Here is a 57671-nt window from a genome sequence, read left to right as displayed (position 1 = left end):
GCGCCGCTCAGCAGGTGGTCGTAACGGCTGGTCAGCGCGGCGCCGAACCGGTCGCCCGGCTGCGGGACGGCACCGGCGGCGGACTGGGTGAGGTGGACGTCCCCGTTGCCGGGGGTGCCGGCCGCGTCGCCGAAGACGTGCACCGCACCGGCGTCCGCCGCGCCGTCGACGTCTTCGCCGGGGACGCCGGCGACCACGGGCTCGCCGAAACCGTCCCGCCACGGCCCGCCGACCGCCAGGACGGCGCCGAACCGGTCGCCCGCCTCGGCGGTGTCGGCGACGTCGGGCGCGTCCTGGGTGGCGCTCCACCGCTGCGGGAGCGGAAGCTCGTCGTCAGTGGCGAACAGGTGGGCCATCCCGGCGTCCGCGGCGGCGCCGACGTCCTCGGCCGGCACGCCGACGGCGAGCCGCACGTGCGACGGGCCGTCGTGCTCGCAGTACGAGCTGAGCGCGAGGGCGGCGCCGAACTGGTCACCGGTCTCCGCGCTGCCGTCCACCCCGGGCGTGTCCTGCGACAGCGGCGTGTCGGTGGCCAGGTCGCGGGCCAGGTGCAGCATGCCCGCGTCGCGCCGGTCGCCCAGGTCCTCGCCGGGCGCCCCGGCGACCAGGGTGAAGCCGCGGACGCCCGAGACCGCGCAGCCGAAGCCGCCGGGCCCCTGGAACAGCTCGACCGCGGCGCCGAACCGGTCGCCCGCCTCCGCGGCGCCGCCGATGCCCGTGCTGTTCTGCGTGATCGTGGCGGTGGCCGCGACGGCGCCGGTCCGCCGGTCGAACGTCACGACGCCCGCCGAGCCCGCGTCGGCGACATCGCCGACGTCCTCACCGGGCGAACCGAACGCGACGGCGGGCGCGGCCCCGTCGGCGACCGTGGTCCGGTTGACGGCGATCGCCGCGCCGAACCGGTCGCCCGGCTCGGGGGTGCCGCCGATGCCGCCGGCGCCCTGCCGCAGCACGAGGCCCGGGCGGCCACCGCCGAGCCCCGCGGCCGACCCGTAGATCACGTGGATGACGCCCGCGTCGTCGCCGCCCGCCACCGATTCCGACGGCACCCCCACCACCAGGTCGGCGTGACCGTCGCCGTCGAGGTCGGCCGCCCGCACGGCGGTGCCGAACCCGTCGTCGGCCTCCGGGGCGTCACCGACGCCCGGCTGCCCCTGTGTCAGCGACGCGACCGTGGCGGCGCCGCCGTACACGATGTTGATCCGCCCGGCGCGCGCCTTCCCGGACACCGTGGCGTCCGGGTCGGCGATCGCCACGTCGGCGCACCGGTCGCCGTTGAAGTCGGGGCCGTGGGGGGAGCACTCCGCCGCCGCGCGAGGAGCGGCTCCCGCCGTGCCCGTGCCGAACGCGGCGACAGCGCCCAGCGCCGCGACCGCCGCCGTGAGTCTGCCGATTCGCAACCGCTCCCCCGTCCTCCGTGAGACGTTCATCACTCAGATGACGGCGCGCGTTCAGAACGGGTTTACCGAAACGTTCCACGCCGCTGTGGCCGCATCGCGCCACCCCCGGGGGGAACGGTCCGGACGCGGCGCGGCGGCGCGCTCGGGTCAGCGGGCGTGGCGGCGCAGGGCCTGCAGGTCGTGGACGATGACGCGGCGGCGTCCCGTCTCGATCCAGCCGTGGCGGCGCAGCGTGCGCAGGGCCTTGCTGACCGCCTCGCGGGAGGCGCCGACCCACCCGGCCAGCTCCTCCTGCGACAGGTTCAGCGTGATGCGCACGCTCTGGCTCCCGTTGCCGCGTCCGGCCGCGGCGTCGGCGGCGGGACGGCCCCGGCCGGTCGGCTCGTACGGGACGCCGAACCGTTCGGCCAGTTCCACCAGGCGCTGGGCGACCCGGCCGGTGGCGTCGAACATGCCGAACTCGACGCGCTTGCGGTCGGCGTCGCGCCACCGCTGGCACAGCATCCGCATCATCAGCAGCGACACCCTGCCGTTGTCCTGCAGGAACGCCATGAACTGCGGGGCGGTGAGGGTCAGCGCCCGCGCCGGTTCCAGGGTGGCGACCGTGGCCGAACGCGGGTTGCCGTCGATCGCGGCGACCTCGCCGAGCAGCGCGCCCGGCCCGCGCACCGCCAGCAGCGCCTCGCCGCCGTGCTCGCGGTGCGAGTACGCCTTGACCCGTCCCGCGAGCAGGACCGCCACCCAGGTGGACGGCTCCCCCTCGGCGAACAGCACCTCGCCGCGGGCGAAGACGCGGACCCGGGCGCGCCGTTCCAGCTCGGCGCGTTCCGCGGACGTGAGCTCGGCGAGAAACGAACCGGGCTCCAGGGGGGCGTTCATATCTCCACGCTAGAGCGAACGGCCCCACCTTGTGAGCAGTCGCCAAATCACGAATGCGTCACGCGTTGTGTGTACTTCTTCCTATTCACCGCGCTCGTCCCCGGGGGAGGCTTGGACGCGGCGTGCGCGGCCAGGTTGCCGCTCCGCGAACGTTCATGGGGAACGGCGGGCACGGCGGGCGGCGGCGACGGGGGCACGCCGCCCGCCGACCTTGCGAGGCGAGCCGCGCCGAGCAACGACGGACGTCCCCGGCCGGTCCGCCGTCAGGCCGAGGGGGTGTCCTGTCCCTTCCTGACGATGCCGAGCTTGGAGCCGAGCCACACCACCGGGTCGTACCGGCGGCCGACCACGCGCTCCTTCATCGGGATCAGCGCGTTGTCAGTGATCTTGATGTGCTCGGGGCAGACCTCGGTGCAGCACTTGGTGATGTTGCAGAAGCCCAGCCCGTGGTCCTCCTGCGCGATCGCGCGCCGGTCGGCGGTGTCGGCCGGGTGCATCTCCAGCTCGGCGATGCGCATCAGGTACCGCGGCCCGGCGAAGCCCGGCTTGTTCTCCTCGTGGTCGCGGATGACGTGGCAGACGTTGTTGCACAGGAAGCACTCGATGCACTTGCGGAACTCCTGCGAGCGCTCGACGTCCACCTGCTGCATCCGGAACTCGCCCGGCTCGGTGTCGCCCGGGTCGAACGACGGGATCTGCCGCGCCTTCTCGTAGTTGAACGACACGTCGGTGACCAGGTCGCGGATCACCGGGAAGGTGCGGACCGGGGTGACGGTCACGGTCTCGTCCGGCGCGAACGTCGACATCCGCGTCATGCACATCAGCCGCGGCATGCCGTTGATCTCGGCCGAGCACGAGCCGCACTTGCCCGCCTTGCAGTTCCACCGCACCGCCAGGTCGGGCGCCTGGGTCGCCTGCAGCCGGTGGATGATGTCGAGGACGACCTCGCCCTCGTTGACCTCGACGGTGTAGTCGCGAAGCTCGCCCTCGCCCGCGTCGCCGCGCCAGACCCGGAACTTGGCCTCGTAGCTCATCGGTCGCTCTCCTCGTCCTCGTCACCGGCGGCGGCCCTGACCTCGGCCGGCAGTTCCTCGGCGGTGAGGTACTTCTTCAGCTCGTCGGTCTCGAACAGCCCGATCAGGTCGTCGCGCATCGGGTCCATGGGCTGCCGCTTGAGCTCGACGCGGGGGTCGTCGGGGTCGCCCGTCAGGCGGACGACCAGGTTGAGCTTGCGCCACTCGGCCGACATCTCCGGGTAGTCGTCGCGGGTGTGCCCGCCGCGGCTCTCCTGCCGTTCCAGCGCCGCCTTGGCGATCGCCTCGGACACCAGCAGCATGTTGCGCAGGTCCAGGGCCAGGTGCCAGCCGGGGTGGTAGCCGCGCCCGTCGTTCACCGCGACCGGGTCGACGCTGACGTTGCGGACGCGTTCGCGCAGCTTGTCCAGCGCCTCCAGCGCCCGCTTGAGCTCCTCCTCCGTGCGGATGATGCCGACCAGCTCGTTCATCGTCTGCTGCAGTTCGGCGTGCACCGCGTACGGGTTCTCGCCGCCCTCGCGCTCGAACGGCGCCAGCGCCTCGGTGACCGCCGCCTCGACCGCCTCCTCCGTGACCACCGGCTTGTCGGGCAGCGAGTCGACGTACTCGGCGGCGCCGAGCCCGGCGCGGCGGCCGAACACCAGCAGGTCGGTCAGCGAGTTGCCGCCCAGCCGGTTGGAGCCGTGCATGCCGCCGGCCACCTCGCCCGCCGCGAACAGGCCGGGGACCAGCGCCGCGGCGGTGTCCGGGTCGACCTCCACCCCGCCCATCACGTAGTGGCAGGTCGGGCCGACCTCCATCGGCTCGGCGGTGATGTCGACGTCGGCCAGCTCCTTGAACTGGTGGTACATCGACGGCAGCCGCCGCTTGATCTCCTCGGCGCCGCCCGGCATCCGGTCCACCACGGTGAGGAACACCCCGCCGTGCGGTGAGCCGCGGCCCTCCTTCACCTCGGAGTTGATCGCGCGGGCCACCTCGTCGCGGGGCAGCAGCTCGGGCGGGCGCCGGTTGTTGTCAGGGTCGTCGTACCAGCGGTCCGCCTCCTCCGGGGTGGTGGCGTACTTGTCCTTGAACACCTCAGGGATGTAGCGGAACATGAACCGCTTGCCTTCGGAGTTCTTCAGCACCCCGCGGTCGCCGCGCACCGACTCGGTGACCAGGATGCCCTTCACCGACGGCGGCCAGACCATTCCGGTGGGGTGGAACTGGACGAACTCCATGTTCAGCAGCGTCGCCCCCGCCAGCAGCGCCAGCGAGTGCCCGTCCCCGGTGTACTCCCAGGAGTTGGAGGTCACCTTGAACGCCTTGCCGATGCCGCCGGTCGCCAGCACCACGGCGGGCGCCTCGAACACCACGAACTTCCCGGTCTCGCGGACGTAGGCGAACGCGCCGCAGATCCGGTCGCCGTCCTTCAGCAGCCGGGTGACGGTCGTCTCCGCCCACACCTTGATGCGGGCCTCGTAGTCGCCGAGCTCGGCGTGGTCCTCCTGCTGCAGCGCCACCACCTTCTGCTGGAGCGTGCGGATCAGCTCCAGGCCGGTGCGGTCGCCGACGTGCGCCAGCCGCGGGTACTCGTGCCCGCCGAAGTTGCGCTGGCTGATCTTGCCGTCCTTGGTGCGGTCGAACAGCGCCCCCCACGCCTCCAGCTCCCACACCCGGTCGGGGGCCTCCTTGGCGTGCAGCTCGGCCATCCGCCAGTTGTTGAGGAACTTGCCCCCGCGCATGGTGTCGCGGAAGTGGACCTGCCAGTTGTCGTTGGGGTTGACGTTGCCCATCGCGGCCGCCGCGCCGCCCTCGGCCATCACCGTGTGGGCCTTGCCGAACAGCGACTTGGAGATGACCGCGGTCTTCTTGCCCTGCATGCGGGCCTCGATCGCGGCGCGCAGCCCGGCCCCGCCCGCGCCGATCACCACGACGTCGTAGGCGTGCCTTTCGATCTCACTCATGACCTGCTCCCCGGTCCCGTCCGGTCGCCTCGGCGGCGCGCCGTCGCGCCGCCCTTCCTCCGCGCGCGCGTCCCGCTCGCCCGCCGCGCTCCGGCGCGGCGTCCCGCGGTCGTGCCCCTGCTCGTCTCCATGCCCGTCCTCAGTTGAAGAACCGCAGGTCGGAGATGGTGCCGCTGGCCACGAGCATCACGTAGAAGTCGGCCACCACCAGCGAACCCAAGGTGATCAGCGCGTACTGGCCGTGCCGCTGGTTCAGCTTGGAGACCTGCCCCCACATCCAGTACCGCACCGGGTGCTTGGAGAAGTTCTTCAGCCGTCCGCCGACGATGTGCCGGCAGGAGTGGCACGACAGCGTGTACCCCCACAGCAGGATCACGTTGGCGAGCAGGATCAGGCTGCCCAGCCCCACGCCGAACCCGCCGTCGGCGCCCTGGAAGGCGCGGATCGCGTCGTAGGTGTTGATCAGCGAGATGACCACGGCGGCCATCCAGAAGTAGCGGTGCAGGTTCTGCCCGACCAGCGGGAACCGCCGCTCGCCGCTGTACTTCTTGTGCGGCTCGGCCACCGCGCACGCGGGCGGCGAGGCCCAGTACGACCGGTAGTACGCCTTGCGGTAGTAGTAGCAGGTCAGCCGGAACAGCAGGAGGAACGGCAGGGACAGCGCCGCGAACGGGATCCAGCCCCTGGTCCCGGCGGGCAGGAACGTGCCGAACTCGGCCGCGTCCGCCGTGTGCCCGTTCAGCGTGACGTCGTTGCAGATCTCGTTCAGGCACGGCGAGTAGAACGGCGTCAGATAGTGGTACTCGGGCACGAAGAACGCCGCGCCCCAGAACGCGCGTACCGTCGCGTACACCACCCACGCCGTGAAGATCACCAGCGTGGTGATCGGATACACGCGCCAGTTGTCCCGCCGGAGGGTCCGTTCCTTGATCTTGGCGCGCGCTTTGGCGGGCGCCTCCACAGTGCTCATCGCTCGCGCTCCTGAGTTCGGGTCATCGGGTCCCCGTACCACGGCCGCGCGCACCCGTGCGGCCGCCGCGCCTCGGCCGCGACAGGCGGTGACGCCTCGTGCGCGCTTTCCGGTCAGGCGACCTTACGCCACCACACTGGCACTGTGACATACATAACAGCCAGCCCTTGATGTGAGCCTGACCACAGATTTTGGAAGGCCGCAACCCCCGGACCCATAACCAGGAGTTATGGCGCACGGGAATCGAGACGAGCGCGAATGAGCATCGCGTCACCGTCCCCTCACCCGCCGCCATGCCGGTGCCGCGGCGGCGTGCACCGCGCCCGGCCGTTCCTGGCCGCGCAATTGTGCGGCCAATTGGGGACGCACGCCACTTCGGACACGCTGACATCCACCGCACCTGCATAAACTGGCAGCCATTGACAATCCAACGCCCTGGCAGGGCCTGCCGAAACGGGACCGATGAGCGACGACGACCCCGGCCGCGACGACCTCGCGGAGGACCCCGCCACCCGCAAAGCCCCAGACGCCACCACCGCCAAAAGCTCCCCAGGTGACGCTCCCCAGGGCACAGACAAGACCGCGCCCGAGGACAAGACGGCCGACGACAAGACGGCCGCGCCCTCCGAGACGGCCGAGGACGACGGCACGGCCGTTGACCGGGGACCGGCCGGCAAGGCGGCTCCCGGCGCCGCGACCGTCGGCAGCGGTTCCACCCCCGACGCCGGCGAGGCGGCCGGTGATTCCCCGGCGACCGGCGACGCCCAGACGGCCGGCGGCGGTGCGACGGCCAAGGAGCCGTCCCCTGCGGCGGCCGACGCCACCGGGGACGAGGCGGAGAAGGCGGCCGCCGCGCCGGCCGAAGCCCCGGGTGACGACGACGGCCCCGCCGAAGGCACCGCGCGCAAGGGGCGGCGCCGGGTGTGGCGGCGGGTCGCCATCGGCGCGACGGCGCTGGTGGCGGTGGCGGCGATCGGGGCGGGCTGGCTCTACGCCGACCTGATGGGCGGCATCGAGAAGCAGGACGTCACCGAGGAGCAGCTCGGCACCGACCGTCCCAAGAAGCTGAACAAGTCGCTGAACATCCTGCTCCTCGGGTCCGACAGCCGCGACGGGGACAACGCCCGCTACGGGGCGGCCGCGGGCATGGCGGGGGCGCGGTCGGACACCGCGATCCTGCTGCACCTGTCGCCCAACCGCGACCAGGCCGTGGGCATCAGCTTCCCCCGCGACTCGATGGTGCACATCCCCGACTGCAAGAAGGACAAGGGCGGCACCGTCCCGGGCCGGTTCGGCATGCTCAACACCGCGTTCGCGTTCGCCGGGCCGACCTGCACGTGGAAGACGCTGGAGAAGCTGACCGGCATCCACATCGACCACTTCGTGCAGGTGGACTTCGCCGGGTTCAAACGGGTGGTGGACGCGCTGGGCGGCGTGGAGATCTGCGTCGACCGCCCCGTCAACGACCCGCGCGCCGAACTGGTGCTGAAGGCCGGAAAGCAGACCGTCAAGGGCGAGGAGGCCCTCGGGTACGTGCGGGCCCGCTACACCCTGGGCAACGGCTCGGACCTGGAACGCATCGAACGGCAGCAGCGGTTCATGGCGTCGGTCGTCAACAAGGCCACCAGCGGCGAGGTGCTGACCGACCCGGCCAAGACCTACAAGTTCCTCAAGGCCGTCACCGAGTCGGTCACCACCGACGACGACCTCGACCTGTCGGCCATGCGGAAGCTGGCCGAGGGCGTGCGCGGGATGAACGCGGGCCAGGTGCGGTTCGTCACGGTGCCGGTGGAGGGCTACGCCCCCGACCCCAACCGCGTCCAGTGGAACGACGAGCTGGCCAAGCCGCTGTTCGAGGCGATCCGGCACGACAGCGAGCTGCCCGCCGAGCAGCCGGCGGCCCCGCGGCCCGCGGTGCCCGCGCCCAAGGAGGTGAAGGTGACAGTGGTGGACGCGGGCGGCAAGGACGTCGGGCGCGTCGCCCGGCAGCTGAAGAACCGCGGTTTCGACGTCGAAGAGAAGATAGAGAAGAGGTCCGAGGCCGCGGAGAGCCGCATCGCCTACCACCCGTCCGCCGAGGCCCAGGCGTCCGCGCTGGCCGCCGCCGTCCCCAACGGCGTGCTGACCGCCGACGCAGGCGTCCCCGCAGGCCACGTCACGCTCGTCGTCGGCACGAACGGCGTCCGCCTCGCCCCGCCCGCCATCGACAAGATCACCGGCGGGGTCGAGGCGGGCAAGAACCTCTGCGCCTGACGGGGGCGGGCGACTCCGCCGGCGGCGGCGTCAGGCGTGCGCGAGCACGCCGGCGAGCGTCCCGAGGAGCATGAACGGTCCGAAGGGGATCGTCGCGCCGCGGGCCGCGCGCCTGAGCACGATGAGAGCGACCGAGTACAGGCCGCCGAGGACGAACATGGCCAGGACGCCGAGGGTCCAGGCGTCCGACCCCAGCCACCCCAGATACAGGCCCAGCACGCCCGACAGTTTCACGTCACCCAGGCCGAGCGCGCGGGGAAGCACCACCCATTGCAGGGCGAACAATCCCCAGAGGACGCCGAAACCGATGAGAGCGTCCACGAACCGGTCGCCGCCGTCGGCGGTGAACGGTGCCGCCGCCCCCAGCAACGCCGCACCGACGGGGTAGGACGGCAGCGTCAGGGGGTCGGGAAGGCGCCGCAGGCTGATGTCGACGGTGCCGAGCACGGTGCCGACACAGGCGAGGTAGGCGAACGCGACGAGATCGGCCCGCGGACCGATCCGCCAGACCAGCAGCGCCAGCACGGCGACCCCGGCGAGCAGCACCGGCACTGGGTGCCGCCTGACCGGTTCCGTCCAATCCGCACGAAGGGACCAGGCGCTTTCGGTGGGGGATTCAACGGACGCGTCGCTGCTCACCTGGGCATCCTCCCATCTTTCCGTTCCCCCTCCCAAGCCCCGATCATCGGCGTGAAGTCGTCCTCCATCAGGCGGCGCCGGCCGGCGCCGCGCTCACCGGCGCGCATTCGGCCAGGAATGGCGTCGAGAATGTGACGTGGGCGTGATGGGGCCGCCTTGTCCGGCGCGGCCGGCCGCGGATAAGGTCGGCAATGTGCCTGACGATAATGGGGGGAACGCGTCTATCGCGGCGCGAAATGACGCCCCCGCGGACGAATCCGCGAAGAATTCGGGGGTGGCGGAGTCCGCCGCGGGCGCCCGGGAAGAACTCGCCCGCCGGTCGGCGTACGCGATCGCGGTGGCATTCTTCGTGCTCTACTCGGGCTACTCGCTGAGACGGCACCACCTGCTCAGGACCACCGGCTACGACCTCGGGATCTTCGAGCAGGCGGTGCGCGCCTACTCCCGGTTCCAGGCGCCGATCATTCCCCTCAAAGGGCCGGGCGTCCATGTGCTGGGCGACCACTTCCACCCCATTCTGGTGACGCTGGCGCCCTTCTACCGGATCTGGCCCGGCGCGCAGACCCTCCTGGTGGCGCAGGCACTGCTCATCGCCCTTTCCATCGTGCCCGTCGCCAGGCTGGCCGTCAGCCGGCTCGGCGTCGCCGTCGGGCTGTGGCTGTCGGCCGCCTACGCGCTTTCCTGGGGGATCCAGGGAGCGCTGGGATTCGACTTCCACGAGATCGCCTTCGCCGTTCCGCTGCTGGCGTTCGCGATGGTGGCGCTGGCCGAACGGCGCTGGCGCGCGGCGGTGGCGTGGACGCTGCCGTTGCTGCTGGTCAAGGAGGACATGGGGCTCCTGGTCGCGGCGATCGGCGGATATCTGTTCTGGCGCGGGCAGCGCCGGTCGGGCGCCGCGCTGGTCGTCGCCGGACTGGCCGCGGTGGTGCTGACGGTCAAGGTGGTCCTGCCGTTCTTCAACGACGGCCGGTTCAGCTATTCGGCCTATCTCGATCCGGACAAGGATCTGTGGTCGCTGGCGCTGTCGTTTCCCGCGGGGCTTTTCGAGAACCCGCGCAAGCTCGTCCTGCTGGCATTGCTGCTGTTGCTCACGGGAGGCGCCGCGCTGCGCACCCCGCTGGCGCTCGTCGCCGTTCCCGTGCTGCTTTCCCGGCTGGTGTCGACGAACCCGGTGCACTGGGAGGTCGGACGGGTCCACTACAACGCGGTGCTCATGCCGATTCTGTTCGTGGCGCTGATCGAGGTGCTTCCCGCACTGCGGGCCGACGGACGGCTGCGCATGCGGATATGGCGGCGAACCGCCATCGTCTTCCCCGGGATTTTCGCACTCATGATGCATCTGACCCCCTGGGGGATCACCAATCCGAACAACTACGCCGACACCCCGCACTACGCGGCGGCGCGGCGCGTGCTGGCGAAGGTGCCCGACGGCGTCGCGGTGGCGGCCGGGAACTCCGTGGCGCCGCACCTCACCGGCCGGTGCCGGGTGGTGATCTTCCCGCCCTCGCACGGCGAACGCGTCGACTGGGTGGTGACGGACACACGGGTCAGGACGATCGCGCCCAAGACGCTGGACCAGGAGAGCGCGGCACGGGCCGGTCTGTGGCCGCCGACGGCCGAACAGGTGCAGGCCGCCCTGCGGGCACTGCCGTCGCAGGGATTCACCAAGGTGACCGAGGACGACGGCGTGGTGCTCTACCGGCGGACGGCCGCCGCACCCTGACGCGGAGCCCCCTCCCGGGGCCGCCGCCACACGGCCCGGACGGCGAGCACCGTGGCCACCACCAGCAGCGCGTTGCGGAGGGCCAGCACGGCGATCGGCGGGAACCCGCCTTCTTTGAGCAGCGCCACCCACAGGATGGGGAAGTCCAGGTGCGTCAGCGCGGCCGCCACCAGGACCAGCGCCGCCGCGGGCCGCTGCCGGGTGCCCGCCGTCGCCAGGCACGCCGCGGCGACCCCCAGCACCCAGATCAGGTACTGCGGCGACAGCACCCGGCCGCCCACCACCAGGACCAGGACACCGGCCAGGACGGCGTCGGCGCCCGCGGCCGGGGTCCACTCCCGCGGATCGCGGCGCAGCACCGGCACGGCCAGCAACGCCAGGCCACCCAGAGTGATCACGAAGCTCGCCGCCAGGGCGGCGTCCACCCCCGGCCCGACGAGTTCCCAGGACCCGTACCGGTAGCGGACCTGCCCATCCCAGCCGAACCAGCGCGCCACGTTGATCGGGGTGGCGGCCACGGCCTCGATCTGCGCGCCGCGGTCGCGCTGGGACCGCAGGAAGCCCCACGCTCCGTCGCCCGCGATCGTGACCGCGCCCGCGACCAGCGCCCCGGTCGCGGCGCACGCGGCGGCCACGCGGATCATCGTGCGGTCGCGGCGCAGCGCGAGCGCCAGCGCCACCGGCCACGCCTTCATCAGCGCGCCCACCGCCATCAGGACGCCGAACAGGCGATGGCGGCCGAGCCAGAGCAGAGCCGCCACGACCGGGACGGTGACGAACAGATCGAAGCGGAACAGGCAGGTCGGGCCGAGCAGGAAGATCCCGGCGATCCAGCACCACGCCCCCGCCGGCGAGCGGTCCGCGCGCCGCAGCAGGTACAGGATCGCGAAGTCGGCGGCCAGCGCGCACAGCATGAAGGTGATCCCGTACATGCCGCCCAGGAACCTGGGCAACAGGATCGGCACGGCCGCCAGCGGCGGATACTGCCAGCGCACGTCGTCGTCGGGGAATCGTCCGTCGGCGAGGGCGGGGCCCCACTCGTGGTAGAGCACCGCGTCGCTCATGGTGCTGCTGAGCGGGTAGCCGGGCGCGAAGCAGATGACCAGCATGAGCAGCCGGGTCAGCACCCATGCCCAGATGAGCCGGCCACCGGTCCATCGTCGGCCGGGGCCGGTCGTCCGCCGAGGCGTCGTCTCGCGCCCGGCCCGGGGAGCGGCGGCCGCGTCCTCATGGGCGCGCACGGAGACCTCCGGGCCGGCGTCGTCGCTCATCCTGCCGCGGCCTCCGGTTGCGTGGCCCCGGCGGGCGACCCGCGGGAGCGGCGTCGCCGCAGGCGGGCGAACACCAGCATCGTCACCGCGTAGGCGGCGGCCGCGTAGAGGGCCCCCAGGATGAAGTCGATGACGTAGTGCTCGGCGAAGTAGACGATGCCCACCCAGACCGAGATCGGGTAGAAGGCCAGCCACCAGACGCGCCGCCAGCCGAAGCATCTGCCCATGAACAGCAGGAACAGCGTGGGGTACGCGGCGTGCAGCGAGGGGATCGCCGCCACGGGGTTGGGCGAGATGCGGTCGTAGATCGAGCCGTAGCCGTGCACTCCCAGGGACGCCCAGACGTCCCCGGCAATCCTCGCGACGGGCGCGATGTCCCCCTGTTCCGAGGCCATCCACGGCGGCGCCGCGGGAAAGGCCGCGTACGTGATGAACGCCGAGAACGACAGGACCACCAGGCTCGCCACGAACGGACGGTAGAGCGCGGGGCGCCGCCGCCACAGGTAGAGCGCCAGCGCGGTGGGCATCGGGAAGTGGAGTATGTACAGCAGATAGAAGTAGTAGTCGAACCAGCTCACCTGCCCGTCCCACAGGTGCGACTGGAGCCAGACCGTCGGCAGCGTCCCGCCGAACAGCCACCCGTCGACGTTGATCATCTCGTGGACGTGCACGTTGCCGCTGAGGTCGTCGGCGATCGCGCGGAACGAGTCGTAGACGGCCACCAGCCCGATGAACGGGCCGAAGTGCGTCAGGTAGGAGCGCGCCTCGCCCAGCAGCGTGAACACGGCCAGCAGGAGGAAGAACAGCACCTCGGGGTGCCAGAAGGGGAACTGCGCGAGCACGGCGACGGCCAGGAACGTCAGTGCGGTGAGCCGGGCGAGGGCCCGCAGCAGCGCGGTGACGGCCAGCTGTTCGGAAAGACGCGAGGGCGTGCCGCGGTGGCGGCCGGAGCGGCGGGCCTCGGACCGGCCGTCCGCGTCGGTACCCGTTCCGGCCATGGTCCCCATGCCGCGCAACGCTAACCTCGCGGAGGGCCGAAACGCAGGGCCCCCGGCCCTCAAAGCGCCGTCCGCGGGCATTGGGCCCACGGGCCCAGCACGGACCGTCCGGCCGCGGTCAGCGGCGGACGAGGACGGTCGCCAGGCGGTCCCGGTACAGCACGCGCCACGACGGGCTCGCCGAGAGGATCTCGGTGAGCGAGGCGCCCGTCTCCCACACCACGACCTCCACCCGGTACCGCTCGAACGTCGCCCGCCAACGCGCGTCGCCGTGCCGCACCTTCCAGTAGTTCACGGTGAAGGCGGTCGGATACATGTCGAAGCGGTCGTCCATGAAGACCCGCTGCCGCGGCCAGTACCGGTGGATGACGTAGCCGCTCCACGCGGGCGTGGTGAACAGGCGGCGTCCGAGCAGGCCCTGCCCTTCGACGGCGCGCATCGCGGCGACCGGATACTTGCTCAGGTCGAACGGCGGCTGGGCCAGGTCCCCCCGGGTCAGCGGGACGGCGAGGAGCAGCACCGCGGTGATGAGCGCGACGTCCAGGCGGGGGCGCCGGACGGGCGGCGGGGCCGCGGGCAACAGCCGGGCCGCGATCGGCAGGCCGACCAGAGAGGCGACGGCCGCGTTGCGCATGGCCCACAGGCCGAGCAGCAGGAACGGCAGCGCCACCAGGACGTCGCGCCTGGTCGGACGGGCGCGGGCCAGCGCCAGCACGGCGACGAAGACGACGATCCAGGCGGCGAAGGCCATGCCCGCCAACGTCCGGAAGTCGGGCGACTTCCACTCGTGGACGTACTGGAGGGCCTCGCCGCGCGTCAGCAGCTCGACGGGGAACAGCACCAGCCCGGCCCCGTACGGGTTGAGGAAGCAGGCCGCGAACGCCAGGCCGGTCGCCTGCAGGAGCCGGCGTTCCCGGTCCTTCCAGGGCGCGTGGCCGTCGGCCCAGCGGCCGAGCAGGTGCAGGGCCAGGTAGGCGAACCCGAGCGCGAAGCTGCCGTGGGAGTTGACCCACAGCCACATCAGGACCGGGAGCGCGATCAGCGGGCGGCGGCCCGCCGAATCCGGGATCTCCACGATCCACACCAGCGCCAGGAACGCCAGGACGCCCACGAACAGGGGCCGCTCCACCCAGTACAGCGACGAGACGTACAGCGCCGGAACCAGCACCACCACCGTCCGGCCGCGGCCTCCGGCGGCCCGGTCGGCCAGCCGGTAGGCCAGGTACGCGCTGGCCGCGCCGAGCATCCCGCACAGCACCCGGATCCCGGTCGGCCCCACCGATTCGGCGATGCCCGCGTAGAGGACCTCCACCAGCCAGGACTGCGCCACCCAGCGCGTGCCGGGGACGGTGTAGGAGTAGATGTCGGAGTGCGGAACGCCGTGCTCGAGGATCCAGCGTCCGGTGCGCAGGTGGGTGAGGAACGAATTGTCGTCGAGCCGTTCCATCCCCGCCGTCCATCCCAGAACCACCCAGATGAGCGCAGTCCGGGCACGTGCGAGCGCGGACCGTGTCGCGGTGGTCGTGGCGGGTGCGGTGTCGCCGGGGCGTGAACGCGGATTCTTCTCGTCGGCGTAGGAGGTGTTCACCTGACCGCGTTTCCCCCGTCGATGGTGGAGGACGTCCCCTGTTCGTCGTTCGTCCCGGTGTAGGCCGGACCCTAGTGGGGCGGCCGTCCGTCTCTCCAGGGCCCCGGGACCCAACCGCCGCCCCGGCTCAGCCGGGCGAGCGAAGGCGGCGCGCCACGCGGAGCAGGCCCCAGCCGCTCGCGGTCCCGGCGAGGGCCCCCACGAAACCGCTCCACGCGGACAGCGCGGGCCCGCTGAACAGGCCGTACACCAGCGCCAGAGGGATGAGCGCGGCGGGCACCGCGAGCGTCGCCACGGCGTGGCGGCGCATGTCGAACCGCTGCGGCCGGGGATGCGCCGCCCCGCCGAGCGCCGTCATCGCGGCGAACGTGAGCAGCATGGGCACGGCGTTCCACGCGATCCGGTCGGCGGTCGTGTCGTTCAGGCCGTCGGCGGCGGCGTCCGACCCGACGGCGGCCACCGTCGTCACCATGCTCGCCAGCACGAAGACGACCATGGCCGTCACCCACGCACGCAAGAGATCCACGATTCCCCCCTGATTTCGTGTCGCTTACCGTTCGGCCGCACCGTTCAGCCGCCAGGCCGCACCGTTCAGCCGCCAGGCCGCACCGTTCAGCCGCCAGGCCGCACCGTTCAGCCGCCAGGCCGCACCGTTCAGCCGCCGGGGCCGGGCACCACGGTGACGGTGCCGACGATCTGGTCGACCACCGCCGGCGGCAGCGTGGCGGGCCGTCCGGTGATCCGGACGACGGCCGACTCGCCCCGGCCGTACACCAGCACGACGTCGGTGCCCTTGGCCGGCTCCCCGGCTCCGGGGCCGTCCAGGTAGGTGTAGTCGACCCGGACGGCGTCGCGGGCGCCGGGAACCCGCAGGTCCCGGCGGGGGCCGCGGTCGTAGCGGGTGACGGTCAGCCGCAGCGCGGTGTCGACCGCGGCGGCGACGACACCGGCGTCGGCGTCGGACGGGCGCGGCACATCGCGGATCACCCCGACCCGCGCGTGGACCCGCGAGCCGTCGCGCAGTTCGGCCGCGAAGGGCCACCCCTCCGGCGGCTCGACCGGCAGCCAGCCGCTCGGGTGCGCGAGCGTCACCCGCCCGGCGGACGCCGCCGCGAAGCCCGAGGGCGTGCTCCGGGGCGCCGCGGCGCGGGCCGTGTCGGCGTCGTCACCGGATCCTCCGCAGCCGCCGGCCGATCCGGCGGCCAGCGCGATCGCGAGCGCCGCGCGCCAGGCGCGGGCACGCCGGCGTCGCATGAGGCGCGGCCGGGCGGGACGGCGCGCCACGGTCATCTCCGGCCTCCTCTCACAAGTCCAGCAGGGCCGCGACGGCGATGGCGGCGCCGATCGCCACCACCAGGGGGTACACAGCCAGCATCAAAACCAGGTGAACCCCGGCCCGTTCCGCGCCCCGGTACGGCCGGGCCGGGTCGTACACCACCGTGATGCGCTTCCCCGGCCGCGGCCCCGGGAAGGAGTACACCGAGCTGGTCACCTCTATCTCCCGCCCGTCGGGCGTGCGAAACCGGAACATCCCGGAGCGGCCGGCGATCCCGGGGGCCGTGCCCGCCGCGTCCGCCCTCCCGACGATCACGCCGGGGGCGCGGGCACCGCGCAGCTGCAGGCGCACCCGCTCGGCCAGCGACCACACGCCCGCACCGCAGACGAACAGCCCGAACAGCACGCCGACCAAAGGCCTGATCATCGTTCCTCCGCACCGCCGGGCATCGGTTCACCGGCACGCCTTGAGGTCCTTGTAGAGCCGCCTGCCGTCGGAGGTGGGGGCACCGAGGTACTGCGCGTTCTGCGCGGAGCGATCGGTGGTGGAGATCGCGAGGTTGGCGCCGAGCTGGAGGCCGAGCTTGATCGAGGCCCCGTAGCTGGCGTCGTTCCGCCGGTGCGCGTAGTCCACCCGGGAGGTCATGCCGTTCTGGAAGATGTTGCGCAGGAACGGGTGCGCGTCCGGCCCGGGATCCTGGGTGGGAGCCATGTCGTCCCAGGTCAGCGAGAGGTTGCGTGCTGCGGTGCCCGCGATCGGCACGGCACCCGACAGGTAGTCGGCGGCGTCCCGGCGCTGCTGCTCGGTGGTGATGGGCACGGTGGTGGTGGTGACGGTGGCGCGGCCGTTGACCACATGCGTCTGGGCAAGGGTGACCTTGGTGAGTCTCCCGTCCCGGTCGGTGGTCAGCGACATCGCGCCCATCGAGGTCACCTGGCCCTGGTTGCCGCCGACGACGTGCTGCTCACCGTAGTTGGTCTCGCCGCGCAGCATCATGGTGGTGGTGGTCTCGCCGGTGCGCTCGTTCTCCTCGACGACGAGCTTCTCGTTGCCGTCGACGGCGACCCAGGCGCGCAGGTTGGGCGAGACGCTGTCGGTTCCGCGCGAGTCGGGCAGCCGGTCCTGGAGGGTGGGCTTGCGGTGCCGCCCCTCGGGCTCGGTGGAACGGTCCGGCTTGCGGTGCCGGCCGCTCGGGGCCGGCCAGCCGATGCTGAGCCCCGCGTCCAGCGACGCGAAGGCGTCGATCTCGGTCTCATGGCGGCGGATGTTCGCCTCGGGGATGTCCGGGCCCGCGAAGGCGTCGTAGATGTTGCCGCCGATGTAGCCCAGGAGCCCGCCGTTGTTCTTGACCTCGTCGATGGTGTACTGCTCGACGAGGTCTCTCCGGAGCGCGTCGGCCTGTTCGTCGGCGTCCGGCCCGGTGAACTCCCAGGCGTCGCCGTTCCCCAGCCGCAGGTTGGCGCCCACGCTGGCGTCGGCGCCGATGTTGACCAGGTTGCCGCCGTTCAGGCCGATGCCCAGGCCGGTGCCGACTCCTATGGAGCTGCCGCGGATCCCGGTGATCCGGACGACGCGTTCGCCGGTGCGCGGGTCGATCGAGGTGGTGCGCATGAACGCCCAGTCCCTGCCGACCGAGAAGATGAGCGCCTCGACGGTGCCGGTGTAGCCGTCGACGGCCAGTTCGACGGTGCAGGTCGGTTGCATCACCAGGTCGGCGGGTGAGTGACACTTGCTCTCGTCGCCGCCGCCGGCGGCGACGCAGACGGCGTAGCCGATCCAGTCGCTGATCCGCGTGCCGAGCCCCGAGAGCGCGATGGCGCCCGTGCACGCGGCGATCAGCAGGACGACGAGGAAGTAGCTGAGACTGCCCTCGCCGGCATCACGACACTTTACTGAGACATTCACAAGATCTTCACCCAGCGACCATCCAAAGCGTCATGTCGCCGGAACGCGTGAGCCCACAGGCCCAAGATCGGACCCAAAACGGACAGCGGGGTGTCAACCGCTCAGGTGGTGGCTCCACAGCAGGAAGCACAGCGCGGCGCCCACCGTGAACATCAGCACGGCGCCCGCGACCTCGGTGACCGGGTGGGCGTAGAGGCGCGCGTCGGAGGGATCGCGGGCGTCGTACATGACGCGCACGCGCCGCCCCGGGGGCCGGCGGCGGCCGCTGTAGGCGGTGAACACCCGCTCGCGCGCGTCCAGGTCGGCGAAGCGGATCGTCAGGTCGTAGCCCGCGTCGGCGACGAGGGCGTCCGCGCACATCTCCACGACGCCCTCGGTGACCTCGGCGCGTCCGCGGAACCGGTAGGCGGCCACGAGCGCGACGGGCGCGGCCAGGACGAGCCCGGGTCCGCCCACGGCCAGCACCGCCGTCTCCAGCCACCCCGCGGGCACCAGCGACAGCGCCCCCGACAGGGCGTCGAACAGCACCAGCACCGCGGCGGCGAGACCGGCCAGGAGCAGCAGGCGGCGCAGCCGCCCGCGCGACGTGCCGCCGGTCACGACGCCAGGCGGGATCGGCGTGCGATCGACCAGCCCCCGGTCAGGGCGCCGCCGCAGGCGGCGCAGACCGCCGCCAGGGCGACCGCCGCGCGGCCGTCGCCCAGCGCGCCCGACTGCGTCACGACGGTGGCCAGCACGGGCCCGGCGCACACCAGCAGGTGGAACCGCACCGCTCCGCCGCCGCGCCCGCCGTCCAGCCGGCGGGCCGCGATCCGCCCGCCGGCCAGGCCCAGCGCGCCGTGCAGGGTCACCGCGACGGCCGACGACGTCCAGTAGAAGCCCGGCCCCTCCGCGACACCGGGCGCCGCGACCGCGACGACGGTGACGGCGGCCGCGGCCGCCGCCGCGCCCGCCAGCGTGACGAGGCCGCCCAGCAGGACGGCCCCCAGACCGCTTCGAGACCGCACCGGGAAGCTCCGTTTCCGGTCGTGCCGGTTATGCCGATCGGGCTAGTGATCCAGCCGGAAGGAATCGAATATCACCGGCAGCCGGGATCGCGCGGAACCGTTCTGGGGCGAACGCAACATGAATTCCAGGAGAACGTCGTCGTCGGTGAGCACGTAAAGACCCAGCAACGTGAACGGGACGCTCGCGCCGTTCTGGTCCTGCATTTCGTAGGTCGCCTCGAAACGATGGGCGCGGTCCGCGCCGTCGATCTCGACCGGCCGGTCCGCGGTGAGCCGGTAGCGGTGCATCGTCGCCAGCGCGCGGAACTGGCCGAGCTGGACGCCCAGGTCCTGCCGGTAGCCGTCGAGGCGTCCCACGTGGATCTGGCCATCGACGGCGCCGGACGGCAGCCGCGGCCCCACGAACATCAGCGTGGGGCGGCCGCGTTCGTCCTGGCCGTCCCGGCGCTGCCATCCGCTGGGGTAGGCGAACGAGTACGCGCCGGCGCGGTACTCGGTGAACCCCGCCGGGACGCGCGGCCGCTCGCCGCCGCCGCATCCCGCCAGCACGGCGCAGGCCAGCAGGACCGCCACCATCGGCGCGTACCTCACCGGCAGCCCTGCCAGGGCACCCATCCCTGTCCCTTCCTGTAGTAGTGCGCGCTCTGCAGCGAGTGCCGTTCGGCCTCGCGTCCGATCTCGACGAATCCCAGGCGGCGCCGGGGGGTGGACCCGCGGCCCTCCAGCTTGGTGGTGTCGCCGGTGTTGTCGTAGGTCAGCCGGCTCATGGTGCCGGCGCCGCCCTCCCACGCCCGTTCGACGGCGTCGGTGTCGCCGTCCCGCAGGTATCGGTCGATGACGGCGCGGTCCTCGGCCGACGAGTAGTCGAGGTTCTTCTCCGTCACGGTGCGCTGGGCGAACAGGATCCACTGGCCGCCCACGGTGAGCTGCCCTCGGTCGCCGACGCCGTTCTGCCCCGAGGTCCTGCCGTCGACCCGGACGTAGACGATGTCCTGGCCGTTCTGGATCTGGTTGATCCCCACGATGTCGCCGTCGCGGTCGTAGGTGACGCCCCACTGCGTGCCGCCGCGGTGCTTGTAGTTGAACCCGACACTGGGGTTGATCTTGATTTGCGCCCTCATCTGCGCGCGCTGCTCGGGCAGCAGGACGAAGCCGTTCCCGTACTGACCGCGCAGCTGGCGCTCGATCATGTCGAGGACCACGTCGACGCCCTCGTCCAGGCCCTGCTGCACCTGCCGCCGCACCGACGCGGGCAGCGTCCGCACCAGCCGGCTCACGTCGACCTGCACCGCCGCCTCGAACTCGCCGCGCTGGGTGAAGTAGTGGGTGGTCTGGCCGTTGGTGTTGTTGACGCGGCTCCCGGTCAGCAGCCAGCCGCGGCCCTTGAACGGCAGCTTCAGCTGGGCGGGCCCGGCGCTCACATCCAGGTCCGCGCGGAAGCCGCCGGTCAGGCCGCCGTCCATGTACTCCTCGGTCGGCTCGCGGTCCGGCTCGCTGCCGCCCATGAACCTGTCGATGTCGTCGCCGACCCACGGCAGCCTGCTGCCGAGCCACACGAACCCGCCGGTGAGGGGGTTGGTCCGCAAGGTGAACTTGACCTCGTTGCCGATGCGGTGGTCGCGCAGGTCGTCGAAGAACTCGCGGGCCTCCTTCTCGCTGGTGAAGCCGCCGTACACCTTCCCGTTGGTGATGGTCAGGCCGCCCCAGACCCCGCCGCCGGCCGGGCCGGCGCGCAGGCCGTCGGGCGTGCCGACCCCGCCCTCGCCCCAGGTGAAGTCCACGACCTCCCACGCGCGCCTGCCGTCCGGCCCGACGCGTTCGATGAGCTGCAGGGTGCCGCGGCTGTTGGTGCGGACGTCGACGTAGCGCAGGGGGATGCCGACCGTCTCCTCCAGGTAGTGGCTCTCCATGAAGGGGACGCAGCCGGTGGCCGGCTCGTCGGGGTCGCGCTGGGCCTGCCCGCGGCCGCCCCCGCCCGGCGGCCGGCAGTCCTGGACGAGCCCCGCCGACTCGCCGATCTGGCAGACCGCGGCCGCGATGCTCGAGACGACCCGGCCGCCGATGCCCGACAGCACCAGCGCCAGCGCCAGCGCCGCGCACAGCAGCGCGACCACCAGGTAGCTGAGCGGCCCCTCGCCCGCGTCGCGGCGCCCGGCCGTCCGCGCCGCCCCCCGACTCCATTTGCGCACGGCCGCCAAGTTGCCAGCGAAAGGCCGAAATCAATTGAGCCCGCGGGCCCATTCCAAGACCCAAAGAAAAGGCGAAACCCGGCCGTCACATTCGATTTCCCGGCCGTTGTTCGAGAATTAACTCCGAATGCCGGGAGAAAGTCGGAAGGATATGCGCCGCGGCGCCGCCGGGCAATATCCGGCCCGCCGGCGGGGCGGCGCGCACGGGCCCCGTCCGCCGCGGCGGCCGGGCGCCCGCCGCGCCGCCGCACCCGCGCACCGGGCGATTTGGGTCCCCGGGCCCTGTCGCTGCGGCGCCGGCGTCCATAGAGTCCTCACCGGTCCTTTGTGATCTCATGTGGTCTCGATCTCGACTGGGGGACACGGTGAGAGCTGGACGATGGCGTGCGGTCAGCCGCGACGAGGGCTCGACGCAGATCATCCTCCTGGTCGCGATGGTGTGCGCGTTCGGCCTGACGCTGATGGCCATCCAGGTCGCCCGCGCCAACGACCTGCGCTCGCAGGGACAGATCGCGGCGGACGCCGCCGCGCTCGCCGCGGTCACCCCGATGCGGGACGCCGTCCTGGACGCCGCCCGCAACGGGCAGCTGCCCAGCGGCATCGGCCTGTGGACGATCGCCGACAACGTCAACGCCGACAACACCCCCTTCGCCGAGGCGGCCCGCGACTACGCCGGACGCAACGCCGCCGAGCTGCGCGGCGACGTCGAGCCCTCCGGCGCGCTCGGCCACACCATGAAGGTGTCGGTGCAGACCAAGGACTGCGTCATCAAGGACGAGGACGAGCTGACCGCCAAGGACCGCCAGGACCTCGCCAACCGGCGCAACCTGTGCACCGACAACCGCGGCCGCACCGGAATCATCAAGGGCCGCGGCACGGCCGACGCGATCGCCGAGCTGCGTCTCCCCGAGTGCGAGTACCGGAACACCGGCGGCCGCGGCTCCGAAGAGGCTCCGTTCTTCGACGAACTGTGGTGCGACAACGTCCGGGTGTGGAGCGACACCCAGGGCCCCGCCCCGCGCGACCGGGTCATCCGGCTGTTCAAGATCCGGCTGGTGGGCAAGGAGGACCCGGTCAAGTACACGGGGATGCCCGAGAACGGCCTGCCCTCCGGTCCCTACGTCAAGGGCGAGTGCGCCAAGGACAAGCAGCCCGACCCCAGCATGCCGTTCGGGCACCGTGTCATCGCCTGGGCGCGCTGCTGGTTCGGCACCCCCTACTCCTGGGGCGGCGGCACCCCGGCCGGTCCGAGCAAGGGCATCTGCTGCTCCCCCGGCGGCTACAGCGGTGCCAACACCGTGGGCTTCGACTGCAGCGGCCTGACCCTGTACGCGGTCTACCAGGCGTCCGGCGGCCGGATCACGCTTCCGCACTACACGCTGTCGCAGCTCAGCGACCCGCGCGGGCGCAGGGTCTCCCAGAGCGAGCTGCAGCCGGGCGACCTCGTCCTCCCCAACCCCGGCCATATCGGGATATATGCGGGCGGAGGAAGATTCATCGAGGCACCACAGACGGGCGACGTCGTCAAGGAGTCGACCCTGGCCGGGCGAGGCTTCTACGGCGCGGTGCGGTTCGGCTGACGGCACCCTCCAGGCCGCGCTCGGGCGCGCGGCGTCCGACGGTCACGACGGACGCCCGCGCCCTGTCCGGCCGGCACCCGAGGCTTCCGGCAAGTCCCGGCGCTTCGGGCTCAGGCCCGGCGGGCGCGGGCGCGCCTCACCCGCGGACCCAGAACGAGGACTCGACCTTGGGCATGCCCACCGCGTCGAACTCCTCCTGCGGGGCGCGCACGGTGAGGTCGAGCATCGTCCCGCCGCTGGTGAGCGCGTAGATGTCGATGCTGCGCACCCGGGCCGTGGCACCGGTGGAGGTCTTCTCCTCGTACTCGCTCTCCAGGCGCCACGCCTGCTCGGCGCCGGGCACCTTCACATCGCCCTGGCGCACGATCCGGCGGCCGTTGAGCTGGTTCAGCCCGCGCGCCTGGGCCTTCATGGCGTCCATGCCCCCGCCGAAGCGGTCGGTGCGCGACACGATGACCTGCCCCCGGTACGCACCGCTCGCGGCGGCCGGTCCATGGACCTCCACCAGCGGAGCGCCGCGCTCGTCCTTGTCATGGGTGACGTTCCAGCCCTGCGGATACGCGAAGCTGTAGACGTCGCCCTTGTAGGTGGTGAATCCGGCCGGGGGCTTGGGAGGCTCCTCCTTCCCGGAGCACCCCGCGAGCGCCACCAGCAGGGAGCACGCCAGCGCGGTCAGCCGTACCACCGGATCACCCTCCTTCGATTTCCGGCCCACCGGCACGATCGGGGCCGAGATCAGCATCGCCGAGCCCAGCGCCCCGAGCAAGATTTCACAAAGTTCTCCGCCGTCTACGACCGTTCCCCGCGCGCGGTGAACCGGGCGTAACCGAACACCCCGGCGACGCTTCCCGCCAGGGTCACCACGAGGTAGAAGGCTCCCCCGATCCAGTCGTCGCCGAACAGGGAGGGGACCGCGAGCAGCGACACCACCAGCAGCGGCCCCGCCGGAGCCAGCACCGGCCGCCGGCCCGACGGCGGCAGCCGGCGGGCGGCCAGCCCGCCCGCCGCGGCCGCGCCCAGGGCCAGCACCAGCCCGCCCACCAGCGCGTACCCCCAGAAGAACCGCTCGCTCAGCAGCGTGCCGGTGGACAGCGAACTGATGACCACCACGCCCAGCATCAGCACCACGAGCGTGACGACCATGACCAGCGCCCCCTCGACGACGGCCCGCACCGGGGAGTTCACCGCACCACGTCCATCAACGATGACAGTCGGTCCACGGAACCCATCCCCTGCCGTTCTGCCAGATCTCGGCGCCGGTCAGCGTGGTCCGGCTGTTCTCTCCGTCGTAACGTATGGCCCCGCCGAGCTTCCCAACGAGGTTCTCCAGGCCGCCCGACCGGCCGGAGACGAGCTCGTCGTAGGTCAGCCGGGTCATGGTGCCCCTGGTCCGGAACAGGGAGTCCACGAGCTGTGCCTGACGGTGCGAGGACAGCCCGACGGCCCCGACCCGTTGCAGCACCCCGGCGGTGAACAGGGCCGTGGCGGCGCGCCTGTGCATGGGGTCGGACAGATCCAGCGAGGAGGTGCTGACCTGGCGTCCCCCGTCGATCGGTATCTGGCCGGTCGCCGGGATTTTCACTTTGCTGCCGCCCCCGCCGAGGTTGATGTTCCCCCGGCCCCGCAGCGTCCACGACGTCGTGACCTGCCGCGTGAATCTGACCGGGGTCCCTTTGGAGTCCAGCATGTACTGGTAGTCGTTCTGCGCGATGAGTTCCACGGTGGCCCCGAGTTTCACGCCGTTGGCCACGCTCCGGTTCACGTAATCGCGCAGTTTGGCGGGGATCTCGAAGTGGGGGCCGAAGTGGGTCATCCCGAGCAGTTCCAGCTCGTTCAGGACGGCCTGGGCGCCCCGCCGCGTGACCTGCTTCGGCAGCTTGCTCAGATCGACGGTGAGGGTGGGATCCGACAGCACCCTGTCGCGCATGTTCACGATCCAGTTGCCGTCCCTGTCGTGCTGGACCCCGAGCAACGACCAGCCGCGGCTCGCTGCCGAGAGGTCCACGGCGCCGATGTTCAGCCCGGGGTTGAGGCCGCCCGCCGGTCCTATCTCCACCGCCGTGCGATCTGCCTCCGGCAGATGGCCGCCGATCAGGTCGCTGAGCCAGTCCCCCACCACCGGCACGCTCAGCAGGGGGAGCACGACAGGGTGGTACCGCACGGCCTGCCTGGCCCGTTGCTCGGCGTACCGCCGCGGGAAGTCCCGGGCCTCCTGCTCGTTGTCGAAGCTGTAGTACTGGGTGCCGGTGACGTTGCCGCCGAGCCACATGCCGCTGACGAGCGGCAGGTCGGGCGTCTGCACCCCGCCCTCCGTGAAGGCGCCCACGGACACCACCCACCGGTCGCGCTTCCCCGGAGCGACGACCTTGCCGATCGTGTAGAAGACCCGGATGCTGCCGCGCAGGTTCAGCACCTGCGCCGGCACCACCACCGTGAGGTCGTGGTAACCGCCGCTGCCGTCGGCGGTGCACACCGGATCGGGACGCGTGACGGGCTGGACCGGCGGATCGGGCGACGGTCCCGGCGGCGGCCACGGCCCGGGCTCCTCGCAGCCGGCGACCAGCCCCCCGGCTCGGGCCACGTTGCAGACGGCGAGGCCGATGTCCCGGGACACCCGGCCGCCGATGTTCGACAGCACGAGCGCCAGCACCACCGCCACGATGAGGAGAATCGCGGCGAGATAGCTGACAGGCCCTTCCCCGAGTTCGCTTGATCGTCCGGCTCGCTTCACCTGAAGGCCACTTGGCAGCACGCCGCGAACATTATGATCATTTTGATGTGCAGGCGTGAGCCCCCGGACCCCAATAGGGGACCCTGACCGGTACCGCGATCGCGGCCCGGGCGCCGCGCCGAATCCGGCGGACTCCCGCGCCCGAGGGCGTGCGCACCGGCCCGGCCGGCTGTTTCCTCACCGCCCGGGGCGTGCGGCCGACGGGCTCGTGCACCCCGCGGCGGCTGGACGCCGGGGGCGAGGGGTCGCCGTCCTATCCCGCGTTCACTGCGACCACGGCTGCCACACGAAGATGACCAGCCAGGTGACCACGGCGCCCAGCACCAGCAGGACGGCGGACTCCACCCAGGCACGGGCGGCCGTGAATTCCAGATGGGCGTTCTCGGGCCGGGACGGGTCGTACAGCACCCGCACGACGGCACCATCGTGGTGGCGGCTCTGGCCGCCTTCCTTGAACGTGAACTCCCGGCCGTCCGGGACGCGGTAGCGGATCTCCAACTCGAAGGACCCGCCGCTGCCGTCGTGCGTGCGTTCCTCCCGGCTGCCGATCACCACACCCCGCGTCGGCACGGCCGACCGGCGGAAACGCAACCGGTGCATCAACCTGATCGGAGCCGAGAGCACAAGCGCCGGGCCCATCACCACGAGCAAGATCTTGAAGAAGGTCTCCACCGTCTACGACCGTCCTCCGCGCGTGGTGAACCGGGCGGAACCGAACACCCCTGCGACGCTCCCCACCAGAGTCACCACAAGGTAGAGGACTCCCGCGCCCCAGTCCTTCCCGAACAGCGACGGGACGGCGACCAGCGACACCACCGACAGCGGCCCGGCCAGAGCCGGCAGGGTCCGCGCCGACCCGGACGGCAGCCGGCGGGCGGCCAGCCCGCCCGCGGCGGCCGCGCCCAGGGCCAGCACCAGCCCGCCCGCCAGCGCGTACCCCCAGAAGAACCGCTCGGTCAGGAGCGTGCCGGTGGACATGGAGCTGATCATCACGACGCCGAGCATGAGCACCACCAGCGTGGCGGCCATGACCAGCGCCCCCTCGGCGACGGCCCGCACCGGGGGGCTCACCGCCCCCCGCCGATCAGCGATGACAGTCGTCCCACGGCACCCATCCCATACCGTCCTGCCAGATCTCGGCCTTGGTCAGCGTGGTCTGGCTGTTCTCTCCGTCGTAACGTATCGCCCCGCCCGTCTTACCAAGGTTCTCCAATCCGGCGGACAGCCCGGAGACGCCCTCGTCGTAGGTCAGCCGGGTCATGGTGCCCCTGGTCCGCAGGAGGTTGTCCATGATCGCCCCGGCAGGGGTGAACTGGGCGGACACCGAGCCGGCCCCGGACTGCTTGGTGAGCATCCCGCTCGCGAACAGGGCGATGGCGGCGTTCCTGTGCGTGGGGTCGGACAGATCCAGGGAGGAGGTGCTGACCTGACGCCCCCCGTCCAGCGGTATCTGGCGGGTCACGGGAACTTCCACCTTGCCCTTGCCGTCGAGGGTCACGTTCCCCCGGCCGCGCAACGTCCACGACGTCGTCAGGTTCCGGGTGAACTTGACCGGCTTCCCGCTGGAATCCAGCATGAACTGGTACTCGTTCTGGCCGATGAGTTCGACGGTGGCCCCGATCTTCACGCCTTTGGCCAGGCTCCTGTTGATGTAGTCGCGCAGTTTGTCGGGGATCTGAAATTCGGGACCCAGCTTGGCCTTCCCGGCCAGTTCCAGCTCCTTCAGCACGGCCTCGGCGCCCCGCTGCGTGACCTGCTTGGGCAGCTTGCTCAGATCGAAGGTGAGGGTCGGGTCGGACAGGACCCTGTCGCGCATGTTCAGGATCCAGTTACCGTCCTTGTCACGCTGCACGCCGCTCAGCGACCAGAGGCGGGTGGCGGCCGAGGCGTCGAGGCCGCCCAGCTTCAGCTTGGGGTTGAGGCCGCCCGCCGGTCCCGCCTCCACCGAGTCGCGATCGGGTTCCGGCAGCCCCTGGCCGCCGAGCAGATCCTTCAGCTTGTCCCCCAGGAACGGCACGTTCAGCAGGGGCGCCACGAGAGGGTGGTGGCGCAGGGCCTGCTTGGCCCGTTCCTCGGCGTACCGCTGCGGGAAGTCCCGGGCCTCCTGCTCGTTGTCGAAGCTGTAGAACTGCATGCCGGTGACGTTGCCGCCGGCCCACAGGCCGCTCAGGAACTTCAGGTCGGGGGCCTGCACCCCGGCCTCACCGAAGGCGCCCACGGCCACCGTCCACCGGTCGGGCTTGCCGGGGGTGACGATTTTGGCCATCGCGTAGAAGACCCGGATGCTGCCGCGCGCGTTGACGTAACGCACCGGCACCACCACCGTGAGGTCCTTGTAGCCGGCGCTGCCGTCGGCCACGCACACCGGCGCCGGGCGGTTGACCGGGCGAACCGGCGGGCTCGGAGACGGACTGGGACTTCCCGACGGACTCGGGCCGCCCGTCCCGGACGGGTTCGGGCTTCCGGACGGCCCCGGGCTTCCGGAGGGGCCTGGGCTCCCGGACGGACTTGGACTCCCCGACGGGCTCGGGCCGCTGGACGGGCTGGGTTCACCCGTCCCCGGCGGGCTCGGGCTGCCGGACGGGCCGGGGCTCCCGGACGGACTCGGATCACCCGTCCCCGACGGACTCGGATCACCGGATGGGCCCGGACTGCCGGACGGGCCCGGGCTTCCGGACGGGCCTGGGCTTCCGGTGTCCGACGGCCCGGGGCTGCCCGACGGGCTCGGGCTCCCCGACGGGCTCGGGCTCCCGGAGGGGTTGGGGTCGCCCGTTCCGGACGGGCCGGGGCCGGTGGACGACGGCGAGGGGCCGGTCGGCCCGCCCGTCGGCGTGTCGCGGGCCTCGGGCCGTTCGCCTCGGTCGCCGTCCTCGCAGCTGTCGACCAGCCCGCCGGCCTCGCCGATCTTGCAGACGGCCAGATCGATGTACCGGGTCACCGTTCCGCCGATGCCCGACAGCACGAGCGCCAGGACCACCGTCAGGATCAGGAAGGTGACGGCGATATAGCTGAGGGGGCCCTCACCGAGTTCGCCGGTTCCTCCGGCTCGATTCACCTGACGGCCACCTGGCAGCACGTCGCGAACGCTATGATCAGTTTGTTCTATGCGCGTGAGCCCCTAGGCCCAAAATTGGGCCCAATAATAGGTCCCGAGTCCGTATCGCACTATCATTACGCGCGCCGAGCCCGACCCGGCCGATTTTTGGGCCCGAGGGCCCGTGCGCATCGGCCCGTTCACCTGCTTACCTGGCTGTTTCGGGGGATGGCGTTCGACCGACGGGATCGTGCATGCTGCGACGGCTGGGTGACAGGGGCGAGGGTTCCCTCTCCTACATCGCGGTCGTACTCCTCATCGGCGCGATCGCCGCGGCGGTGACGGTGGTGGCGCTCCCCGACACGGTTCTGGGAGACATCCGCGCCGCCGCGTGCCGGGTCAGTGGCGGTGAGCGGTGCGAACGGCACAACGGCGGCAACGACCGGACGCAGCCGTCCGCGACCCCCACGGCCTCCCCGGCGGTGGCAAGTGCGACGCCCACACCCTCGACCGGCGACGGCGCCCCTCCTCCGGACGACGACTCCCCCGAGGCCCAGGAGTACCGGGCCGCGCAGGACGCGCTGAGCCGCGCCGAACAGGACCTGACAGGCCTGGAAAGCGAGTGGTCGAACTTCGACCTGCTCGCCGAGATCGGCAAGCTCGGTCTGGACTTCCTGGCCGGGGACATCATGAACTGCGTCAAGAAGCCGAACTTCAGCGACTGCGCGTGGGCCCTGATCGGCGTCGTCCCGTGGGGCAAGATCGGCAAGCTGCTGAAGTCGATCCCCAAGGTCGTCAAGCTCGTCGACCGGTTCCTCGACCTCAAGCGCCGCCTGGACAAGGCGCGCAAGGCCCGCAAGGACGCCCACGACCGCCTGGGCCGCGCGCGGGAGGCGTGCGAGCGGCGCAACGCGGCGGGCAACAGCTTCACGCCGGGAACGCCGGTGCTGATGGCCGACGGGACGCGAAGACCCATCGAACGCGTGCGGGTCGGCGACCTCGTCTGGGCCGCCGACCCGCGGACCGGCCGGGTCGGGCCGCGCCGGGTCACCGACCGCATCGTCGGCACCGGCGACAAGAGCCTGGTGGACCTGGTGGTGACCTCCGGCGGATCGCTCGGCGGGCCGACGGCACGGCTGACGGCGACCGCGAACCACCCGTTCTGGGTGGCGGGCTCGCAGGACTGGATCGACGCCGGCCGGCTGGTCTTCGGGGACATGCTGGTCACGCCGGACGGCCGGCGGGCCATGGTGGTCGACAAACGGCTGCGCCGGCAGCGGCAGCAGGTGTTCAACCTCACCGTCGACGGTCTGCACACCTTCTACGTCGCGGCGGGCGGCGACGACCTGCTCGTGCACAACTGCACTGACCTGGACAAGCACGAGGAGCCGCCGCGCGGGCAGCCCCGCGGCGACCACCAGCTGGGCCACACGATCCGGGACCACGTCGACGTCACCGACCAGGACCTCATCGCCCACGCGCGGGATCCGCGCAACACCCAGGGCTTGGCGGGCCGCTGGAAGGACAAGGACACCGCCCAGCAGGCGATCAACGAGGCCATGGCCAACCCGAAGCTGCAGCCGCAGATCCAGAGGTGGCTCAAGGAAGGCAGGAACGGGCGGCAGACGCTGGAACTGCCGGTGCAGCAGCACGGGAGCGGCTCGCTGGGCGACATCGCGAACAAGAACGGTCAGATCAACGCGGCCGGAAACAAATTCAAAATCATCCTGCACCGCGCCCAGGATCCCAAGCACAAACCGGGCTGGTATATTTACACGTCCTATCCGGTCCCCTGATCTCAGCGAGTGGTGGCGGCATGGAGGAAAGGGCGGACGACTTCGGAATCACCGCGCTCGCCGCGGGCCGCTTCCACGCGGTGTGGTGGTCGCGTCACCCGACGTCCGACGAGATCATCGCGCAGGCCGTGCGGGAGGAAAGCCCCGTCCCGGTCATCGAGCAGGACGTGCACGACGCGACGCTGCTGGTCGAGTCGCCCCTGACCGGCGGGCAGCTCGCGGCGCTCTGGACGTCCGCCACCGACGGCTACCACGACGTCACCGCCGAGGGGCGGGACGGCCGCCAGTGGTTCCAGCGGATCATCGAGATCCTGACCCCGGCGCTGGACGCCGCGGGCGTGCGCGTCTCGACCGAGGGCGCGCTGGATTTCCGTCCCGAGGTGGCGGACCCGGTGGCGCGGGTCGTGCGGCGTTTTTCGATTACATCGAACTTCGCCCGGCCGGTCGAGGAGGATTTTCTGCGGCAGGCCCTTGAGGACCTGGTACGGGCGGGGCTGCCAGAACTCGCCCTGCGATTCTTCATCAGCCTCGCGCAGACGCACGACACGCCGATAACGCGGGACCTCTACGCCGAAATAGAGCGGGCGTCCGTCCCGTTCGGCTACGGCGTCTTCATCCTCCAGCGTCTGGAGCACCTCATCACCGACTGACCGGCGTCCGCGACGGCCGCGGGCCCCCGGAGGCACGAGGTGCGGCCTCGCCGGGCGAGGCCGCACCCGGCGAGGCGATCAGGGGAATTCGAACCAGTTCGGCGGGAACCAGTCCTGCTTGGCGAACCAGTTCCGTCCGCTGATCTCCACGGTGTCGAGAACGCGCGGCAGTTGCGCCTGCGTCCGGTCCCTCTCGGGGGCCTCCGCGGTGATGGTCAGCAGCACCCCGTCGTCGGAGACGGCGAACGTCTCGGAGCCCCGCAGGCTCAGCGGGGCGCCCGACAGGGCCTTGATCTTCCGCACCACCTCGAAGCGGTGCGCCTCGGCGGCCCCCTCCACCGTCACCGGGAGGGACCGGACGATCTCGTAGTGCTCGACGGCGGCGGCTGTCTGGAACTGTGTGAGCTTGTCCTGCAGGCGATGGTTCCAGCCGTCCTGGCGGACGACGCGGACCTGCCCGGAATACGCCCCCTCGGGCGTCGCCGGTCCGTTGAACTCGACGTAGCCGTGCCCTTCTTGGTTCGTTCCGGTGCGGGTCTGCCAGTTCTCCGGATAGGCGAGGCGGTAGTCATCGGCCCGGTACAGCCGGAATCCGTCGCCGACCCGCATGGCCTCCAACGGGCCCTGCCAGGGAGACCACCACACCAGCCCCCCGAGAACGGCGACCAGGAAAACAAAGCGGGGAAAGTAACGCACTCATCACGTATATAACCGGCCTGGATGTCCTGTATGGGGCCCGCAGACCCATTCCCGGCCCCAAGAACCCGCGGATGACGACGCCCGAGGCCGGGAGCGCCATGACGCTCCCGGCCTCGGGCGAGCGGATCCGGTGCCGGCGGATCAGCCGATCGCGAGATTCTCGGCCTTGTCGAACCCGGGAATGTCCAGGGTGACCGTCGTGACGTCCGAGGGCACCTTGATCATCGTGTACAGCCGGAGCTGCTCGCCCTTGACGAGCCTGATCACATCAAGGGGCATGAGCGGGAACTGCGGACCGATCGCGTACCTTTCGCCATTGCGCGCGGCGCGGAACCGCCGGTCGCCCGATACGAGCGACACGCCACTCGTACCGCCATTGATGTAGCCGTCCTGGGACGGGGCGTTGAACATCAGCCCCATGTCGGCCTCCTGGTCGCCGTCGTTGCGCACGGTCCAGGACACGGTGGTGAAGCCGTTGGAGTCGCGGTGCAGGCCGTCCACGTGGACGGTGACGCCCTTGGGCGCGCTCGAGGGGTTCAACGTGCGTCCCGCCGCGGGCACGCTCGATCCACCGGGAGCCTGCGCCGGGGCCGGCTTGGGCCGGGCGAACGATATGACGACCCGGCGGTTCTTCTTGCGTCCTTCCTCGTCCTTGTTGGAGGCGATGGGACGCTTCGAACCGAAGCCCTGGGAACGGTAGGTGATGCCCTGCCTGGTCACCATCCCCTTCAGCGCGTCCTCCACGCTCTTGGCGCGGCGTTCCGACAGCGGCTGGTTGATGGCGTCGTTGCCGGTGCTGTCGGCGTGCCCCTCGATCGTGACCGTGTTGCCGGGAGAGTTCTGGATCTTTCCGGCCACCTCGCGCAGCGTGGCCTGGGCCGCGGCGTTGAGGTCGGCCTTGTTCACCGCGAACAGCACGTCGGTCGAGATGCGCACGTTCAGGTTGGTGCCGTCGTCCTCCTCGGCACCGGCGTTGTTCTCGGTGAGTGTGGTCACCGGAAGGATCCGCGTCGGCCCCTTCTGCGCCGTGACGGGGTCGACACCGCGATTGTTCGGGTCAATGTCGATCTTGGTTCCGGGCCGGTTGCCGACCGGGACGTCGGTGAAGGGCAGCACGCCGGGAAGGAGCAGGCCCAGCCGCGACACTTCGGCGGGCGGGGCGGGGAACGCCGCGTTCAGCGTCAGCGTCCCTCCCGCGGGGATCCTGAGGTTGAAGCCGCCCGTCCGGGTGCACAGGCATTTGCGGCCGGGCTGGACGTAGGGGTAGTAGAGGCGCGCGCCCGCACCGTCCAGCAGTGCCGCCCCGCCGATCGAATTCGGATCGAACTTGTTCACGTTACCGAGATCGCGGGTCGTGGGAGCCATGATCCGGTCGAGTGAGATCTCCGACCGGGCGGTGTTGCGCGCCCGCACCTTGGCGACCACCACCTGGTCCGACACCCGGTCCAGTGCCAGCAGGTCGAATTTGACGTCGCCGGTCGGCAGGAAGGGCTGAGTCTGCAGCACCTTCTCCTGGCCCTGCGAGCCGGACGAAGAAGGAGCGGAGGGGGACGGGCCGCCGCCCTCGGATCCGCCGGAAGAACTGCAGGAGCTGAGCATGATGGCCGCGGCGACCGCGCCCACCGCGTATCGTCCCCGCCCCGTCACGGCTGTCTTCACTCGCCGATCTCCCTTCGCGACCCCTGACCGGAGAAAACTCTACTTGACATGGGAAATGCCTGCACGGGGGACAGGAATCCTGTCCCCCGTGCAGGCGGAATGCCGTCTTTTCCGGAGAACGGCGTCAGCCGCTGCTGCCGGCCGCGCTGCCCCGGGTGAAGATGTTCTGGACCGCCGTCTGGATCTGAGAGACGATCGTGTCGCCGACACCGCTGGCGGCGACCGCGACGGCGATCGCGGCGATCAGCAGGGCCACCGCGATGTAGGAAAGGGGCCCCTCTCCGCGGTCCCGGTCGCCACGGGTGGTGTGTGCGGCAATCAGCGCAGTAACTCGGATGCTCGCGTTCCGCAGAGGCGTCATGGTTTTTCTCCCGCGTTTTCGACTCCCCATCTATTGAAAGAATGTACGGAGTCGGCGCCATTCGCCCCAGGGTCCGCAGGCCCAACCTGGACCCATTGTTCAGGCCCATGTCCGGGCCCATCGCGCGGCCGCCGCCCCGGCCGGTCAGCGTGGCTCCACGGCGGTGCCGAGCCAGCGGGCGATCGCCGCCGCGCGGTTGGTCACACCGAGCTTGGCGAAGATGCGGTTGACGTGGTTCTTGACGGTCTTCTCGGTGAGGAACAGCCGTTCGGCGATCTCCCGGTTGGTGCGGCCCTGCGCGATCAGGTCCATCACCTCCGCCTCACGGGCCGACAGCCCGTGCCCGGGCCGCGCGGCGGCCGTCCTCCCGCCGGAGCGTTCCCGCGGCGGCGGGGCGGGACGGTCCTCCGCCCCCTGCACGGCGGCCATCAGCGCGGCCACCGCGGCCGGCGACAGGGGGTTGTTGGTGCCCGCCACGGTGTCGCGGACGGCCGCGGCCAGTTCGTCGGCGGTGAACGTCCCGTGCACCAGGTAGCCGGCGGCGCCGTTGCGGATCGCCGTCCGGATCACCTCGTCGTTGTCGGTGTAGGTGAGCATGAGGACCTTGGTGACGCCGCTCAGCGTGCGCAGCGCGGTGATGCCGTCCATGAGCGGCATCCGCACGTCCAGCAGGACCAGGTCGGGCGCGAACCGCCGGGTCAGCTCGATGGCCTCGCCGCCGTTGGACGCCTGCCCCAGCACCCGCACCTCGCCCGTCGCCTCCAGCAGGGCCACCAGCCCCGAGCGGACCACCGGGTTGTCGTCGGCGACCACCACCCTGATCTGGCGGGCTTCGCCGTCTCCGCTCTCTCCGCCGTCTCCGTCCGGGCGCCACTGCGTGCCGACCGTCATTCAGGCCACCTCCAGATCCACCGACCCAGCCGACTCCAGACCCGGATCGGGCACGACGACGGTGATCGTCGTGCCCGCGCGCGGGGCGGAGTCGACGTCCAGGGACGCGCCGGCGTTGTGCGCGCGCTCCCGCATCCCGACCAGCCCGTAATGGCCGCCGCTCAGCAGGCGGCCCAGGTCCTGTCCGCCGTCGAAGCCGCAGCCGTCGTCGCGCACGCGCAGGACCGCGTGGCCCGCGTCCTGGGACAGGCAGACCTCCACGGCCGTGGCCTGCGCGTGCCGCTGGACGTTCTCCAGCGCTTCCTTGAGAATGGCGATCACCTCGTACCGTGCCCGCAACGGCAGGTCGATCCCGGTGTCGACCCGCTGGGTCACCGCCGTCCCGGTCTCCTCTGCCCAGGCCGTCGCGACGTCCGCGACCGCCTGTCCCAGGGGCTGCTGGAACACCTCGTCCCGCAGGTCCTCGATGAGCTGCCGCGCCTCCCGGGAGGCGACCTCGGCCGCGGCGGCGATGCGGTGGGCCTCCTCGACGGCACGCGCCGGGGCCCTGTCCACCCACAACGGCAGCGCCTGCGCCGACATCGCGATGCCGCGCAGCGTCTTGGCGAGGGAGTCGTGCATCTCGCGGGCCAGGCGGCTGCGCTCCTCGGCCGCGGCGGCCACCACCTCCGCCGCCCGCCGCGCCGTCTCCAGCTGGGACTGCTGGTCGTACAGGTGGCGCAGCCTCGCCCCGGCGAACCCCGCGACCAGGTAGAACGCCGGCATCGCCACCACCGTCTGGAAGTTGATCAGCTCGCGGGCGGCGCCGAACTCCGTCGCCGCCGTGAAGTACAGGAGCACCTGCATGCCGCAGACCGCCAGCAGCCACCGGCCGACCAGCAGCAGGCCCGCGAGCATCGAGGTCACCACGGTGAACAGGAAGAACGGCCCGGTCACCCCGCCGATCTCCAGCACCGCGTAGGCGACGAACACGTCGAAGCCGATGAGCACCGGGTACTTGAGCAGGGACGGCACGATCTGCTGCCAGGAGAACAGCACGAGCGCCGACAGCGATCCCACCCCGCTCAGCAGCAGCAGGGTGTCGAGCGTCATCCGCTCGCTCGGGACCAGCGCGAGTGTCAGAGCGGTGATCAGGATCCGCAGCTGCATCAGCAGGCGGAACGTCGCGCCCATCCGCGCGGCGCCGACCGGGTCGTCCCACGCCATCAGAACAGCGTCCCCTCGGCCGTCGAGAAGTACAGCACCCCCACGATCAGCAGCATCATCGCCGGGACCATGAGGAAGGTGACGATCAGCGTGATCTGCGGATCGGCGCGCTGGGCGCGGCGCCGCGCGTGCTGGAAGGCGTCGCGTCGCATGTCGGTGCTGATCTCGGTGAGCGCGCGGGCCAGCGGGGCGCCCAGCTCCTCGGCCTGCAGGATGGCGGTGACGAAGCTGGCCAGCGCCGCGCTGTCGTTGCGCTGGCGCAGTTGCTCGAACGCGTCGCGCAACGGGGTGCCCAGCTCCATCTGGCGCAGCGCGTTGTTCATCTCGTCCGCCAGCGCCCCCGGCATGCTCTCGGCGACCCGTACCAGCGCGTGCCGGAAGCCCAGCCCGGCCGAGACGGTGACGGTCAGCACGTCGAGGAAGTCCGGAAGCGACCGCTGGATCTCCTCCTGGCGCTCGCGGCTGAGGTTCCACAGGACGATGTCGGTCTGCACCAGGCCGACCAGCAGCAGGATGACGCCGATGAACGCCTGGTCGGCGAGTATCACCACCAGGCCGGTCCCGCCGTAGAGCAGCGCGCTGCCGGCCTTGTTGGCGGCGTATCCCTCCACGGTCAGCCCGGCGGGGCGGCCGGCGCGCTCGATACGGCGGCGCAGCCGGGTCCGCCCGGCGCCGCTCATGGCATTGACGATCAGCCCGACGAACGGGCGTCCGAGCGGGTTGATGATGGAGCCGAGCGGGCCGAACTCCTCGGTCTTGGCCTTCTTGACCGGCACGTCCAGATCGGCGGGTGCGGGCTGGCCGGCGGCCCTGAGGTGATAGCCCCAGACGAACAGCGGCACCATCAGCCCGGCCGCCAGGGCGATCAGCACGGGCATCAGACGTCGATCCTTGTCATCCGGCGGACCAGCAGTAGCGCGACGCTGAACAGGACCAGCACCACCAGCAGGATCCCCTGCCCGATCAGCGAGGAGGTCATCTTGTCGAGGGTGTCCGGCTGCAGGACGCCTATCCCGACGAACAGCGCGGCCCCCATTCCGCCGATGGCCCACCCCGCGACCACCGACTGCCCGAGGATCGTCTTGACCTCCCGGCGGGTCTCCTTGCGCTCCTCCAGGGTGGTGGAGATCTTGCGCAGCGCGGTGATCAGGGAACCGCCCGACTTGCCCGCCACCACCAGCGTGCTGATCAGCACCGCCAGCTCCCGGGACGGCAGGCGCTCACGCAGGTCGTTCATCGCGTCGTCGAAGGACTGGCCCAGCCGCAGGGCCTCGGCGGTCCGGCTCAGCTCGGTGCGGGCCGGGTCGTCCAGCTCCTCGGCCGCCATCTCGATGGCGGTACGGATCGCCAGGCCCGCCGCCGCCGCGTTGCCCAGCACCCGGGCGAGCTCGGGCAGCTGCCCGACGAACTCGTCGCGGCGCCGGTCCTCCTGGTGCCGCATGTAGGCGAAGACGGCGCCGCCGACGCCGACCGCGATCACCAGCCCCAGGAACGGGGACAGGAGGCGGCCCATCACCACCACCACGACCAGGGCGCCGGCCGCCATCCCGAAGACGAAGACCGACAGCCGGATCCGCAGCCCCGCCGCCAGCAGGCGGCGGGAGACCTGGCGTCCCAGCGTGGTGCGGCGCAGCCGGGCGTCCCAGCGGTCCAGCGCCGTGGCCATGCGGCGCTCGTCATAGCCGCGTCCCCCGCGCATGACCAGTTCGCTGCGCTGGTCGAGGCCGCGGCCGAACTCCCAGGCCGCCCAGACCAGCAGCGCCAGGACCACGACCAGCATCAGCAAGATCAGAGGAAGGCTCATTCCGTCTCCCCGTTGTCGTCCCGGGCACCGAACGCGGGCGGCGTCGGCCCGGCCGGCGTCCCCGTGTGCCCCGGCGGTTGCGCGACCGCGCCCGTCGTCGTCCCGGTCGTCCCGGTGGTCCCGTTGGCACCGGCCTGCGGCGCAGGCGCGGGCGCGGGCTGCGGTGCCGCCTCCTGCGCCGGTGGCATGTGGCCGCCCCGCGGCGCGGGCACCTGCCCGAATGCGACCCCTGAACCGGGCTCGGCCGCGGGCGGGGATCCGGCTGTGGGCGGGTGCTGCCCGGCCGTCGGAGCGGGGGGAGTTCCGGGCGCGGGCCCGGGGGCGGCCGTGCCGAAGACCGCGGGGACCGCCTCGCCCGCGTACATCAGGCGGTTCACCAGGAGCTGCGGCAGCGGCCGGTGCGTGAAGCGGCCGCGGACCTGGAGATCCAGGCCGACCGGCTCCTGAACGAAGCGCATGACCGTGTCCAGCTGCAGCGACTCCCGGCGCTCGGAGGACGTCACCCCGATCTCCCTGACGCGGCGTGATCCGTCCGGGCCGCGTTCCAGGAACACGATCACGTGCACGGCGTTGGCGATCTGCGAGCGGATCGCCTCGTAGGGCATCTTCACGTCGCTCATCGACGCCAGGGTCTCCAGCCGGTAGATGGCGTCCTCGGCGGAGTTGGCGTGCACGGTCACCAGCGAACCGTCGTGACCGGTGTTCATGGCCTGCAGCATGTCGAGCGTCTCGGCGCCGCGGACCTCACCGACGATGATGCGGTCCGGGCGCATGCGCAGCGAGTTGCGCACCAGGTCGCGGATGGTCACCGCGCCCTCGCCCTCGATGTTGGGCGGGCGCGACTCCAGCCGGATCACGTGCTCCTGCTGCAGCTGCAGTTCGGCCGAGTCCTCGATGGTGACGATGCGTTCGTGCGGCGGGACGAACGCCGACAGCGCGTTGAGGAAGGTCGTCTTGCCGGTGCCGGTACCGCCCGTGACGACGATGTTGAGCCGTGCCCGCACCAGCGCGGCCAGCAGCACGGCGGTCGCCTCGTCCAGCGACCCCATCTGCACCAGCTCGTGCATGGAGTAGGCGCGCGGGAACCGCCGGATCGTCATGACCGGGCCCACCAGCGACAGCGGCGGAATGATCACGTTGACCCGCTCGCCGGTCGGCAGCCGCGCGTCCACCATCGGGCTGGACTCGTCCACCCGCCGGTTGACCTGCGCCACGATCCGGTCGATGGTCTGGTAGAGCTGGGCCTCGCTGGCGAAGCCCAGGTCGATGCGCGTCAGCCGGCCGGCGCGCTCGACGTACACGTCGTCGGGGCCGTTCACCATGATCTCGGTGACCGTGGGATCGGCCAGCAGGGGCTCCAGCACGCCCAGGCCCAGCGCCTCGTCGACGATGCGGCGGATGAGCACGGTCCGCTCGCGCGTCGACAGCACCGGACCCTCGCGGGTCAGGATGTGCCCGACGACCTTCTCCAGCCGCGCCCGCCGCTGCGCCATGTCGAGCATGGCGAGGTCGTCGAGGTTGACCTCCTCCAGCAGGCGCTTGCGCCAGTGCGCCAGGTTCTCCCCGGCCGCCTGGCGGTCGCCGCTGTTGTCGGCGTCGAGGCGGTTGCGCAGTCCCACGAGTTCACCCTCCGACCGGCATATGGACCTGGCGGGTCACCGAGATGTGCATCGGGACGCCCTTGGCCAGCAACGGCACCTTGGCCCATATGACGCACTCAACGTCGTCTCCGTTCTGCCGCACCTCGACCCGGTGCTCGTTCAGCCATCCGGGCAGCGCCCGGCGCGCCGCGGCGTCCCCGGCCCCGGCGCCGCTCATGCTGCCGACACGGGCGCCGGTGCGGGCCGCCTCCTCGACCTTCTCGATCGTGCTGAACGCGACGTACGCCTCGAAGCACACCATGAGCACGAACAGGAAGAGCCCGATGGTGGCCGCGTACTCGGTGGCAGCCGTACCGCGGTCCCTGCTCACCCTTCCCCCTCGTAGATGACCCGGGCCCGGGAGCTGACGTCCATCGGCAGCAGCACACCGGGGAACAACAGGGGCGGCTTGATGGTGACGCGCACGTAGCCGCAGTCGGGGTCCACCCGGACCACCTGGTCGGGATCGCACGCCCGGCCCGTGGGGTAGTGCACCTCGATGTTCTCCTCGTCGGCCCACGCCCCCGACACGCGTTCCACCGCGGCCTTCTTCACCTCGCCGTAGCCGCCGTGGACCGCGGCCACGCGGGCCCCTTCGTTGGCGGAGTGACCGGCGTAGGTGGCGGCCATCCCGACCAGGAACGCCTCCCACACCAGCAGCACGGTGACCAGGATCAGCGGCAGCATCGCGGTGAACTCGAGCATGCCGGCGTCGCGGCGCCGGGGGGTACGACGGACGAGTCGCCGTGTCAGTCGTCTCATACTGCCTCCGCCTTGGCCTTCTTGGGGCCGCCGCGCGGTTCGGCCGCCGCGACGGGAAGGACGCCCAACTCCTCTCCGAGCTGGCGCATCGCCGTGCGGAACCCGTCGTGCTCCACCCTGATCGGCGCGCCGTTGTTGACGGCCTTCTCCAGCGCGCGGAACGCCGGGGGCACGGTGGTGCGCAGGGGGGTCATCCCGAGGATCCGCGCGGCGAAGTCGGGCTGGATCTCGTTCTTGCGGGACTGCCGGGTCAGCACGATCGAGACGTCCTCGGGCTTGCGCACGTCCAGCCGCCGCCACAGGTGGCTCATCCGCTTGGCCGCGCGCAGGCAGGGCAGGTCGGGGGTGACGGTGATCACCGCGCGGTCGGCGATCTCGATCGCGGTGACCGAGCCCTCGGTCATGAACGCGCCGCAGTCCACGATGATCACTTCGTAGCGGGAGCGGAGCACACCGAGGATCTGCCGCGCCGCCGAGGAGGTGACGTCCTCGGCCCGCTCCCCCTCCTGGGGGGCCAGCAGCACGTGCGGCCCGGCCTCGTGGATGAACAGCACGTCGGCCAGCACCGCGCCGGTGATCTCGCTGGCGACGCCGACCAGGTCGGCGACGCTGCGCCGGTGCACCATGTCCAGGTAGGTCGCCACGTCGCCGGTCTGCAGGTCCATGTCGACCAGGCACACCGACCGGCCGGCCCGCGCGGCGCCCAGCGCGAGCTGCACCGCGATGGTGGTGGCACCCGTGCCGCCCTTGGCGCCCGCCAGGGCGATCACCCGGCCGCGGCGTCCGCCCAGCTCCGGTCCGGCGGCGCGGCCGGTGCCGAGCAGGTCGCGCATCCGCCGGGACCACTCCGCCACCGTGTCGAGCCGCGCGCTCAGCTCCTCCAGGCTGGGCGAGCGGCCGAGCACGCCGCGGGCGCCGACCTCCAGCGCGCGGCTGAGCACCTCCTCGCCGAGCTGCTCGCTCACCAGCACCACCGCCACGTGCGGGGTGCGCAGCGCGATGTCGCGGATCAGGTCGTGGCCGGGCTGCGGGCCGATGTTCTCGTCCAGCAGGACGATGTCGACCTCGTGGTGGGTGCTGACGATGCCCAGCAGGTCGGTGGAGTTGTTCTCGACGCCGAGCAGCTGCACCTCCGCCAGCTCGGCGATCATGGTGCGGAGCTGGGTCGAGAGAGCCTGGTCGCCGGTGCCGACGAGGACCTGGATGCTCATCGTCCCGCCTGCGGGGTCTGGCACAGCCGGTTGAACGGCGGCTTGGCGTCCTCGGCGCCGCCGACGAGCGCCAGGCGCACCTTGCGGGCGAAGCTCTCGGCGTAGGTCAGGCGCAGCGTCTCGTCGGAGTTGAGCGCGAACGTCACCGGAAGCACCGACCCGGAGGTGTTGCTGGCCTGGGTGCCGTTGTTGTTGTTCTGGCGGCCGGAGCCGCCGCTGGCCGGCTGCACCCGTCCGACGTTGATGACCTGGACGCGGTTGAGGATGCGCACCGCGCAGGCCGCCGTCGTCCGGTTGCCGTTCTGGGTGGAGTCGAAGGTGGCGTAGACGTCGACGATCGAGCCGTTGACGACCTTGCCCGCCACCCCGGTCTCCGCGTCGATCATGATGGCGATCTCGCGCTGGCCGGAGCGCAGGGCGGGGGCCTCGACGAGCATGCCCTGCTGCAGGTAGGCGCCGCTGGGGATGGGCCCGGCGGCCACCTTGCCCTGCAGGTCGGCGATGTTGGTGATGAAGGCGCCGGTCGCCCACTTCTTGGGCACCTGCGCCTCGCGCACCGCCGCCGCGGTGACCGGCTGGTACGCCTCCAGGTTGGACTGGACCTTCAGCACGGTGGTCATCTCGCCGACCGCGGCGTCCGCGTCGGCCTGGATCTTGCCGACGTATCCGATGACCGTGACGAACACGAACACCGCGCCGACGGCCGCGAGGATCATCAACAGGACGCCGCGTCGCTGTCGGGGGTTCATCTGACTCCGTTTCCTCGGATCGGGGAGGCGCCGGTCAGGTGCGCCGGGCGGGCCGGAACACCACGGTGTCGCTCCGGTGCGGGTCGGGGTTGTCGGCCGGTTCGGGGGCCGGCCCGTGATTCTGGTCGGGTTGTTCGCGGTGCCGCTCGGGCGGCCGTCGCGGAGCCGCCGGGTCCGGCGGCCGGTCGGGCCCCGGCCCTGCCACCGGGGCGTCGGGCCCGTGCCCGCCCGGCGGCACCGGGGCCTTCCGCAGCGACGGCGGTCGCGCGTCCGGCGGCACCGGGGGCAGGTCGGGCAGCGTCTGCTCGGCGGGCGGCACCTCCGCCGTCGAGAAGTCGTAGTCGCCCGGCACAGGAGCCGACAGCACGGGCTCGGGCCGGGCGGGCTCCCGCGGCGGCGCCGCCGGCTCGGCGGGAGTCCCGGGCGCGAGGGCGGCGGACGGCGCGCCGCCCGCTTCGGGGTGCCCGGGACGCACCGGCTGCGACGGCGCGGGCGGGACGGTGCCCGGCCGCGCCGCGGGAGGCGTCGCGGCGAACGGCGCCGCACCGGGGGCCGCCGCACCCGGCTGGGCCGGCGCGGGCTGGGCCGGTGCGGGTGGAGCACCGCCCGGCGGTTGCGGCGGGTGCGGCATCTGCGGCAGGCCCGCCTCGGCCGCGGTCTCGGGCTTGACCATGCCGCAGAACGGGCACGCGCCGAACATCACCATCTCGCCGCACCATCGGCACGGGACGCACGGCTGGGAGCGCAGCAGCCCGGGCAGTTCCTGCGGATGGCCGCTGAAGGCGACGAACTCGACGTACTTCTTGGTGCCCCAGTACGCGGCGCTGCGGGGCTGCTCTTCGACGAGCAGCAGGCGGGACACGCCCAGCGCGGGCTGCAGCCGCTCGCGCAGCCAGTCCATGTCGCCGTTGCCCCGCGCGGCCAGCAGCAGGACCGGGTCGATCGGCCGGTGGGGAAGCTCGGAGACCGGTTTGGAGGAGGTCACCCGGTGCACTCCCGGCGCGGGGGCGGCGGTCACCATGAACCCGCTGCCGGGCAGATACGAGGTGACGTGCTGGCCGATCCCCGTCTTGACCCGTTCCAACTTGGCCACGCTGTTGACCCACGCGCCGGCGACGATGCGCTGGGTCAGCGGCGTGGCGATGCTCGCGACGACGCCGGGCCTGACGTACCGCGCGACGAAGGCGAGCTGGTCGGCGATCAGGGACAGGGCCAGCGGGGGCAGCTCGAGGGGCACGCCCGCGATGCGGTCGGTCCTCAGCAGCCCGCGCGCCATCCGCAGGATCCGGCCGACCTCGGGCTGTTCGGTGGCCGAGTAGACGGCCACGACGGCGCCGCTCTGGCCCAGCAGATGCGTCATCTGGTCGACGAAGGCCAGCAGGCCCTCGGGCGTGTCCGCCACGGGCAGACGAGCGGCGCTGACTCCCTGGATGACCTGGGTGCTCGGAACGTCCCCGAGCAGCACCACCGCTGTCATGGCGACCCCAGATGGTTCACGAGCCTCACTGCGTCGCTCCTCCGTCCACCCGACGTCGTATTGACGGCTGACCGTGGCTTCTGTTATGCGGATCCCGTTGACGGTAACCAGCACGTTGATAACAACTCAAGGCGCTTTCTCCGCGATGGGGCGCCGCCGACACCATCGGCTCACCGCTCTCTGATGCACGCTGCGCTGATCTGGTTCGCGGTGAGAGTCGAGCATGCCGGGGCTCCGTGTCAGGATCTCCTGGGATCGCCTCTGGAGATCACGTCCAGACCTTCCACCCCGATGTCGCCGACTGGGTCCAACATTAGCCCCTAGGGCCCTTGACAGCATTCCTGCTCGACGCTAGAGGAAATCCTCGCTCGCCCCCGTCGCCGCGCACACCGGGAGCAGTGCGCCGCCGGACGCCGTTCACGGCCGGATCCCGTCGGCCCCGCCGGACCTCACGCACGGTCACCTGTCTCCCATGTCCCCCGTCAAGCCACGGATGCGGGCCCTCCCTTCGGCAAAACGCAGACGACGTTAGCGGCTGACCGAAGACGATCTCAAGAGTAAGTTTGTAACGCTGAAGAGAACTTTCGGAAGGACGGCCTTACCTCCGGGACCACCGTCAACGCGGAAGAAGCCGGAAGGCATACGACGGGGCGCCCCGCCGGCTCCGCCTTCCCGCACGGGTCTCCGGCCCACGACCAGCATGCTCTGCACCGCCTGGAGGCCGGCTCGACTTCCACAACCGGCCACCGGCCGCTTCGCCACCGGGTGATCGACACCACGCAATGACGGGCCACCGCGGTGAATTGCCTCTTCACCGCCCCGACTTCCCCACCGTCATTAACTTTTCAAGCAAATTCCGTCGCCTGGCAGATGCCGATGTGCGGGCGGTCACAGGGGCGCACGTCACCGGGTCCTCGGCGGCGGTCCGCCGAGCACGCCGTCCCCCCGCGGCGACGTCCGAACGTCGCACCCGGCCGGTGCGGGCGGCGCGGCACGCAGGTCCGAGGACCCAAATCGGGCCCCAAAAATCGGTTGAACGTGCCGTAAGGCGACACCGCCTCTAGGCTTCTCGCCATGAGGCTCCTCACGACCGCCCTCGCCGTCAGTGCTGTCGTCGGCATGGCGGCGGCGTGCTCGGGCGGGGAGGAGCCGAAGAAGAACGGCGGCTCCCAGGCGAGCCAGGCGGCGCTGCCCGCCCCGGTCCCGGCCGCCTCGCTGCGTCCGGTCACCCTGCCCGACCAGCCGGGGCCGCTCATCGACACCATCGCCCGCCAGGTGCGCACGGCCGGGACGGTCCGCACCGACGTGGTCTCCAGCGGCGAGGAGGACGGCGGGGCGCGGCAGCAGGAGAAGATCAGCGCGCAGGTGCGGATCGGCGCCCGGCCGCCGCAGGCGCAGATGACCATCGTCGACCAGGACCCCGCCGCCCCCTCCACCACCGAGGCCGTGGTCACGGGCGGCACCGTCTACACCCGCGTCGACGGGCAGGAGCAGGCGCCGGGCAAGCCGTGGGTGCGGCTGTCCCGCCAGGACCTGCGCAACCCCGAACTGGGGCCGTTCGCCAAGATCCTCACCGGGATCCTGGACTCGGTCGACACCGGCCTCGCGCAGATATCCGTCGACAGCGGGTTGCAGGTGGTGCGCGCCGGACGGTTCGACAAGGCCGCCGTGACGGAGACCGTGGACGGGGTGCGCACCCGCCGCTACTCGGGCCGGACGCCGACCGCCGAGCTCGCCAAGACCGACACCGCCTACAAGGCCATCGCCCAGCTCGGCGGCGACGAGGTGCCCTGGACGCTGTGGGTGGACGACAAGGGCCTGCCCCGCCGTTTCCGGGTCGACGTCGGGACCGACCGGGACCTCGGCGCGACGCAGGAGGTCCGGTACCGCCAGTGGGGCGAGCCGGTCAGCATCCAGGCCCCACCAGCAGCCCAGGTCCACACCATCGGCTCCTGACCCGGGGCTCACCCGCCGGGGGTCTCCTCCTCGGCGCCGATGTCGATGACGCCTTCGAGGCGCTCGACGATGAACGGGCCGTAGCCGAACGCGGCGCCCACGCGCCTGATCTCCGCGTACAGCGACCGGGGGACCGGGCTCAGATGTTCCATGGCGAGGCTGAGGAAGAACCGCAGCGCCAGTTCGGGGAAGCCGCCCTCCGCGAGTTCGACGAGCGCCCGGCGCAGGTGCCGTTCGTCGGCGGGGGCCGCCCCGAGGTCCCGACGCACCGACAACGTGCGGACGACGGCGACCACGCCCGACACCGCCTCGGGCCGCAGGTCCCTGGCCGCGTCGGCGTCGAACGCCGCCGCGTCCGGCACGGCGGGCGCCAGGATCTCGGCGATCCGTGCGAACCACTGCCGTCCGTCCCGGCCCTCGACCGACGGCGCGTGGTGCCCGCCGGTGGCCGACGTCCACAGCGCCGCGAGCTGCGCGCCCGTGAGCGGGGACGCCACCAGCGACGACGCGTCGTGGACGTACTGTTCCAGGACCTCGGGCGGCGTTCGCCGCGCGACGTCCCGCAGCAGCGCGTCCGCCGAGGCGTGGCGGTCCCACCAGCCGGGGACGAACTCTCCCGCCGCCAGGCGGGTCAACCCGAAGTCGTCCGACCTGTCCTCCACGTCACCGCCCTCGTCCGTCGTCTGCGAACCGCCGCCGAGGCGGGTCACGGCTCGGGGTAGGCCGTGTAGACGTAGTAGCCGGGACTGTGCCCGGGCGCGCGTTCCAGCACGATCGTGTACCTGTTGCTGGACGCAACCTTACGCCCGTCGGCGTACATGACCTCCCCCAGCGGCGAGCCGCCCCGCGGTCCGAACTGCCCGGACAGGGACAGCCGCGGGTTGCCGCCGCGGCCCTGCCGCAACCAGTTCTGGATGCGCGGCTGGTTGCGGGTGTCGGCGAGCGCGTAGTCGATGACCTGTTCGGCGGTCGAGCGGTCGGCCCACCGGCTCGCCCGGCCGGACGGGTTGTTGGGGGCGCGCGCGTGCCGCAGCAACTCGTCGTCGGTGGCGTCGACGTGGTCGCGCAGGGTGTGCCCGAGGCGCAGCGGGTCGGGCCGTCCCGTGCGGGTCGGCGGTTCCTCGTGCCGGTCCAGGTCCCGGCAGTTGTGCGTGAGGAGGTCGGCGCCGCCCGCGGCGACGTAATAAGTGTGGATGTCGTCGACGGTGAGGTTGTAGACGCGCAGGGTCCGCCTGTAGCGGCGCGTGTCCACCACCATCGCCCGGCTGCCGTCCGGCACGGCCAGCAGGTCGCCGAAGGTGAGCTCCTCGGCGTCGAGCCAGTCGCGGTTGCCCACCACCCAGAAGCGGTGGTTCGCCGTCGCGGTGAGGCGCGCCGTCGCGCCGCCCAGCACGCCGTCGCGGTCGATGGTGAGGTCGACGAGCTCCTTGGTCCCGGAGCCGACGATCCGGTCGGTGACGCGGCGCGGCCCGTTGCGTCCGGTGCGCGGATCGGCCGCCCACACCCGGTCGCCGACCCTGACCTTCTCGATGGGTTTTCGTGTCCCGTCCGCCATCAGCACCGGGGTGTCCGGCGCGAAGCTGTTGCCCGGACGGTCGCGCAGCATGCGCTCGCACGCCTCCTCGGCGTCGTCCAGCCGCTCCCGGGCCTGCCGGCGGGCGTTGCGGGCCCGGTCCAGGCGGTTCTTGAGGTCCCGGTAGCGGTCGATCAGCCGGGCGACCTTCGGGATCGACCGGACGGTTTTGCCGATCTTGCTCCACGGGACGATGCTGACCAGGCCCCACAGGCAGTCGCTGATGTTGGGGTCGCGGACGCAGTTGATGATGTCCCCGGCGAGGAAGTCCAGGCCGATCTCGCCGATCTCCTCCAGCAGGTCGAAGTCGTCCCACTCCCGCTGGGCCTCGTCCAGTTCGCCTTCGGCGGTGTTCAGGGCGTTCTGGGCCGCCTCGTACTCCTGCTCCTCCGGCGTGAGGCTCCTCGACGCGGAGGGCGTGGGAGACGATCCCGACGCGGACGGCGCGGTGGACGGCGACGCACCGGCCTCGCCGTCCTCGCCGCCGTTCGGATCGCAGTCGCCGCCGCGGGTGATCTCGCACACGCCGGCCCTGATGTTCGCGATGACCGAGTCGGGGATCGCCACCACCGTCACCGCGGCGGCGATCGCGCCCACCAGCAGCGCGATCGCGATGTAGGAGAGCGACCCCTCACCTCTGTCGCCGAGCCGGCGCAGCATGCACAGTCCCCCGAAACCCGTCCCCCGAGCACAAGACCGCAACGGATCCTGTGTTCAGGGAAACAGCCGGGGCGGCGTTCTGAATGAGCCCCTGGGCCCAAAACAGCGTTGGGCGGGTTTCGGGTGGGTCAGGCCAGGGTGAAGGAGTCGGCGATGCGCTCGGCGTCGGGGGGCATGGCGCCCTGACGCGCTTCGATGTCGACGAAGCAGAAGCGGTCGGCGGACAGCGAGACGCGGACGGTCATGCCGCTGACGGGTCCGGACTTGTTCGTCGAGTCGTAGGTGGCCTTGAAGCCGGGCTTGCCGCCGACGGTCAGGTCCGTGATGCGCGAACCGGGTTCGAGTGCCTGCTGTTTGCGCTTGAGCTGGTCCAGCGACGCGCCCACCGCGCCGCCGCGGTCGCAGCCGGCCGTCAGGTGGGGCGCGAACCCGGAGGTCGCCGAGCCGTCGATGGCGAAGACGACGCCCTGCTGGATCTGCCGGGCCATGAGCTGGCGGACGAGCTCGCCCATGTCGATGTCGAGGCCGAAGGACGTCCGCACGGCCGGTGAGGAGTCCTGCGTGGGGTCGACCTGCCGCCAGCCTTTGGGCAGGGTCAGGGTGACGCCGGTCTTGCCGCCGCCGATGCGGGCGCCGTCGCCGCCGGACATCGCGGGGGCGGACGACGTCGGCGTCGCGGGCGCGACGCTCGACACGGAGATCGACTGGGAGGGCGTCGCGCTCGCGCGGGCCTCGCCGTCGCCCGCGTCCCCGCCGCAGGCGGTGAGGGCCAGCGGGACGAGCGTGCCGATCACTCCTGCGGCGACCGCGGTGAGACGGCCCATGAGTCCACTCCGTGTCCGGTCGGGGGTTGGCGCCCGGACCATACCAGGAAGGCCGCGGGGACGGTCAGGCCCTTTCTGCCAGGGGCAGAGAGCCCGGGTGCGGCGAGGAGACGGCGACGAGACACGGAAGGGGCGGTTCGGTGTCTCGGAGACTCGCTCCGCTCGGCCTAGAGTCTTCCTGTAGGCGGAGCCTTGGTGGACGATCCAGGAGTCGACGGCGATGACGAACCCTTCCGATCCCGGCCAGTACCAGCGTCCTCCCGGGCCGCCGGGCGGTCCGTACATGCAGCCGCCCCAGCCGCAGCCGGCGTACGGCGCCGGGCCCGGCACGCCCGGCGCGGGGCAGACGGCGTTCGGGCGGCAGGGCGAGATGGGCGGCGTCCCCGAGAACAAGGGGCTGCTCGGCGCGCTGTTCGACGCGAACTTCGACCATCTGGTGACGCCCAAGCTCATCAAGCTGTGCTACGTGCTGGCGCTGCTGCTGGTGACCCTGTCCGCGCTGATCGTGCTCGTCCTCGGCGTGTGGGTCTTCCAGCTGCGCAACGGCTGGCTGCTGGGGCTGCTGATCATGCTGTGCGCCCCCGTCATCTGGATCTTCGAGGCCGTCCTGGTGCGCATCTTCATGGAGGCGGTGGTGGTGCGTTTCAAGGGCGTCGAGCATCTGCGGGTCATCAAGGACAAGATCTGAACGGCCGGGTTAGGCTCCCCAGGAGTCACGCGACATAGACGGGGCAGTGCAGGTGGCCGACTTCGAGTCTCAGGGTGGCGGCGAGGACGCTCCCCCACGCGAGACACGGCGGGACCCCGGTGTCACACGGCGCGAGGCGCACGTGCCGGGGCCGCGGCCCGGGGAGACCCGGCGGGACGGAACGGCGGCCGGCGATCCGCTGATGCGGCTGCCGGCCGTGCTGGCCGAACGGTTCGAGACGGTGGCCGAGCTGCCCGTGCAGGGCGCCGAGTCCGACCTGCTGCTGGTGCGGGACGCGCGGGGCGTCCAGTATGTGGTGAAGGTGTTCCGCCGCGGCTTCAACGCCGACCGCGACGTGTGGGCGAAACTGCCCGCGCTGGACTCGCCGCACGTGGTGCGGGTCCTGGAGACCGGGCACGCCGAGGGACGCGACTACGAGATCACCGAGTACGCGCCCGCCGGGAACCTGCGCGCGCTGGCGGACGGCCCGCTGCCGCCGGGCACGGTCGCCGCGGTGGCCGCCCAGCTCGCCGACGGGCTGGCCGCGCTGCACCGGGCGGGCATCGTGCACCGCGACCTCAAACCGGAGAACGTGCTGGTGACCGGAATCGATCCGGTGCGGGTGGCGATCACCGACTTCGGGCTGAGCCGGGTCATCGAGCAGAGCGTGGTGTTCGCCTCGGCGTCGCGCACGCTGGCGTACGCGGCGCCCGAGTCGCTGTCGGGGCAGGTGTCCCCGGCGCGGGACTGGTGGTCGCTCGGCATGATCCTGCGCGAGCTGGCGACGGGACGGCCGCCGTTCGCGGGGCTGAGCGAGACGGCCGTGATCGACCATCTGGCGACGCGTCCGGTCACGGCGGAGGACGTGGCCGAGCCCCGGCTGCGGCTGCTGTGCCGGGGGCTGCTCACCCGCGACCCGCGGCGGCGGTGGGGCGCCGAACAGGTGGCGCAGTGGCTGGACGGGGCGTCCCCGCCGGTCGCCGAGCCGGCGCGGCCCGTCCCCGAGCCCGGGCCGGGCGTGCCGTTCGCCGGGCGCCGTTTCACCGACCGCGGCGAGTTCGCCCGCGCGCTCGTCGAGCGGTGGGACGAGGCCGCGCGTTACTTCTTCGGCGGCGGGCAGGAGGCGTTCCGCGTCCTGCGCGAGTGGCTGTCGGGCCTGCCGGACGACAGCCGTATCGAGCTGGTCGACGGGCCGTTGTCGTCCAGGCAGCCGCCCGACGTGAAGCTGCTGCACCTGGTGCGCTGGCTCGACCCGTCGCTGCCCCCGCACTATCTGGGGCGGCGCGTCACCGCCGACGACCTGGCGGGGCTCGCGGCGTTGGCCGGTGACGCGACGCACCCCGACCACCGCACCGCCTGCCTGCTGGGCCGGGACCTGTGGGAGCACCGGCTGTTGCCCGTCCTGGCGGGCTTCGAAGGCGCGCACGACTTGGCGCGCGTCGACGAGCAATGGCGCGCGCACGTGTCCGCGTGGAACGACCTGGCGCGGTGGCTGCGCACCCAGAACGCGCTACCGGCCGGGGCTAAGGCGCGCTTGCCGGATGCGGGGACGACGTCCGACACGCGTGTGGCCGGTCCGCCCGCCCCGGCCGACGACCCGCCCGTGGTGCTGCTCACGTTGCTGGCGCTGGCCGTCCAGCCCGGACAGACACGTCAGATGTTGAGCGATGCCGCCGCCCGCGCGCGCGCAGGTCTGCACGAGCCGGTGCCGTGGCTGGAGTGGCTCGCGGACGGCGCGGGGGACGATCCGCTTCGGCTGCTCGCCGTGGCCCGCACCTCCCCCGAGGCCGTCCTCGAACTGGAAGCTCGGTCCCGTGACGTCAGAGCGGCCGAGCAGCGAGCCCAAGCGTTGCGCGAGCGTTGGGCCGAACGCGAACGCCGGCGCCTGGCCGGACGCAACAGCGCCGTGGCACGAGCCGTGGGCTGGTCCCTGCCCCTGCTCGCTTTCTGGCTGCTGGGCAGCTGGATCGTCGGTGCGCTCTTCGGCGGGGAGGACCCCGATGTCCAGTCGGTCTACACCTTCCTGCCCGGTTCCGGCGTGCCGTTCGGGGCGCTGGCGGTGTTGTCCGTGCTCGCGTGGGGCATGCAGTGCGGCAGCGAGGTTCTGCTCGCCCGCGCCCAGGGACGCGACTACCTGCCCTATGGCCCCTGGTCCTGGCTGTCACGGGTGCTCGGGGCCAGCGGCCGCGGCCTGTCGAAGGCGTCGCAGACGGTGTCGGGCGCGGCGCGCCGTACGGGCGGACGCGGCTGCGGGCTGCTGCTGCTCGCCGGGACCGTCCCGCTCCTGCTGATCCTCCTGCTCCTGGCCGCGCTCACACCGGTGGCGAGCCTGCTGTGGCTGCTGCTGCTCGTCGCCGGCCCGGCCGCGCACGCGGTGGCCGCAGGCGTACGGCTGCACCGGTGGCGGCAGCGGCACGCGGAGGACGAGCGGAGGGCGCTGGCGTGACGCCCCACATCCACGGCCCCCGACGCACGACGGCGGGGGCGACCCAGCACGGCCCTGGAGGAGCATCATGAGCAGTGGTGTCGAGGCCGACATCGCGTTGGACGCGGCAGTGGTCCTGACCCTGGGAATGAACCGGGCGCTGGGCCGTGCCGCGGGCGTGGCCGGACGCGGCGCCGAGGCGCTGGCGGCGCTCGCCGCGGGAAAGGCGGAGGAGCGGGCGGCGGCCCTGGCCGCAGTCGAGGCGTACGAGCGCGCACTGCGCAAGGTGCTCGAACGCAACGCGCGCATCGCCGCTCTGGCCGAGACGAGGGAGCGCCTGAAAGCCGACGTGGCGCTCCCCCAGCCCCTCCAGCCGGACGAGCAGGATATCGCCGAACTCGACGCGTGGTGCGCCGCGGCCGACACCGCCCTGGACGAGGCCGAGGCACGCCTGTCGCACCACCTGGCCTCCGAGATCGGCGCGCAGATCTTCCCGCGCGCCGCGACGTCACTGCGCACCGAACTGGGCCCCAGCGGCGAGCGTCCAACGCAGAGGGAAACGCGACCGGCGCAGGCCGAGGCCGTCCGGCAGCGCCTTGAGCGGGTGGTGGGCCGCCTGCTGCCGGACGTCTCGGCCGAGGACCGGCGCGCGGTCGCCGAGGCGGCCGCGCTGCTGCCCGGCGCGTCCGGCGAGGAGGAGGCCGAGGGGGTGCTGACCGAGGTGCGGCTGCGGGTGCAGGCGGCCAACGCCCGCACGCGGCAGCGGCGCGAGGAGGAACGGCGGCGCGCCGCCGAACGCGAGGCCGCCGAGCAGGCCGAGGCCGAGCGGCGCTACGTGCTGGACTCGATCACCTCGGCGTTCCAGGACCTGGGCTACGAGGTCCAGGCCGGGTTCGAGACGCTGACCGCCGCGGGCGGCGAGGTCGTCCTGACGCGCGGGTCGTGGCCCGACCACGGCGTGCGCATGCGCATGGACGACCCGGCGCAGATCCGCGCGGCCATGGTCCGCACCCGTCCCGCCGAGAGCGAGGACGACCGCAGGCTCGACGTCGAACGGGAACGGGAGTGGTGCGAGGCGTTCGAGGCCGCACGCGAACGGCTGGCCGACGCGGGCGTGCGTTCCGAGGTCACCTGGCGGCTGGAGCCGGGGGTGAAGGAACTGCCCGTCACCGACCGGGCACGGCAGACCGGGGCCCGTACGGCCGCCCCGCGCGAACGCCGCCGGGAACGCGGATGAACCCCGGGACGGGGGACGCGGAACAATGGGACGTGCTTGAAAGGGACGCGAACGACCAGGACGCGGCCACCGCGGGCCGCGAGCGGAGCGAGGCATGACCACTGAATCACCCACCCTCGGCGGGCGGCTGCCCGGCTGGCCGCCGTTCATCCGCGAGCTGGACGCGACCCTGTCCGTGCACTCCCAGTACGTGCTGTCGGGCAATCTCTACGACAGCTTCCTGGCCCCTCCCCTGGACGCCGCCGGGCCGGGCCGGCTGCTGCCGCTGCGCGACCTGCTGTGGGAGTCGCTGCACTCCAGCGGCTACTCCTGCCTGGTGGTGTACGACCCGGTGGACGGCCTGCAGGTGCACCCCGACACCGAGGACGAGGCCGGCGACGAGGCGGCGGAGGCGGCCGAGCGGCTGCTGGGCAAGCTGAAGGGCGAGCAGAAGCCGTCCCTGGAGGGGCTGACCAAGCATCTGGCGGCGGTGGCCCGGCCGTCGGACAACGTCCGCGCCGCCGTGCTGATCGACTCGGCGTCCCGGATCGCCCGCAGCCCCACCGACCTGGAGCCCGCCGAACGCGACTTCTTCCGGTTCTGCGCCAAGCTGTCGCGCACCGCCAGCCCGGTGCGGGTGGTGGGCGCCCGGCCCAAGCCGCTCTACAACCCCGTCATCTGGCTCGTGGAGCGGCCCGGCGACCTGCCGCCGTGGCTGACCGCCGACAACGAGAACATCCGCGAGATCACCATCCCGCGGCCGCACCTGGGCGACCGGCAGGAGACGGCGCGGCTGCTGGCCCGCGCGTTCGGGATCAGCGACGTGGACGCCGACCAGGCCGCCGCGGAGGCGTGCGACGCGTTCGCCGAGCAGGCCGACGGGCTGACCCTGCAGTCGATGATCGAGGTGACCCGGCTGGCCAAGGAGCGCAACATCCAGCTGGCCGACCTGCCCGACGCGGTGCGCACCTACAAGCTGGGCGTGCTGGACAACCCGTGGAACCGCGGCCACCTGCGCCGCCGGGTGCTGGAGGGCGAGCGCCGCGTCCCCGAGCGGGTGATCGGGCAGCCGCAGGCCGTCACCAAGACCCTGGATATCCTCAAGCGCGCCGTGCTGGGCCTGTCGGGCGCGCAGGCCACCCGGTCGGGCAGCCGCCCGCGCGGGGTGCTGTTCTTCGCCGGTCCCACCGGCACCGGCAAGACCGAGCTGGCCAAGGCCATCACCGAGCTGGTGTTCGGGGACGAGTCGGCCTACCTGCGCTTCGACATGAGCGAGTTCTCCGGGGAGGGCTCGGGCGACCGGCTCATCGGCTCGCCGCCCGGGTACGTCGGCCACGAGGCGGGCGGGGAGCTGACCAACGCGGTGCGCGAGGACCCGTTCCGGGTGATCCTGTTCGACGAGATCGAGAAGGCGCACCCGCGGATCCTGGACAAGTTCCTGCAGATCCTGGAGGACGGCCGGCTGACCGACGGGCGCGGCAACACCGTCCACTTCTCCGAGTCGATCCTCATCTTCACCTCCAACCTGGGCATGTTCGTGCGCGGTCCGGAGGCCGGACCGGACGGCGCGCCCGTCCGCGTGCGCAACATCACACCCGGCATGACCTACGACGAGGTGGAGCGGCGCATCAAGGCCGCCGTCGCCGACCACTTCACCGAGGTGCTGAACCGGCCCGAGCTGCTCAACCGGTTCGGCGACAACATCGTGGTCTTCGACTTCATCGGCCCCGAGGCCGCCAACAAGATCTTCGACCTGCAGTTCGCCAACATCTGCCGCCGCGTCACCGAGGAGCACCGGCTGGTGCTGGCGGTCAAGGGCGACGCCCTGGAGACGCTGCGCGAGTGGTGCACCGGCGACCTGGACCACGGCGGCCGCGGCATCGGCATGAAGCTGGAGTCCTTCTTCGTCAACCCGCTGGCCCGCGCCCTGTTCGACCGGGAACTCACCCCCGACGAGCGCATCACCGTGACCGGTGTCCGCCGCGAGGGCAGCATCGTCCACCTGGACCTGCAGTGACCGGGCCGTCCTCGAACGCACAGACGCTGCTGCTGGCCAAGGCGCACTATCCTGTCACCACGCTAGGGCCGGGCGTGCGCGCGGGCATCTGGACGCAGGGGTGCACGCTGCACTGCCCGGGCTGCCTGTCGCGCGACACGTGGGAGGCCGACCCGGGCAAGGCCGTGCCGGTCGCGGCGGTGCTCGGCTGGCTGGAGTCGCTGCCGCGTCCGCTGGACGGCGTCACCATCTCCGGTGGCGAGCCGTTCCAGCAGCCGGAGGCGCTGGCCGCGCTGCTCCGGGGCATCCGCGCGTGGCAGGACACCTCCGGACATGAGACGATTCCGTTGGACATACTCGTCTACAGCGGATATGTCTACTCTCGGCTTTTGCGTTCGGCGCGGACGAGCGAGATCCTTGGGTTGTGCGACGCGGTCATCACCGGGCCGTACGTCGACCGGCTCAATCCGGGGGGGCGACACTCCCCGGACGGCTCTCTACTCTGGAGGGGGTCGTCCAACCAGCGCATCGTCCCGCTGTCCCCGCTGGGGCACGAGCGGTACGGGGCTCTGGCCGACGGCTCCGAGCAGACCGGTCGCGACGCAGCGCCCCGAGTTCAGGTGTCCGTGGACGAGGGGCCGGAGGGAAGGCGGGTGTTCTACATCGGGATCCCGCGGAGGGGTGACATGGAGCACCTCACAACGAGGCTCGAACGTGCCGGCGTACGTGCGGGGGAAGTGTCATGGCGACCTTGAACTGTCCTGTCTGTGACGAGCCCTACCAGCAGGGCGATCTGGTCTGCATGAGCTGCGGTGCCAACCTGGCCCGCAGCGGCGGTGCGCGTCGTCACGGCGCCGGCTATCCGCCGCCGCCCCAGCAGCAGGGTTCTCCGCAGTACCCCCATCAGCCGCCGTACGAGCAGCAGGCGCCCGGGCAGCCCCAGCACCAGGTCCCGCCGTACCAGCAGCAGGACCCGCCGTACCAGCAGCAGGACCCGGGCCAGTACGACCCCGGCCAGTACCAGCCCTCGGGCGGTCACCCGCAGCACCAGGCGCCGTCGCCCTACCAGCAGGCGCCGCAGCACCAGTCCCCGGCCGCTCCCCAGGACCCGTGGGCCCAGCAGCGGCCGGAGGCGTGGAACCCGCCCGTGCAGCCGCCCGCCCCGGCCCAGCAGCACGCGCCCCAGCACCAGCAGCACCAGCCTCCGGGCCACCAGCAGCAGGGCGGCCTGAGCGGCGGCCAGCAGATGCCCGACAACGCCTGGGGGCAGCCCGCGCCGCAGATGCCCGACCAGCAGTGGGGGCCGCCTCAGCAGCAGGCGCCGCCCGGGCACGACCCGCACCACCACCAGCAGCACGGTCCGGGTCCGCAGCCGCACGCCCCGGCGGAGCACCAGTACGCCCCGCCGTCGCACCAGCCGGACCCGCGCGCCCCGATGCCGCCGACGTACGGCCGCGAGGCGACGCTGCTGCCGCCCGAGGCGCAGCAGCACCAGCAGCAGGCCCAGGCCCGCCCGGACTCCACCGCGTTCATGTGCCCCTACTGCGAGGCGGTGCTGACCAACCCGGGCGCGGCACAGTGCGAATCGTGCCTGCGGCCGCTGCCGTCCCAGGGCACGCCGGTGCTGCGCGTCCAGTTCCCCAGCGGCGAGATCAAGGTGTCGGTGGGCCAGCACCTGGTGCTGGGACGCGACGCGGGCCAGTCCCCCGTCGCCTCCACCTTCACCCAGTTCGACAACGTGTCACGGCGCCACTCGACGGTCTGGCTGGACCCGTCGGGCACCGCCTGGGTGCGCGACGAGGGCTCCACCAACGGCACCTTCGTCAACGGCGAACGCCTGCCGCGCGGCGTGGAGGCCCCCCTACGCGACGGCGACCAACTCCGCCTGGCCGCCGACGTAACCGGCACCGTCCAGCTCAAGTAACGCGACGGGGGCGGCCCTCTCCGGAGGCGCCGCTCCTCCTCGCTCGACCACCGTCGCGTAGGCCGGAGTCCCGAAGAAGACCCGGGATCGTTGACAGATCGAAGCCGTGGATCTCCTCGGCCCCGCGCCGGATTCGGCGAACGAGTCGTGGAAGACGTCCTTGTACGCGCATCACCATGCCGCGTTGGCGGGCCTGGCGAGTGACTGTCAGCGGCCTGCAACAAGCCTTTGAGATCGTCGGCATCCATACCGCGGCTCGCCGTGCTTGTAGCGGCGGTACTGGCGCTGGCTGACGCTCGTCGAAACGAGCCACACGAATGACGAACGACTGGCACAAAAGGAGGCTCCGACGCCGTCGCATAGCGACGGACGCCGGAGCCGATTAGGCGCCGCCGGGGAAACGCCGCCGGCGCTGTGCTAGATCATCACTTGCCGCATTGCTGGCACGTGCTGTTGCTGCGGGGGTTGTTGGCCCCGCAGTGCTGGCAGATCCAGTTACCATCTCCGTCATCCGCCTGGGACAGGACGGCGAGAAGAGGCGCGGTCCGACGGATCGCCTGAGCTGTCACGCGCATTTGAGTGCCTTTCACTCGAGGGTTGGCATGACGACCTTGTGTCGAAAGCCAACAGAGACTGTTCGCACTCGCCGGACTTCGGCAACTCCGTGTAATCCAGATCACATTCGGCTGCTGGACTCGTGTCGTTCAAGCTGACGTCGTGGGGAGTCCCCATTCCGGTGCCGTGCTTGCCGCGGGTGCCCGGGTTCGTTGGGGTCGGTCTGACGTCGGCAGGTAGCGACGCCGGGGTCGAGGTGTGTCCGTGTGCCGCCGTCGGTTGGAATTGGATGACGACGAGGATTGCGCTCCGGAGCCAGGTCGAGGGCAAGGCGCCGACCAGACTCGATCTCGGCGATGGCAGGCGGGCGCGGGCTGGTCATCGGGGGCGGCGGGCTTCTCGGGGCGGGGGGGGGGGGGCCCCGGGGGGGGGGGGGGGGTGGGGGGGGGGGGGGGGGGGGGGCCGGGGGGGGGGGCCCCCCGGGGGGGGGGGGGGAGAAAGAGAGTTTTTTTGTGGGGGGGGCGGT

Annotated in this window: 50 protein-coding genes and 1 pseudogene (1 of these 51 running past the window's edge); 12 read left to right on the top strand and 39 right to left on the bottom strand. The window is 71.9% G+C overall.

The features are described from left to right. From ABZ801_RS28110 to ABZ801_RS28090, 5 genes are all read right to left on the bottom strand, one after another. Window positions 1-1400, bottom strand: partial view of an FG-GAP repeat protein gene (locus tag ABZ801_RS28110; protein ID WP_360703244.1) — the 5' portion only. Its footprint begins 148 nt before the window's first position; the window shows 1400 of its 1548 coding nt (coding positions 1-1400); the start codon lies at window positions 1398-1400; the stop codon falls past the left edge of the window. 147 nt (window positions 1401-1547) lie between these two features. Further along, on the bottom strand, window positions 1548-2279 hold the full coding sequence (locus ABZ801_RS28105; protein WP_344944323.1) for a Crp/Fnr family transcriptional regulator: 732 nt from the start codon (window positions 2277-2279) through the stop codon (window positions 1548-1550). 263 nt (window positions 2280-2542) lie between these two features. After that, on the bottom strand, window positions 2543-3313 hold the full coding sequence (locus ABZ801_RS28100) for a succinate dehydrogenase/fumarate reductase iron-sulfur subunit (RefSeq protein WP_360703241.1): 771 nt from the start codon (window positions 3311-3313) through the stop codon (window positions 2543-2545). Next, complete coding sequence (locus ABZ801_RS28095; protein ID WP_360703238.1) at window positions 3310-5259, bottom strand: fumarate reductase/succinate dehydrogenase flavoprotein subunit; 1950 nt, start codon at window positions 5257-5259, stop codon at window positions 3310-3312. Before ABZ801_RS28095 ends, ABZ801_RS28100 begins: the two co-directional genes overlap by 4 nt. Window positions 5260-5398: 139 nt before the next feature. Next, complete coding sequence (locus ABZ801_RS28090; protein ID WP_344944314.1) at window positions 5399-6229, bottom strand: hypothetical protein; 831 nt, start codon at window positions 6227-6229, stop codon at window positions 5399-5401. A 462-nt stretch (window positions 6230-6691) separates the two neighbouring features. Here ABZ801_RS28090 and ABZ801_RS28085 point away from each other — a divergent pair, with 462 nt between their 5' ends. Beyond that, window positions 6692-8482: an LCP family protein gene (locus ABZ801_RS28085; RefSeq protein WP_360703235.1), complete on the top strand. Its 1791-nt coding sequence runs from the start codon at window positions 6692-6694 to the stop codon at window positions 8480-8482. Window positions 8483-8512: 30 nt separating this feature from the next. Here ABZ801_RS28085 and ABZ801_RS28080 read toward each other — a convergent pair whose 3' ends face one another. Further along, window positions 8513-9028, bottom strand: coding sequence for an A24 family peptidase (locus tag ABZ801_RS28080; protein WP_360703231.1), 516 nt, complete (start codon window positions 9026-9028; stop codon window positions 8513-8515). Between the two features lie 367 nt (window positions 9029-9395). On the opposite strand from ABZ801_RS28080, the gene ABZ801_RS28075 reads away from it, so the two are divergent. After that, window positions 9396-10844: a DUF2079 domain-containing protein gene (locus ABZ801_RS28075; RefSeq protein WP_360703228.1), complete on the top strand. Its 1449-nt coding sequence runs from the start codon at window positions 9396-9398 to the stop codon at window positions 10842-10844. On the opposite strand, the gene ABZ801_RS28070 is transcribed toward ABZ801_RS28075, so the two are convergent. The 11 genes from ABZ801_RS28070 to ABZ801_RS28020 all read right to left on the bottom strand — a co-directional run bounded on the left by ABZ801_RS28070 (window position 10817) and on the right by ABZ801_RS28020 (window position 21078). Continuing rightward, window positions 10817-12115: a glycosyltransferase 87 family protein gene (locus tag ABZ801_RS28070; protein WP_360703225.1), complete on the bottom strand. Its 1299-nt coding sequence runs from the start codon at window positions 12113-12115 to the stop codon at window positions 10817-10819. The genes ABZ801_RS28075 and ABZ801_RS28070 overlap by 28 nt on opposite strands. Continuing rightward, window positions 12112-13122: a phosphatase PAP2 family protein gene (locus ABZ801_RS28065; RefSeq protein WP_360703222.1), complete on the bottom strand. Its 1011-nt coding sequence runs from the start codon at window positions 13120-13122 to the stop codon at window positions 12112-12114. The genes ABZ801_RS28070 and ABZ801_RS28065 overlap by 4 nt, the downstream gene beginning before the upstream one ends. Before the next feature lie 109 nt (window positions 13123-13231). Continuing rightward, window positions 13232-14560, bottom strand: coding sequence for a hypothetical protein (locus ABZ801_RS28060; RefSeq protein WP_360703219.1), 1329 nt, complete (start codon window positions 14558-14560; stop codon window positions 13232-13234). Window positions 14561-14828: 268 nt separating this feature from the next. Next, window positions 14829-15227 carry a hypothetical protein gene (locus tag ABZ801_RS28055; protein ID WP_360703216.1) on the bottom strand — a complete coding sequence of 133 codons (399 nt, stop codon included), beginning with the start codon at window positions 15225-15227 and terminating at the stop codon, window positions 14829-14831. Window positions 15228-15355: 128 nt separating this feature from the next. Further along, window positions 15356-15991 carry a hypothetical protein gene (locus ABZ801_RS28050; RefSeq protein WP_360703213.1) on the bottom strand — a complete coding sequence of 212 codons (636 nt, stop codon included), beginning with the start codon at window positions 15989-15991 and terminating at the stop codon, window positions 15356-15358. A 13-nt stretch (window positions 15992-16004) separates the two neighbouring features. Continuing rightward, window positions 16005-16403: a DUF3592 domain-containing protein gene (locus tag ABZ801_RS28045; protein WP_360703211.1), complete on the bottom strand. Its 399-nt coding sequence runs from the start codon at window positions 16401-16403 to the stop codon at window positions 16005-16007. A 27-nt stretch (window positions 16404-16430) separates the two neighbouring features. Beyond that, complete coding sequence (locus ABZ801_RS28040) at window positions 16431-17882, bottom strand: hypothetical protein (protein WP_360703208.1); 1452 nt, start codon at window positions 17880-17882, stop codon at window positions 16431-16433. Between the two features lie 93 nt (window positions 17883-17975). Next, window positions 17976-18482, bottom strand: coding sequence for a DUF3592 domain-containing protein (locus tag ABZ801_RS28035; RefSeq protein ID WP_360703205.1), 507 nt, complete (start codon window positions 18480-18482; stop codon window positions 17976-17978). Beyond that, on the bottom strand, window positions 18479-18889 hold the full coding sequence (locus tag ABZ801_RS28030; RefSeq protein ID WP_360703202.1) for a hypothetical protein: 411 nt from the start codon (window positions 18887-18889) through the stop codon (window positions 18479-18481). Before ABZ801_RS28030 ends, ABZ801_RS28035 begins: the two co-directional genes overlap by 4 nt. Before the next feature lie 42 nt (window positions 18890-18931). Continuing rightward, window positions 18932-19504 (bottom strand): hypothetical protein, encoded by a 573-nt coding sequence (locus tag ABZ801_RS28025; protein WP_360703199.1) that lies wholly within the window; start codon window positions 19502-19504, stop codon window positions 18932-18934. Then, window positions 19477-21078: a hypothetical protein gene (locus tag ABZ801_RS28020; protein WP_360703196.1), complete on the bottom strand. Its 1602-nt coding sequence runs from the start codon at window positions 21076-21078 to the stop codon at window positions 19477-19479. The genes ABZ801_RS28025 and ABZ801_RS28020 overlap by 28 nt, the downstream gene beginning before the upstream one ends. Before the next feature lie 365 nt (window positions 21079-21443). Here ABZ801_RS28020 and ABZ801_RS28015 point away from each other — a divergent pair, with 365 nt between their 5' ends. Further along, a complete protein-coding gene (locus ABZ801_RS28015; RefSeq protein ID WP_360703193.1) occupies window positions 21444-22658 on the top strand; it encodes a C40 family peptidase in 1215 nt (404 codons plus the stop codon). 136 nt (window positions 22659-22794) lie between these two features. On the opposite strand, the gene ABZ801_RS28010 is transcribed toward ABZ801_RS28015, so the two are convergent. The 6 genes from ABZ801_RS28010 to ABZ801_RS27985 all read right to left on the bottom strand — a co-directional run bounded on the left by ABZ801_RS28010 (window position 22795) and on the right by ABZ801_RS27985 (window position 27748). Continuing rightward, window positions 22795-23424, bottom strand: coding sequence for a hypothetical protein (locus tag ABZ801_RS28010; protein WP_360703191.1), 630 nt, complete (start codon window positions 23422-23424; stop codon window positions 22795-22797). Between the two features lie 23 nt (window positions 23425-23447). Beyond that, window positions 23448-23843, bottom strand: coding sequence for a hypothetical protein (locus tag ABZ801_RS28005; RefSeq protein WP_360703188.1), 396 nt, complete (start codon window positions 23841-23843; stop codon window positions 23448-23450). A gap of 13 nt (window positions 23844-23856) precedes the next feature. Next, window positions 23857-25317 carry a hypothetical protein gene (locus ABZ801_RS28000; protein ID WP_360703185.1) on the bottom strand — a complete coding sequence of 487 codons (1461 nt, stop codon included), beginning with the start codon at window positions 25315-25317 and terminating at the stop codon, window positions 23857-23859. A gap of 336 nt (window positions 25318-25653) precedes the next feature. Next, a complete protein-coding gene (locus tag ABZ801_RS27995) occupies window positions 25654-26061 on the bottom strand; it encodes a DUF3592 domain-containing protein (protein ID WP_344944261.1) in 408 nt (135 codons plus the stop codon). Window positions 26062-26064: 3 nt separating this feature from the next. After that, window positions 26065-26460, bottom strand: a complete 396-nt coding sequence (locus ABZ801_RS27990) for a hypothetical protein (protein WP_360703182.1) — start codon at window positions 26458-26460, stop codon at window positions 26065-26067. Between the two features lie 13 nt (window positions 26461-26473). After that, window positions 26474-27748: a hypothetical protein gene (locus ABZ801_RS27985; protein ID WP_360703179.1), complete on the bottom strand. Its 1275-nt coding sequence runs from the start codon at window positions 27746-27748 to the stop codon at window positions 26474-26476. Between the two features lie 929 nt (window positions 27749-28677). On the opposite strand from ABZ801_RS27985, the gene ABZ801_RS27980 reads away from it, so the two are divergent. Together ABZ801_RS27980 and ABZ801_RS27975 are read left to right on the top strand one after the other, a co-directional pair. Then, window positions 28678-30219: an RNase A-like domain-containing protein gene (locus ABZ801_RS27980; protein ID WP_360703176.1), complete on the top strand. Its 1542-nt coding sequence runs from the start codon at window positions 28678-28680 to the stop codon at window positions 30217-30219. A 20-nt stretch (window positions 30220-30239) separates the two neighbouring features. Further along, window positions 30240-30869, top strand: coding sequence for a hypothetical protein (locus ABZ801_RS27975; protein WP_360703174.1), 630 nt, complete (start codon window positions 30240-30242; stop codon window positions 30867-30869). Window positions 30870-30947: 78 nt separating this feature from the next. Here ABZ801_RS27975 and ABZ801_RS27970 read toward each other — a convergent pair whose 3' ends face one another. The 13 genes and pseudogenes from ABZ801_RS27970 to ABZ801_RS27910 form a co-directional block, all read right to left on the bottom strand. Beyond that, complete coding sequence (locus tag ABZ801_RS27970; protein ID WP_360703172.1) at window positions 30948-31565, bottom strand: hypothetical protein; 618 nt, start codon at window positions 31563-31565, stop codon at window positions 30948-30950. Window positions 31566-31709: 144 nt separating this feature from the next. Next, complete coding sequence (locus tag ABZ801_RS27965; protein WP_360703169.1) at window positions 31710-33227, bottom strand: OmpA family protein; 1518 nt, start codon at window positions 33225-33227, stop codon at window positions 31710-31712. Between the two features lie 124 nt (window positions 33228-33351). Further along, the gene (locus ABZ801_RS27960) at window positions 33352-33483 is read right to left on the bottom strand and encodes a hypothetical protein (protein ID WP_360703166.1); all 132 of its coding nucleotides are present in this window, start codon (window positions 33481-33483) and stop codon (window positions 33352-33354) included. Between the two features lie 249 nt (window positions 33484-33732). Beyond that, on the bottom strand, window positions 33733-34479 hold the full coding sequence (locus tag ABZ801_RS27955) for a response regulator transcription factor (protein WP_344944239.1): 747 nt from the start codon (window positions 34477-34479) through the stop codon (window positions 33733-33735). After that, on the bottom strand, window positions 34480-35685 hold the full coding sequence (locus tag ABZ801_RS27950; RefSeq protein WP_344944236.1) for a sensor histidine kinase: 1206 nt from the start codon (window positions 35683-35685) through the stop codon (window positions 34480-34482). Continuing rightward, on the bottom strand, window positions 35685-36563 hold the full coding sequence (locus tag ABZ801_RS27945) for a type II secretion system F family protein (protein WP_360703162.1): 879 nt from the start codon (window positions 36561-36563) through the stop codon (window positions 35685-35687). The genes ABZ801_RS27950 and ABZ801_RS27945 overlap by 1 nt, the downstream gene beginning before the upstream one ends. After that, window positions 36563-37489 carry a type II secretion system F family protein gene (locus tag ABZ801_RS27940; protein WP_344944230.1) on the bottom strand — a complete coding sequence of 309 codons (927 nt, stop codon included), beginning with the start codon at window positions 37487-37489 and terminating at the stop codon, window positions 36563-36565. The genes ABZ801_RS27945 and ABZ801_RS27940 overlap by 1 nt, the downstream gene beginning before the upstream one ends. Window positions 37490-37818: 329 nt before the next feature. After that, window positions 37819-39108: pseudogene (locus tag ABZ801_RS27935) on the bottom strand (CpaF family protein); the annotation flags it as partial. 4 nt (window positions 39109-39112) lie between these two features. Beyond that, window positions 39113-39460: a TadE family protein gene (locus ABZ801_RS27930; RefSeq protein ID WP_344944227.1), complete on the bottom strand. Its 348-nt coding sequence runs from the start codon at window positions 39458-39460 to the stop codon at window positions 39113-39115. After that, entirely contained in the window at window positions 39457-39891 is a 435-nt protein-coding gene (locus tag ABZ801_RS27925; RefSeq protein ID WP_344944224.1) for a hypothetical protein, read from the bottom strand. The genes ABZ801_RS27930 and ABZ801_RS27925 overlap by 4 nt, the downstream gene beginning before the upstream one ends. Next, window positions 39888-41102, bottom strand: coding sequence for an AAA family ATPase (locus ABZ801_RS27920; protein ID WP_344944221.1), 1215 nt, complete (start codon window positions 41100-41102; stop codon window positions 39888-39890). The genes ABZ801_RS27925 and ABZ801_RS27920 overlap by 4 nt, the downstream gene beginning before the upstream one ends. Beyond that, window positions 41099-41851 carry a Flp pilus assembly protein CpaB gene (gene cpaB, locus ABZ801_RS27915; protein WP_344944218.1) on the bottom strand — a complete coding sequence of 251 codons (753 nt, stop codon included), beginning with the start codon at window positions 41849-41851 and terminating at the stop codon, window positions 41099-41101. The genes ABZ801_RS27920 and cpaB overlap by 4 nt, the downstream gene beginning before the upstream one ends. A 34-nt stretch (window positions 41852-41885) precedes the next feature. After that, the gene (locus tag ABZ801_RS27910; RefSeq protein WP_360703157.1) at window positions 41886-43328 is read right to left on the bottom strand and encodes a hypothetical protein; all 1443 of its coding nucleotides are present in this window, start codon (window positions 43326-43328) and stop codon (window positions 41886-41888) included. Window positions 43329-44402: 1074 nt separating this feature from the next. Here ABZ801_RS27910 and ABZ801_RS27905 point away from each other — a divergent pair. Continuing rightward, window positions 44403-45284, top strand: a complete 882-nt coding sequence (locus ABZ801_RS27905) for an LppX_LprAFG lipoprotein (protein ID WP_360703154.1) — start codon at window positions 44403-44405, stop codon at window positions 45282-45284. 8 nt (window positions 45285-45292) lie between these two features. On the opposite strand, the gene ABZ801_RS27900 is transcribed toward ABZ801_RS27905, so the two are convergent. From ABZ801_RS27900 to ABZ801_RS27890, 3 genes are all read right to left on the bottom strand, one after another. Further along, complete coding sequence (locus ABZ801_RS27900; protein ID WP_360703151.1) at window positions 45293-45994, bottom strand: hypothetical protein; 702 nt, start codon at window positions 45992-45994, stop codon at window positions 45293-45295. Further along, window positions 45991-47517, bottom strand: coding sequence for an RNase A-like domain-containing protein (locus ABZ801_RS27895; RefSeq protein ID WP_360703148.1), 1527 nt, complete (start codon window positions 47515-47517; stop codon window positions 45991-45993). The genes ABZ801_RS27900 and ABZ801_RS27895 overlap by 4 nt, the downstream gene beginning before the upstream one ends. 128 nt (window positions 47518-47645) lie before the next feature. Then, window positions 47646-48341 carry a hypothetical protein gene (locus tag ABZ801_RS27890; RefSeq protein WP_360703145.1) on the bottom strand — a complete coding sequence of 232 codons (696 nt, stop codon included), beginning with the start codon at window positions 48339-48341 and terminating at the stop codon, window positions 47646-47648. A gap of 220 nt (window positions 48342-48561) precedes the next feature. Between ABZ801_RS27890 and ABZ801_RS27885 the strand changes: the two genes are divergently transcribed. From ABZ801_RS27885 to ABZ801_RS27860, 6 genes are all read left to right on the top strand, one after another. Beyond that, on the top strand, window positions 48562-49029 hold the full coding sequence (locus tag ABZ801_RS27885; RefSeq protein WP_344951349.1) for a DUF4282 domain-containing protein: 468 nt from the start codon (window positions 48562-48564) through the stop codon (window positions 49027-49029). Between the two features lie 202 nt (window positions 49030-49231). Further along, window positions 49232-51475 (top strand): serine/threonine-protein kinase, encoded by a 2244-nt coding sequence (locus tag ABZ801_RS27880; RefSeq protein WP_360703143.1) that lies wholly within the window; start codon window positions 49232-49234, stop codon window positions 51473-51475. Between the two features lie 67 nt (window positions 51476-51542). Next, window positions 51543-52691, top strand: coding sequence for a response regulator receiver protein (locus tag ABZ801_RS27875; RefSeq protein ID WP_360703141.1), 1149 nt, complete (start codon window positions 51543-51545; stop codon window positions 52689-52691). 94 nt (window positions 52692-52785) lie between these two features. Next, window positions 52786-54687, top strand: coding sequence for an AAA family ATPase (locus ABZ801_RS27870; protein ID WP_360703139.1), 1902 nt, complete (start codon window positions 52786-52788; stop codon window positions 54685-54687). Further along, window positions 54684-55421: a 4Fe-4S single cluster domain-containing protein gene (locus ABZ801_RS27865; protein ID WP_360703136.1), complete on the top strand. Its 738-nt coding sequence runs from the start codon at window positions 54684-54686 to the stop codon at window positions 55419-55421. Before ABZ801_RS27870 ends, ABZ801_RS27865 begins: the two co-directional genes overlap by 4 nt. Beyond that, the gene (locus ABZ801_RS27860) at window positions 55409-56590 is read left to right on the top strand and encodes an FHA domain-containing protein (RefSeq protein ID WP_360703133.1); all 1182 of its coding nucleotides are present in this window, start codon (window positions 55409-55411) and stop codon (window positions 56588-56590) included. The genes ABZ801_RS27865 and ABZ801_RS27860 overlap by 13 nt, the downstream gene beginning before the upstream one ends. The last annotated feature ends 1081 nt before the right edge of the window (window positions 56591-57671 follow it).

Origin of the sequence: Actinomadura sp. NPDC047616, from assembly GCF_040642915.1 — a bacterium.
GTDB lineage: Bacteria > Actinomycetota > Actinomycetes > Streptosporangiales > Streptosporangiaceae > Spirillospora > Spirillospora miaoliensis.
Note: the sequence above shows the minus strand (reverse complement) of the source record. Positions and strands in the feature narration are given on the sequence as shown.

What these genes read in the sequence shown, in the direction of transcription:
- ABZ801_RS28060 (WP_360703219.1), bottom strand. Translation starts at nt 14,560, where the DNA reads ATGGAACGGCTCGACGACAATTCGTTCCTCACCCACCTGCGCACCGGA.
- ABZ801_RS27870 (WP_360703139.1), top strand. Translation starts at nt 52,786, where the DNA reads ATGACCACTGAATCACCCACCCTCGGCGGGCGGCTGCCCGGCTGGCCG.
- ABZ801_RS27905 (WP_360703154.1), top strand. Translation starts at nt 44,403, where the DNA reads ATGAGGCTCCTCACGACCGCCCTCGCCGTCAGTGCTGTCGTCGGCATG.
- ABZ801_RS27925 (WP_344944224.1), bottom strand. Translation starts at nt 39,891, where the DNA reads ATGAGACGACTGACACGGCGACTCGTCCGTCGTACCCCCCGGCGCCGC.
- ABZ801_RS28100 (WP_360703241.1), bottom strand. Translation starts at nt 3,313, where the DNA reads ATGAGCTACGAGGCCAAGTTCCGGGTCTGGCGCGGCGACGCGGGCGAG.
- ABZ801_RS27890 (WP_360703145.1), bottom strand. Translation starts at nt 48,341, where the DNA reads ATGGGCCGTCTCACCGCGGTCGCCGCAGGAGTGATCGGCACGCTCGTC.
- ABZ801_RS27910 (WP_360703157.1), bottom strand. Translation starts at nt 43,328, where the DNA reads ATGACAGCGGTGGTGCTGCTCGGGGACGTTCCGAGCACCCAGGTCATC.
- ABZ801_RS27945 (WP_360703162.1), bottom strand. Translation starts at nt 36,563, where the DNA reads ATGCCCGTGCTGATCGCCCTGGCGGCCGGGCTGATGGTGCCGCTGTTC.
- ABZ801_RS27950 (WP_344944236.1), bottom strand. Translation starts at nt 35,685, where the DNA reads ATGGCGTGGGACGACCCGGTCGGCGCCGCGCGGATGGGCGCGACGTTC.
- ABZ801_RS27895 (WP_360703148.1), bottom strand. Translation starts at nt 47,517, where the DNA reads ATGCTGCGCCGGCTCGGCGACAGAGGTGAGGGGTCGCTCTCCTACATC.
- ABZ801_RS28105 (WP_344944323.1), bottom strand. Translation starts at nt 2,279, where the DNA reads ATGAACGCCCCCCTGGAGCCCGGTTCGTTTCTCGCCGAGCTCACGTCC.
- ABZ801_RS28050 (WP_360703213.1), bottom strand. Translation starts at nt 15,991, where the DNA reads ATGACCGTGGCGCGCCGTCCCGCCCGGCCGCGCCTCATGCGACGCCGG.
- ABZ801_RS28085 (WP_360703235.1), top strand. Translation starts at nt 6,692, where the DNA reads ATGAGCGACGACGACCCCGGCCGCGACGACCTCGCGGAGGACCCCGCC.
- ABZ801_RS27955 (WP_344944239.1), bottom strand. Translation starts at nt 34,479, where the DNA reads ATGACGGTCGGCACGCAGTGGCGCCCGGACGGAGACGGCGGAGAGAGC.
- ABZ801_RS28090 (WP_344944314.1), bottom strand. Translation starts at nt 6,229, where the DNA reads ATGAGCACTGTGGAGGCGCCCGCCAAAGCGCGCGCCAAGATCAAGGAA.
- ABZ801_RS27875 (WP_360703141.1), top strand. Translation starts at nt 51,543, where the DNA reads ATGAGCAGTGGTGTCGAGGCCGACATCGCGTTGGACGCGGCAGTGGTC.
- ABZ801_RS27940 (WP_344944230.1), bottom strand. Translation starts at nt 37,489, where the DNA reads ATGAGCCTTCCTCTGATCTTGCTGATGCTGGTCGTGGTCCTGGCGCTG.
- ABZ801_RS28045 (WP_360703211.1), bottom strand. Translation starts at nt 16,403, where the DNA reads ATGATCAGGCCTTTGGTCGGCGTGCTGTTCGGGCTGTTCGTCTGCGGT.
- ABZ801_RS27920 (WP_344944221.1), bottom strand. Translation starts at nt 41,102, where the DNA reads ATGAGCATCCAGGTCCTCGTCGGCACCGGCGACCAGGCTCTCTCGACC.
- ABZ801_RS27860 (WP_360703133.1), top strand. Translation starts at nt 55,409, where the DNA reads ATGGCGACCTTGAACTGTCCTGTCTGTGACGAGCCCTACCAGCAGGGC.
- ABZ801_RS28095 (WP_360703238.1), bottom strand. Translation starts at nt 5,259, where the DNA reads ATGAGTGAGATCGAAAGGCACGCCTACGACGTCGTGGTGATCGGCGCG.
- ABZ801_RS27880 (WP_360703143.1), top strand. Translation starts at nt 49,232, where the DNA reads ATGCGGCTGCCGGCCGTGCTGGCCGAACGGTTCGAGACGGTGGCCGAG.
- cpaB (WP_344944218.1), bottom strand. Translation starts at nt 41,851, where the DNA reads ATGAACCCCCGACAGCGACGCGGCGTCCTGTTGATGATCCTCGCGGCC.
- ABZ801_RS27885 (WP_344951349.1), top strand. Translation starts at nt 48,562, where the DNA reads ATGACGAACCCTTCCGATCCCGGCCAGTACCAGCGTCCTCCCGGGCCG.
- ABZ801_RS28065 (WP_360703222.1), bottom strand. Translation starts at nt 13,122, where the DNA reads ATGGGGACCATGGCCGGAACGGGTACCGACGCGGACGGCCGGTCCGAG.
- ABZ801_RS27980 (WP_360703176.1), top strand. Translation starts at nt 28,678, where the DNA reads ATGCTGCGACGGCTGGGTGACAGGGGCGAGGGTTCCCTCTCCTACATC.
- ABZ801_RS28025 (WP_360703199.1), bottom strand. Translation starts at nt 19,504, where the DNA reads ATGGGTGCCCTGGCAGGGCTGCCGGTGAGGTACGCGCCGATGGTGGCG.
- ABZ801_RS28070 (WP_360703225.1), bottom strand. Translation starts at nt 12,115, where the DNA reads ATGAGCGACGACGCCGGCCCGGAGGTCTCCGTGCGCGCCCATGAGGAC.
- ABZ801_RS27975 (WP_360703174.1), top strand. Translation starts at nt 30,240, where the DNA reads ATGGAGGAAAGGGCGGACGACTTCGGAATCACCGCGCTCGCCGCGGGC.